Source organism: Archangium lipolyticum (assembly GCF_024623785.1).
GTDB classification, from domain to species: Bacteria; Myxococcota; Myxococcia; order Myxococcales; family Myxococcaceae; genus Archangium; species Archangium lipolyticum.
The window spans coordinates 1-57,671 of the sequence record NZ_JANKBZ010000013.1 but is presented as its reverse complement, the minus strand read 5'-3'; the positions used below and the strand labels follow the sequence as shown (position 1 = coordinate 57,671).

Genomic DNA, 57,671 nt, shown 5'->3' with positions numbered 1-57,671 from the left:
GCGTGTCCTCGCCCAGGAGGATGCCCTCCATGACGACGGTGACGGGCTCGCGCCCGAGGTCCTGGAAGATGTTTCCCGACTGCCCCGGCACGCGCTGCTGCACCAGGTTCCGGGTGTCCTCGGTGTAGATGTTGGTGAGCCCGATGAGCTCTATCTTTCCAATGCGTACGGCCATCTCAGAACTCCATCCGGGTGACGAAGCCCGACCGGGCGTTCAGCGTGTGCCGCACCGCGCGCACGCGGAGCACCTTGTCGGAGGCCAGCGCATGCACCGCATGCGTGGCGGGGATGTCAGCGAACTCCACGAGATCTCCCGGCTTCACGGCCGGGGCACCGAGCACCACGGCGAAGCCGCGCAGGGCGCGTGAGGCCAGCGCCTTCATCCGCGCCTCGGCCTGGGCGGTTGCGTCGTCGCCGGTCCGCACCGCGCCATCCCGGACCTCGCGCGACAGCTCGCCCTCGCTCCCGGATTGCACCTTGAAGTCCGCGTCGGCGGCGGCCTTGCCGCTGACCGAGGAGAGATCGGCGACGAGCCAGTGGGACTTCTCGGAGCCCTGGGTGCTCGCGGCGCCCTCGCCCCACACCTCCACGCCGTCGTAGGCCAGCGGGGTGCGCAGGAGCTCGATCTTCAGGACCTGCTCCCGATAGGTGAAGGTGTGATCCGCTCCGCCCTGCTTCGGCGCGGCGAAGTGCACCGCGCCCTCTCCATCCGTGTACACGTCGAAGCCACACTGCTCGGCCAGGCGGTGGATGTGGCGGAGCGCCCTCGGCCCGCGGTGGAGCACGTAGCTGGTGAACGTGGGGCCGTCCTCGACGGTGCCCGCGGTGGCTCCGGCTTTCTGGACCAGCTCACTGACGATGGAGCCGGCCGAGGTCTGTTCGTAGACCCCGCTCACGTCGAGCCGGGCGAGCTTCGCCAGCCCATCCGTGCCCACGATGAGGGTCGTGTCCGGCGAGGCCTTCGTCTCCAGCACCGTGCCGGTGAAGACCGTGACGGCGCCGTTCCCGTCGTCGAGTGAGATCGTCGTCTCGTCCCCGGGCGCGGGTGGCTCCGAGTCCGAGGCCACCAGCTCCAGGTAGCAGCGTCCCCCGGCACCATCCATGGTCAGCTCGCTCACGATGGAGCGGACGTACCCGTTGCCCTGGCCGGCCTGGCTCGAGGCCTGGAAGGAGCCGATCGTCACTTCGTAGGCGATTCCAGCCATGGCTCAGACCTCCAACCCATGACGGCGTGCCGTCTCGCGAAGGATGTCGACCAGCGCGTCCTCCAACGTGCGCCGGTCCAGACCCTCCTGGGGAGCGGAGGGATCCAGGTGGACGTTGACGTTGAACGTGTTGCGCACGGCATTGCTCGGAGGCGCCGTCACGGTGCTCGCCGGGGCCGAGGCACGCTCCACGGTGAGCGCGGCGTGCGTGAGCTGGTGGGCCTGCTCCCAGACGGGTGCCAGGCCTCGCGTGACCTGCTCGGTAAGAGCGGCGGGGACGGTGCCGGGTCGAGGGCCGCTGCTGCCTTCGGAAGCGGGGAGCGGTGAGCTCACGGGGGCTCGGGACGAGGTGGAATCGAGGGCCGGTGAAGGTGAAGAGGAGGACTCGGGAGCAGGGAGGAACGTGAGCCGCTTCTTGGGGCTCGCGCTTCCGGCCGACTCGGGTCCGGAGTCCGCGCGGATGGGGGCACGGGCAGCGGTGGGCTCGATGGAGGAAGTGGGGCGAAGTTCCAGCCGGGTTTCGATTTCCTGCCGCGATGGGGGAGGGAGGACACGCACGACGCGCGGGCCTGGAGTGCTCCGCGGAGGAGGGGACAGCGCCTCGGCGCGAGCAGTGGAATCAGATGCCGGGTGCACTTCCGCGCGGGCAACGGACGGCGAAGGAGATGACGGAGCCTCGGCGCGGGCGACGTTCAGGGGAGGGGACAACGCTTCGGCGCGAGCCACGGAAGCGGATGTCATGGGTGCTTCAGCGCGGGAGACGGAAGGAGAAGCCGGTGACGGTGCCTGGACGTGAGAGATGGAAGGCGGAACCGGGTGTGTCTCGGTGCGGGAGACCGAAGGAGAAGCCGGGTGCGTTCCGGCGCGAACAGCGGAAGGCGGAGTCGATGACGGAGCCTCAGCGCGGGCGACGCTTGGGAGAAGGGACGGCGCTTCGGTGTGAGCCACGGAAGCGGATGTCTTGGGCGCTTCGGCGCGGGAGACGGAAGGAGAAGCCGGGAGCACCTCGGTACGAGCGATGGAAGGCGAAGGCGATGACGGAGCTTCGGCCCAGGCAGGGGAGGGCGTCGCGGACGGAATCGGTGCCTTCGCTCGGATGCCTGGGGGCGGGAGCGAGGTGGCGGAATGGATCGTCTCCTCGAGAGGCTCGACGGAGTACGAGGTGCTCGAAGCCGGGGATTCCGCACCAGGTGCGGTACGAGGCAGGAGCCGAACGATGCGCCTGCCGCGCTCCTGTGCACCCGGAGTGGCGGAGGCCGTCCTCGCCATGGGGTCGCTGCTCCGGACCTCCGCACGAGGAGCGGACAGGGACCGTGCGGCAACGGGAGCGCGTGTTCCGGCTTCCGTGATTGCGTCCTGGAAGGCAGAGGGCTCCGAGTCAGCCGGGAGTGGATCGAGGCTGCGGACCTCGGCGCGCGAGGGGGTGGGCTCGGACGAGGACACATTCACGGTCTCCGTCCCGACGGGGAAAGGCGATGAGGACAGGGCCGGAGTGGCCTCCGTCATCCCGGCTCGCGGGGCCGCGGCAGTCGACGAGCCAGGCTCCGTCCGCGCGCTCACCTGCCGCTCGGAAGTGGGCGGTTCCTGTGTGTCTTCCGCACTGGTGACAGGGGGCTGCTCGGGAAGCCGTGTGCCCAACTGCCTCGCGATGTCTTCCATCACCCGGAACGCCGGGCGGGAGAGGAATGAGACGATTCCCCGTGTCGTGGTGTTCGCGCGCATCACCCTGCCTCCACCTGGATCACCACCGCATCGGGATGATCCGCGAGCCCCGGAGTCCGAGGCGCCACCGGTGCCGGAGCCGAAGCCTCCGTCACCGCCAGAATCGCGAGCAGCCGGTCGATCTCCGCCGCCGGTGCCTCCCACACCTGCGAAGGCGTCCAACCGAGTGTCCGGCACAGGAGCAGCGTCAATCGCGCCAGTGCCTGGCCCTCGGCATCGGAGGCCCTCATCTTCTTGTCCTCGTCGCGCTCCCCAGCGGTGTTGAGTGCGACGACCACATCGAGCAGCGCGGCCGTGGTGGCTCCGTCCAGCATCGACAGCTCCACCCCCGCCGGATCGAGCGCCACGACGGACGCGGCGAGCATCGCGCGCAGGTAGCGCTCGAGGCCGAGCTCCCGGGTGCCATCGGGGCGCGCGGTGAGGCTCGCGCCCATGGCCCTCGAACGCTCGGAAAAGGTCCACGGCCGGAGCCGGGCGCGGAGGGTTCCAATGCGCAGCCATCCGTCCGGTCCCACGCCGGAGGCCGGCTCCCTGTCTCCACCGGTGGCCCACCACAGGGCCAGCGATGCCAGCTCCTCGTGGAGCGGGTCCGGTACACCGGAGTCGCGCAGCACGTCGCGCGAGAAACCTTCGTGATCGAAGCGGAGCCCGCGCTCATCGGCCCAGGCATGCCGGTCGAGCGCTCGCAGGTGCTCGTCGAACCGCCAGCGGCGCAGGTGGACGCACTCCCCCGAGCGCGTATCCACTCGCACCACCCGTTCGTCCGGGCCCTCGAAGTGGACGGAGAACGTCTTTCCGTCCACCTCGATCATGTGCGCGGGCTCCGCTCCCATGGGCTATTCCTCGCGCACTCGCGTGGCGGTGAACGCGTAGCTGGTGGCCGCGCTGCCGTGCGCGTCCAGACGGAAGGACTTGCCCTCCACGAAGCAGTCGTCGAACGACACCGTGCGCGTCTCGTCGTTGCCCTCGGTGCGCTTGAGGCTCGCGACGAGCTGGAACTTCGCGCGGTTCTGCAACAGCGTGTCGAGCTTGACGCTCGCGGAGCGGATCACCAGCTCGCCCTGCACGGTGCGCAGGCCGAAGATGACCTCGACACGCTCGTTGGAGCCGATGGCCCGGATGTCCTCGCGCTCGGTGACGACGCGGAAGACGAGCGACTGGAGTCCCTCGACGGCCTCACCGTCGACGAGGATGCTGCTGCGATTGGCGGAGAATACCGTTGGCATCTGCGTGTTTCCTCATCAGACCTGGACCGTGATGGTCGCGTAGACGTAGTCAATGGCTCGCACGGGCCGCACGGCCAGGTTCACCCTGACGATGCCCAGCGCGAAGTCCTCCTGAGAGGAATAGACCTCCACCTTGAAGGCGGGATCCTTCCCATCCGTGGAGGGGACGATGGCGCCGTCCTTCTCCATCTGGAGCATCGCCTCGGTCAGCTTCTGCTTGAGCGCGCTGCGCCCATCCGCGGTGTTGAGCTGGCCGATGAAGAGGTTGCCGATCATCTTCAGCGTGCGCACGGCCCGGTCGGCCACGCGGCGCACGTTGATCTGATCTCCATCCGTGGTGAGCCCGCGCAGCACGATGGTGCCGCGGCCGCGCTCGAGCACCACGGGGACCACGTTGCCCTTGAGCAGGGTCTTCTGGTCATCCACCGGGATGGGCGGCAGCTCGCCCGCGCCGGAGATGCGCTTGAAGGTGGGCGAGTAGAAGTAGGGGAGGTTGCCCACGAGGCCGGCCACCGCGCCCGCCACGCCGTTGGGCGCCACCAGCACGAACCGGTCGCTCACCAGGTTGCTGGCGAGCTGCACGAACTCCTCCATGGTGCCCGCGTCCGGCACCTGGCCGAAGCCGAGGCGGCCCTTGCAGTCGTCGCTCAGGTTGTTGCAGTGGCTGATGACGTCGCCGTAGATGCGTGTCACCTTCGCCCGATCCGAGAAGTCCTGGATGGCGGCGAGGACCATGTCCACGTCGGGCTCGTCCTGGAGGCGGCGGAGCGCGGCGGCATAGTCGTCGGCGGTCGCGTCCTTGCCGCCCGCGAGCGTGTACACGTCCGCGGTGGGCCAGCCGAGCGCCTTCGACTCGTCCACCTTCACGTAGGCGGAGCCCGCCTTGAGCGCCGCGGTCAGCGACTCCAGGGTCAGGCTGCGGTGCACCTCGAGGACGACTTCCTTCCCATTGCTCTCCCCCAGGACCTGCAGGTCGAAGGAGATGCTCTGATCGAGGTTGTTGCGGTACTCGATCTTGACGCCGATGCCATTGGCCCAGGGCCCCGGGGCGCGCGCCACGAGGGTGATGCCGGCGCCGGCCTTGGCGTCCTTGCCCTTGGGAGCGTCCTTGGCGGCGTCCTTGGGCGGCTCCGCCGCACCCTTGGTCGCGTCCGCGGGGATGACCACCTTCGCGGTGGCCCCGGCGCTGGCGGGCAACGGCGAGATGACCAGCTCGGAGACGCCATTGTCGAGCGCCTGCTTCGCCTCGGGCAGGCTGTAGGCGCTGGCGCGTCCCAGCACTCCCACGAAGCGCGACCAGTTGCTCGCGCGCACGACCTTGCCGGGATTCTCCTCGGTGAAGCCGATGAGGCCCAGCACTCCGGACGGCGCGAGCTGCTGGGGAAGGACTTCCTTGACGACGGTTACCTGGACTCCAGGAATGATGAGGCCACTGGCCATGTGCTCTCCGGACCCTCGGGGACGAGGGGGTGGATGACCCTGCTCAGGGTGCAGGTTCCCCGGACCGCGCGCCTTGGCGGTTCACGCACGCCCTCGGGCGCACGCGGTCCTCTTCTTCAGATGGATGTGGAACGCGACCGGCCGGCTGGGATCAGCTCTTGGCCTTGGTCGTGGAGGTATCCGTGGCCGGAGTGGTACCCGTGGTGTTACCGGCGGGCAGGGCCTTGGCGTCGACGGTGATCGGCTCGGGCAGCAGCAGGGCCTCCGTCTTCTTCACCATCTCCAGGGTGATCGGCTTGAGGGTCGGGGGCTGGCCGGCGAGCGCCAGGCCGACATTCATGAGCAGGTCCACGATGGCCGCGATGTGGTCGATGCCGATGCTCACGAAGTCGACGATCACGTTGAGGAAGCGCCGGCTGGTCTCGACGACGTTCTGCACGGTGGCGGGCAGCAGGTCGAGCGTCGAGTTGACCAGATCCCTGCCCGCGCCGAGGACCTCCTTGAACATCGTCAGGACGTCCTTGTCGAGGAACGGCTCGATGACCTCCTTGACCTTGGTCAGGATCGTCTTCAGGACGTCCTGGATCTTGGTCAACATCGACTTGAGGGGGTCCTTGAAGCCCTCCATCAGCTTCGTGTAGCCGGCACCGGTGACCGCCTTGTAGAGCCTGTAGAGCGCCAGCTCGACCTTGTAGGCGACGTTGTTGACGGTGTTGAGGGTATCGGACGCGTTCATGACCAGGTCAGCCATTGCAACCTCTTCCTTGTGGGTGGAGCGGGTTCCGCCGTTCGCACCCCGGAAGACGACCCAGGTCATTCTTTGTGACATTCCCTGAGAAATGGCGCCGGGAGGTTCCTCCACCTCTACCGGCGGTTCGATCCCTCAGGCGGTCTTGACAATGCCTCGCTCGACCGTGACGGGCCACGGCGTCAGCCTCTGGCCGGCACACGGGCCTCCGACGCACACCCCGTCCTCGAGCTGGAACAGCGCTCCGTGCCACGAACAGGCGATCAGCCGGGCATCGGGCGTCAGGTAGTTGTCGAGCTTCTGCGCCAGCGGCAATCCCTGGTGCGGGCAGCGGTCCACGTAGCCCCGGACCATCTCTCCGGTACGCACCAGGAAGCCGTGGAAGAAGGCGTCATCGATCTGAAGGACGAAGTTGCGCGCCCCGGGATCCGCCAGTGCGTCGAGCGTGCAGAGCGCGACGCCAGCGGGAGTCTCGAAGACGCGCGCGCGTCCTCCGGTCATCGACGCGGCTCCGTGACGACCTGGTCGATCGCTCCGAAGATGGAGCGGCCCGCTTCGTCCTGCATCTCGATGCGCACGCGGTCGCCCCGGCGGAGGAAGGGCGTCTTCGGTGCCCCCGTCAGCAGGGTCTCGACGGTCCGCACCTCGGCGATACAGGAGTAGCCGAGCCCTCCGTCGCGGATGGGCTTCCCGGGACCGCCATCCGCATCGCGGTTCGACACGGTACCCGAGCCGATGATGGAGCCCGCGCACAGGTCACGCGTCCGGGCGGCGTGCGCGACCAGGGTGCCGAAGTCGAACGTCATGTCCACGCCCGCGTCCGCGCGTCCGAAGGGCTCCCCGTTCAAGGAGACCCGCAGTGCCCCGTGCAGCTTGCCCTCGCGCCATGCCGGACCGAGCGCATCGGGCGTGACCGCGACCGGCGAGAAGGAAGAGGCCGGCTTGGACTGGAAGAAGCCGAAACCCTTGGCCAGCTCCGCCGGGATGAGGTTCCGGAGCGACACGTCATTGACCAGCATGACGAGCCGGATCGCCTGGAGGGCCTCCTCACGCGTCGCGCCCTGCCTCACGTCACCGGTGATGACCGCGACCTCTCCCTCCAGGTCACAGCCCCAGCTCTCGTCCGCGAGCGGGATGGGCTCACGAGGGCCGATGAAGCCGTCCGAGCCACCCTGGTACATGAGCGGGTCGGTCCAGAAGCTCTCGGGCATCTCGGCCTTGCGCGCCTTGCGCACCAGCGCCACGTGGTTCACGTACGCCGAGCCGTCCGCCCACTGGTAGGCGCGTGGCAGCGGCGCGGCGCACTCCTCCTCGGAGAACGGTTTGCCCGGCGCCTCACGCTGGTTCAGGGCCGCGGCGAGCGCCCGGAGTGGCCCCTCACAGCGCTCCCATTCGTCCAATGCACGCTGGAGCGTCGGCGCGATCGCCGTGGCGTCGACATACGTGGACAGGTCATCCGAGACGACGACCAGCCGGCCGTCGCGCCCCGACTTCAGCGAGGCGAGCTTCACCGCTGCTTCTCCGCGTTCGTCCCGGGCAGCCGGGCCTTCTGGAAGCTCGACCAGCAGGCGTCGTAGTCACGCTGCAGGGCGGGGGTCTCCATCGCGAAGGACGTCGGGGCGATCACCCACCGGGACTCGAACATGAACGCGAGCGTGTCGGCGATCTTGTGGGGCGCGAGCTTCACTTCCACCGCGCGCTCGTAGGTCTCGCGGTCCGGGCCGTGGCCGCTCATGCAGTTGTGCAGCGACGCGCCGCCCGGCAGGAAGCCCTCGGCCTTCGCGTCGTACGCGCCGTGCACCAGCCCCATGAACTCGCTCATGATGTTGCGGTGGAACCAGGGCGGGCGGAAGGTGTTCTCGGCGACCATCCACCGCGGCGGGAAGATGACGAAGTCGCAGTTGGCCACCCCGGGGCTCTCGCTCGGCGAGGTGAGCACCGTGAAGATCGACGGATCCGGGTGGTCGTAGCTCACCGTGCCGATCGTGTTGAAGCGCGCCAGGTCGTACTTGTACGGCGCCAGGTTGCCGTGCCAGGCCACCACGTCCAGCGGCGAGTGGTCGAGCTCGGCTGACCAGAGACGGCCCTGGAACTTCTGCACGACGCGCGTCGGCCGGTCCACGTCCTCGAACGCGGCGACCGGCGTGAGGAAGTCACGCGGGTTGGCCAGCCCGTTCGCGCCGATCGGCCCCAGCTCGGGGAGCCGGAACAGCGCGCCGTAGTTCTCGCAGATGTACCCGGCCGCCTCACCATCGGGCAGCTCGGCGCGGAAGCGCACGCCGCGCGGCACGATGCCGACCTCACCCGGCGCGAGCCCCAGCACGCCCATCTCGGTCACGAGCCGGAGCCGCCCCGACTGCGGGACGATCAGCAGCTCTCCATCCGCGTCGAAGAACACCGTGTCCGTCATCGACCGGTTGGCCAGGTACTGGTGGATCGCCACGCCCGTGCCGAGCGACGGCGCGCCGTTCCCACCGAACGTCACCAGCCCCTCGAGGAAGTCGGTCGGCTGGGACGGACGCGGGAGTGGGCTCCAGCGCAGGCGGTTGGGCGTGACGGGCGCCTCGGTGAAGGGCCCGCTGCGCAGCAGGCCCTCCGGATGCGGACGGAAGGGCGCATGGCTCGAGCTGGGACGCAGCCGGTACAGCCAACTGCGGCGGTTCTCGCGCCGGGGCGCCGTGAACGCCGTGCCCGAGAGCTGCTCCGCGTACAGTCCGTACGGCACGCGCTGGGGTGAGTTCTGCCCCTCCGGCAGCGCGCCCTTGACGGCCTCCGTCGCGAGCTCGTTGCCGAATCCCGACATGTATCCGTCCATCGCCATGTTCCCCTCCGTGGGTTGCGCTCTCGCGGATGACTACCGCTTGGTCGTCACCTGGATGACGCCGCGACGGATCTGATCGAGCTCGATGGACTCGAACAGCGCTTGGAAGTTCCCGTTGCCGAACCCCTCGTTCCCCTTGCGCTGGATGATCTCGAAGAAGATCGGACCGAAGAGGTTCTCGGTGAAGATCTGCAGCAGGAAGCCCTCCGACTTGCTGCCGTCGATGAGGATGCGGTTCTTCTTCATCCGCTCCAGATCCTCGCCGTGGCCCGGCACCCGCTTGTCCACCAGCTCGTAGTAGGTCTCGATGGTGTCCTGGAAGATGACCCCGCGCTGGCGCAGCTTCTCCACCGTCCCGTAGATGTCGTCGGTGGTCAGCGCCAGGTGCTGGATGCCCTCACCCTTGTACTGGCGGATGAACTCCTCGATCTGCGACTTGTCGTCCTGGCTCTCGTTGAGCGGGATGCGGATGGCGCGGTCCGGGGCGATCATCGCCTGCGAGAACAGGCCGGTCGCCTGGCCCTTGATGTCGAAGTACTTCTGCTCGGTGAAGCCGAACACGCGGTTGTAGAAGCTCGACCAGGTGCGCATCTCGCCCCGGCGCACGTTGTGCGTGAGGTGGTCGAGGATGTCCAGGCCCGTGCTGTTCTTCGCCTCCGCCTCCACGGCCCCGGGAATCTGGCGCCAGTCGTCATAGAGCGAGCCCTTCGCCCCGTAGCGGTCGACGAGATAGAGGAGGCTGCCACCGATGCCCTGGAGCACATAGCTGTCCGGGCCGAGCGTGCCCGCGTTCGGATCCGCCGGCTTCGCGCCGCGCTCGATGGCCAGCTCGTAGGCCTTCTTCGCGTTGGCCACGCGGAAAGCCATGCCGTTGGCCGACGGGCCGTGCAGCGCCCGGAACTCGGCCGCCTGTCCGGTCGGCTCGCGGTTCACCAGCAGGTTGATGCCGCCCTGCTTGTAGCGGACGACGTCCTTCGTCGGGTGCGTCGCGTAGGCCGTGAAGCCCAGCCGCTCGATCAGATCGATCATCTTGCCGGGCTCCGGCGAGGTGAACTCGACGAACTCGAAACCATTCAACCCGAGGGGATTCTCCGCCACGTCGCTCATGATCTGGATGCCTCCGTAATCTCTCCAGATAGTAACATCTGAAACTAACCACGCAAGACATTGCTAGCAGCATGTCAAATGGGTGACGGGCAGGCCCCTGCTTCATTGCCAGCCCAACGAACGAGCAGGGGTGATGCGGCGCGTCAGCGGCGGGTGAGCACGCGATCGGCGGCGGCTTCCAGACGGCGGAGCACGTCCTTGAGCCCGGCGATCTCCTGTTCACCGAGCCCCTCGAGCACCTCGGCCTCGAGCTCGAGCACCGCGGGGACGACCCGGGCGTAGAGCTTCTGCCCCTCGGCGGTGAGCGAGAGCCGGAGGGAGCGGCCGTCCTCGGCGTTCGTCACGCGCCGCAGGAGCCTGCGCCGCTCGAGCACCTGCGCGGCGCGGCTCACCGTCACCTTGTCCATCTTGGTGTGGCCGACGATCTCCTGCTGGGTGAGCTCGTCGTTCTCAGCCAGAACGGTGATGACGCGCCACTCGTGCATCTTGAGGCCGAAGTGCTCCTCGTACGCCCGGGCGATCACCTGGCTCACCGCGTTGGAGGCGAGCGAGAGCCGGTACGGCAGGAACTCCTCGAGCTTGAGATGGGAGCGCGTCACGGGGACGTCCGCGGGTTCCTAGGCGGCCCTGGAGCCGGAGGGCTTCCAGTTGGCGAAGAAGCGCGACTTGAACCGGGCGCAGTACTCCACGAGGTTGCCCTGGGACAGGGTGTGCTGCTTGAAGTCCGAGTCCACCGGGAAGGCGATGATGCCCACCAGGAACGCGTAGACCGTCGCGTCGAAGGAGGTGGGCGTCTCGTCGAGCAGGAACGGCTTGTTGCCCATGATGGTCGCCACGGCGGTGATGTCGTCCTTGCCCAGCTTCTGGACCTCCTCGAAGTTGTGGCGGCCCATGCCCTGGGCATGGAGGGTCTTGAACATCTTCCGGCGCAGCACCGGCAGCATGACGTTGCCCACGACCACCGGCAGCATCGTCTCGAGCACCGGCACATAGGCGCGCCAGCCCGCCTCGTCCACCCAGCGCGTGTACACGATGTTCCAGTAGGTGGACTCCTCCAACATGCGCCGGACCGAGTGGCCGATCGCCACCTGCTCCGCGGTCAGCTTGCTGTCGAGCGGATCCCCATACTTCTGCTTGAGGTACTCGATGATGAACTGGGAGTCGCCCATGAGACGTCCGTCGACATCGACGTAGGGCACCTTGCCCTTGGGCGCCTTGCGGAGATCCGCCGGCTGCACCTGATAGGTCTGGCCCGTCATGCGCAGGTAGGACTCCAGCTTGATACAGAACGGGCTGAGGTTGGGGGTACCCCAGGCGGTGGGGGTCTGATAGAGGGTGATCATCGCTGTCGTCTCATCCTGTCGCAGACTGCTCGAGTTGTTCATCCGTGCGCGCCGCCCGTGCTGGCCGGACGCTCACCTGGACTCCACTGAATGCGGCGTTGCCACTGATGGCATCGAGGGCACGGTCGTCCGTGAGGTCGTTGATGCTCACGCCCGCGTGTGCTCCGGCGACCTGGAGCCGCACACCCTCGCGCCCGTGCCCGTAGCCGTGGGGCAGGCTCACCACTCCGGGCATGACCTCTTCCGTCACGTTCACGGGAGCTTGGACCTCCCCGACCCGTGAAGTGATCACAGCTTCCTCGCCCTCGCTCAGGCCCAGCCGCCGGGCATCCTCCGGGTGCACCATCAGTGTGCACCGGGGCTTGCCCTTGACGAGCCGGGGCACGTTGTGCAGCCACGAGTTGTTGTCCCTCAGGTGGCGCCGCCCGATGAGCAGCAGCGCTCCTTCCTCGGGAGCCCCCGTGCCTTCCAGGAAGGTGTGGCGCAGCCGGTGCACGTCGGCCACCAGCACGTCCGGGGCGAGGTGGATGCGGCGAGCCTTCGTGGCCAGCCGCCCGGGCAGGCTCGGCTTCAGGGGCCCGAGGTCCACACCGTGCGGTTTCGCTTTCAGGCTCGCGAGGCTCAGGCCCTTGCGGAAGGGGCGGAGCTTCATGCCGTACGGGCCCGCGCGCAGCCCCAGGTCCAGGATGCCGTCCGGGCCGAGCGCCTTCAGGGCACGGTACGTCAGCTCGCCGCGCACGCGGGGAGCGCCCCGGAGCGTCTCCAGGCGGTGCTTCAGCTCCAGGAAGATCTCCCAGTCGTGGCGCGAGTCCGGACCGGGCGTGAAGAGCGGGGGCGAGTACTTCGCCGTGTTGCGCACGGCCAGCGCGTGGAACGCGAGGTCGTAGTGGCTGCGCTCCAGGTGCGTGGTGGGCGGGAGGATGAGGTGCGCGTGCCGCGTCGTCTCGTTGATGTACGGGTCGATGCACACCATGAAGTCGAGCGACGCGAGCGCCTTGTCGAGCTGCCGCCCGTTGGGCGTGGACACCACCGGGTTGCCCGCGGAGGTGAGCATCGCGCGGATGCGCCCGGGGCCCTCGGTGAGGATCTCCTCGCCGAGCGCGGCCACCGGCAGCTCACCGGAGAACTCGGGCAGTGCGCGTACCCGGCTCCTGAAGCGGGCGAAGCCGCCGCGGTTCATGGACATCGCGCGGGGTCCGCCCACCACGTCGAAGGCCGGCCGGGTGAAGAGGGCGCCCCCCTGACGGTCGAAGTTCCCCGTCACGATGTTGATGAGGTTGATGAGCCACTGGCACATCGCGCCGAAGGACTGCGTGGAGACGCCGATGCGGCCGTAGCAGACGGCGGACTCCGCGGCGGACAGCTCGCGGGCGATCCGCCGGGTGGTATCCGCCGGCACGCCGGTGTGGGGCGCGGCGCGCTCGGGGGTGAAGTCGCGCGCCAACTCGCGGATGGCGGCCAGGCCGTCGGAGAGCTCCGCGAGCCGGCCGAGCTTCGGGCCCGCCTCCTCCAGCAGGACGTGCAGCAGGGAGAAGAGCCACAGGGCGTCCGTGCCGGGACGGATGAAGAGGTGCTCGTCCGCGACCTGGGCGGTCTCCGTCTTCCGGGGGTCCACGACCACCACCCGCCCGCCGCGCTTCTGGATGGCCTTGAGCCGGTCCTTCACGCCCGGCGCGCTCATCAGGCTGCCGTTGGAGGCGAGCGGGTTGGCCCCGAGGATGAGCATGTAGCGCGTGTGATCGATGTCCGGGATGGGGATGAGGAACTGGTGCCCGAACATCAGGTACGCGGCGAGCTGGTGGGGCAGCTGGTCCACCGACGACGCGGAGAACTTGTTCTTCGTGCGCAGAGCCCGCAGGAGGAACGGCAGGAACATCATCGCGCCGTGGTCGTGCACGGTGGGGTTGCCCACGTACACGCCCAGGGCGTCCCTGCCGTGCTCCTCCTGGATGGCGTGGAAACGCCGCGCGGTCTCGTCCAGCGCCTCCTCCCAGGAGATGGGCTCCCAGCCGGTGGCGGTGCGCCGCATCGGTTGACGCAGCCGGTCGGGGTCCTCGTGGAGATCCTGTAGCGCGACCGCCTTGGGGCAGATGTGGCCCTTGCTGAACGGATCCGCCTCGTCACCCCGGATGGAGGTGATCCGGCCCTGGGCGGTCTCGATGCGCAGGCCGCACATGGCCTCGCACAGATTGCAGGTGCGGAAGTGCAGCTCGGATGGAGGAGCGGTCTTGCTCATCAGGGGGGGCCTCTAGGGACCACGGGCGGCGGTATTGAAGGCGGTGGCATTCAACCACATCCGGACGCGAACAGGGGGCGATCCCCGGAAACGCAACCAGAGGGTGACAGTTTTACGCCGGGTTGGTGTTCCAGGGGGCAGGTAACGCGACGCGGCCTGGTGGGCTGGCGTCCTTTCATGGAGGCGGAGCATGTGGAAGAGCCTGGGTGTAGGAGTGGCCGTGCTGATGTTCCTGCCCGCCTGCGGGCTGTTCGTGGTGCAGGGCGACGGACACAAGGTCACCCAATCGCGTGAGGTCCCCGCCGTTTTCACCAGGGTGGAGAATCACACCCCCCTTGATGTGGTGGTGCGCGAGGCCGATTCCAGCTCCGTCTCCCTCACCCTGGACGAGAACCTGCAGCGCTACGTCACCGCCCGTGTCTCCGGGGATGCGCTCATCATCGAGGACTCGGAGAACCTGTACTACTCGGGCGAGGGCCGCGTGGTGGCGACGCTGCCGCGCTTCCTCGGCGCGAAGAACGACGGCTCCGGCGCGTTCCTCGTCGAGGGCGTCACCCAGGCCAACGCGCTCACCTTCGAGCTCGATGGCTCGGGCACCGTGCGCTACTGCGGGCCGGCGAGCAGCCTCACCGCGAGCCTCGGGGGCTCCGGCGACATGACGCTCTGCACCCCGGAGGCGCAGGTGCTGGAGAGCGTGAGCCTGGACCTCGATGGCTCCGGGACGCTCACCTATGACGGTTCCGCGAAGCAGCTGGAGGCATCCAGCGAGGGGTCCGGCGGCATGAACCTCACCGGCTCGGCGCAGCGGCTGGTGATCCGGGCGGACGGCAGTGGGGGCGTCGAGGCCCGCGGTCTCACCAGCTCGACCGCCTACCTGAGCGTGTCCGGCTCCGGCGGGGTGACCGCCACCGTGCAGGACAGCGTGTCCGTGCGCATCGACGGCTCCGGCGGCGTGGACCTCTGGGGTAACGCCTCGGTGCGCGACGTGACTCTCGACGGCAGCGGGAACTTCCGCCGCCACTGAGCCAGAAGCGCGCCTTCCACGGCCGCACAGGGGGCCTTTTCCCGTTCGCCCGGTTCACCGGGGAGCGGGGGAGGGCCCTCTCTCGTTTTCCGGGAGTCGCCGCCTCTCCTTCCATGAGAGGGCGGCCTGCCACGATCTCTTCGGATGCAGGACGGAGGCTCCGGTTATATGACGCACGCACCTTTCCGGACCCCCTCTCCCCGAGATTCCATGCTCACCCTGCGTGGCGCCCCCGCCCTCTCCGAGTTCCGTCTGGCCAAGTTGCTCGCTCGCTGCCGCGAGCTGGAGCCGGCCGTGGCCTCTGTCTACGCGGAGTTCGTGCACTTCGTCGATGTCGCGACGCCCCTCTCCGAGTCCGAGCGGTCCTTGATGGACCGGCTGCTGGAGTACGGCCCCCGGCTGGCCCGGGGCGAGCGGCGCGGCAGCCTTCAGCTCGTCATCCCGCGCCCCGGCACCATCTCTCCCTGGTCCTCGAAGGCCACGGACATCTTCCAGAACTGCGGCCTGCGTGGCGTGCGGCGCGTCGAGCGAGGCATCGCCTGGTGGATCGCCGACGGAGCCGGCAAGCCCCTGAGCCCCGGGCAGCTCGCCCGCGTGCAGCCGGTGCTGCACGACCGGATGACGCAGGCGGTGGTGGGGCGCGAGGAGGACGCCGCCATCCTCTTCGCCGCGCACACGCCCCGGCCGCTCACCACGGTGGACGTGCTGGGCGGAGGCCGGGCCGCGCTCGCCACCGCGAACCGTGAGCTGGGCCTGGCCCTGGCCGAGGATGAGATCGACTACCTGGTGACGCGCTTCACCGGGCTGAAGCGCAACCCCACGGACGTCGAGCTGATGATGTTCGCGCAGGCCAACAGCGAGCACTGCCGGCACAAGATCTTCAACGCCTCGTGGACCATCGATGGGGTGGAGCAGGAGCGCTCGCTCTTCCAGTCCATCAAGAACACGTACGCGGCCCATCAAGAGGGCGTGCTGTCGGCGTACAAGGACAACGCCGCGGTGATGGAGGGCTTCGAGGTGGAGCGCCTCTTCCCGGACGCGGCCAGCGGCGAGTACCGCTTCCACCGCGAGCACGCGCACATCTTGATGAAGGTGGAGACGCACAACCATCCCACCGCCATCTCGCCGCACCCGGGGGCCTCGACGGGCGCGGGCGGAGAGATTCGTGACGAGGGCGCCACGGGCCGGGGTGCGAAGCCCAAGGCGGGCCTGAGCGGGTTCTCCGTGTCGAACCTGCGCATCCCGGGCTACGAGCAGCCCTGGGAGCAGCCCTACGGCAAGCCGGAGCGCATCGTGTCGGCGCTCGACATCATGATCGACGGCCCGCTGGGCGGCGCCGCCTTCAACAACGAGTTCGGCCGGCCCAACCTGTGCGGCTACTTCCGCAGCTTCGAGCTGCAGGTGTCCACGCCCGAGGGCCCCGAGGTGCGCGGCTACCACAAGCCGATCATGATCGCCGGGGGCCTGGGCAACATCCGGGCCCAGCACGTGCAGAAGGGGAAGCTCCAGCCGGGGGACAAGATCGTCGTGCTGGGTGGCCCGGCGATGCTCATCGGTCTGGGCGGTGGCGCGGCGTCCTCGATGGCGCAGGGCGCGAGCGCGGCGGACCTCGATTTCGCCTCGGTGCAGCGAGACAACCCGGAGATGGAGCGGCGCTGCCAGGAGGTCATCGACCGGTGCTGGGCCCAGGGTGAGGCCAACCCCATCCGCTCCATCCACGACGTGGGCGCGGGCGGGCTGTCCAACGCGGTGCCGGAGCTGATCCACGACAACGACCTGGGTGGACGCTTCGAGCTGCGCGAGGTGCCGAACGCCGAGCCCGGCATGGCACCGGTGGAGATCTGGTGCAACGAGGCGCAGGAGCGCTACGTGCTGGCCATCGCGCCGGAGGACCTGCCGCGCTTCCAGGCGCTGTGCGAGCGCGAGCGGGCGCCCTTCGCGGTGCTGGGAGAGGCCACCGAGGAGCAGGTGCTGAAGCTGACGGACCGGCAGTTCGGCAACGCGCCCATCGACATCCCGATGGACGTGCTGTTCGGCAAGCCGCCGCGCATGCACCGGGACGTGAAGTCGCGCCCGCTGACGCACGCCGAGCTGAAGCTGGACGCGCCGGTGAAGGAGCTGCTGACACGGGTGCTCGGGCACCCCACGGTGGCGGACAAGGGCTTCCTCATCACCATCGGTGACCGGACGGTGTCGGGCCTGACGGCGAGGGACCAGATGGTGGGTCCGTGGCAGGTGCCGGTGGCCGACTGCGCGGTGACGCTGTCGGCGCATACGGGCTACACGGGCGAGGCCATGTCCATGGGCGAGCGCACGCCGGTGGCACTCCTCGACGCGGCCGCCTCGGCGCGCATGGCGGTGGCCGAGGCCGTGACGAACATCGCCTCGGCGCGCATCGGGAAGCTGGGGGACGTGAAGCTGTCCGCGAACTGGATGGCCGCCGCCGGCAGCCCGGGCGAGGACGCCAACCTGTACGCCGCGGTGAAGGCGGTGGGCATGGAGCTGTGCCCGGCGCTGGGCCTCACCATCCCGGTGGGCAAGGACTCCATGTCCATGCGCACGGTGTGGGAGGAGAAGGGCGCCCGGAAGGCGGTCGTCTCTCCGCTGTCGCTCATCGTGTCGGCCTTCGCGCCGGTGCTCGACGTGCGCAGCTCGCTCACGCCGCAGCTGCGCGAGCTGGACTCGGACACGCGGCTGGTGTTCGTGGACCTCGCGGGCGGCAAGCAGCGGCTGGGTGGCTCGGTGCTGGCACAGACCTGGTCCCAGGTGGGACAGCGCTGCCCGGACGTGGAGAGCCCCGAGCTGCTCAAGGGCTTCTTCTCCGCGATGCAGGTGCTCAACGAGGAGGGGCTGCTGCTGGCCTACCATGACCGCTCGGACGGTGGCCTCCTCACCACGTTGGTGGAGATGGCCTTCGCGGGCCACTGCGGCTTCGAGGTGGACGTGACCGCGCTGGGCTCGGATGCCGTCGCGGCGCTCTTCAACGAAGAGCTCGGCGCGGTGCTGCAGGTGAAGGCCACGAACCAGGCGCGCGTGCGCGAGGTGCTGACACTTCACGGGCTGGGCTCCGCGTACCAGGAGCTCGGCCGGCCCCGGGCGGAGCCGACGGTGCAGGTGCGCCACGGCGGGAAGGCCCTCCTGGAGGAGGACACGGTGGCGCTGCGCAAGGTGTGGTCGCGCGTCAGCTACGAGATGCAGAAGCTGCGCGACAACCCGCGCTGCGCCGAGGAGGAGTACGCCGCCAAGTGCGACCCGGCCGATCCCGGCCTGTCGCCCCGGCTCACGTTCGATCCGACGGAGGACGTAGCGGCGCCGTACATCGCCAGGGGCGTGAAGCCCCGGGTGGCCATCCTGCGGGAGCAGGGGGTGAACAGCCAGCTCGAGATGGCGCGAGCGTTCATCCGCGCGGGCTTCAACGCGGTGGACGTGCACATGAGTGACATCCTGGCGGGACGGGTGTCGCTGAAGGACTTCACGGGCGTCGCGGCCTGCGGAGGCTTCTCCTACGGCGATGTGCTGGGCGCGGGCGGCGGCTGGGCGCGGTCCATCCTGTTCAACGCGCGTGCCCGGGACGAGTTCGCCGCGTTCTTCGCGCGCTCGGGGACGTTCGCCCTGGGCATCTGCAACGGCTGCCAGATGATGTCGCAGCTGCGCGACCTCATCCCGGGGGCCGAACACTTCCCGCACTTCGTGCGCAACGCCTCGGAGCAGTTCGAGGCGCGGCTGGTGCAGGTGGAGGTGGCGGAGAGCCCGTCGCTGTTCTTCAAGGGCATGGCGGGCAGCCGCATCCTCATCGCGTCGTCGCACGGAGAGGGGAGGGCGGAGTTCTCCAGTGCCGGGGAGGCCGCGCGGGTGAACGGGCTGGGCGTGGTGCCGGTGCGCTTCGTGGACAACCACGGGCGGGTGACGGAGACGTACCCGGCGAACCCGAACGGCTCGCCACACGGAATCGCGGGCATGACGTCGAGGGATGGGCGCGTCACCATCATGATGCCGCACCCGGAGCGCGTGAGCCGCAGCGTGCAGTACTCCTGGTGCCCGCCGGAGTGGGGCGAGGACGGCCCCTGGATGCGGATGTTCCGCAACGTCCGCGCCGTCCTGGGCTGAAGCCTTTCAGGTCATTCCCTCGGAGGAGCGCGGTCTCCTCCGAGGGGAGTTCCACTATGCGTGACGACGTTCGCGATTCACAGCTCAGGCTCTGTGAAGAACATGGAACGCCATTCGTTGAGTCCCCCTCCGACATGAAGGTTGGTATTTCCCTCAATGTGAAGACGGGACTCATGCCCATCAACGGACTGAGGCATCCCATCCAGGGGGACACCACAGGCTGGTACATCTGGGCAGGTGGCGAGCCCTCCGCAGCCTCTGATTTCTTCCAGCCCGTGCATGTGGCCCACCTGGCCGAATGGTGTCCGCAAGCGTTGAAGTTCCTGGGGCTTCCTCCTGGTTGGAGGTTTCTGGTCGCGGATGGCCATGAGGATGTGTGGGAGGACCCCAGCCTGCTCGACACGTGAACAACCTGGGGATGGCGGCGGCTTCAGGTCATTGCCTCGGAGGAGCGCGGTCCCTCCCATGAGGTGACGGCTACTTGAAATCCAGGCTGCCTTCCAGCGAGGTCCACCACCTCGGCGCGAGCGGCTTGCTCGCGGGCTTCTGCGTGAAGAAGTCCGCGTAGTGGCCGATGGCGCCATCGAATTGGGAGCGGAGGCTGAGCCGGTATGCGCCGCGGAAGGAGGGGTTCATGTATGACGTCTCATCCAGGCGCAGGCGGAAGGGTTTGAAGGAGGTCACCGAGCCTGGCGCCGTCACCTTCCAGCTGAACTTCTGGAAGGAGTTGTCGAAGTCCGGGGTCATGGAGAGCTCCACCAGCTGCGCGGCGGCATCCACGCTCCACCGGAAGACGAGGCCGCCAGGCCCGGAGAAGACGGGGGCGGGCTCGCTCCACGACCCCAGGGCGGTGGGCGAGGTCAGGGTCATCGGCTTCGGGAACGAGAGCGTCACGGAGGAGCTGTTCTCCACGGGAACCCGGGCGGACGCCGACCCGGACGGGAGCTCGTAGGCCGCACCCACGTCGACCAGGAGCATCGCACGGGTCGTGTCGAAGGGAGCCGTCAGCGCGATGGTCGGGACGGAAGACGGGATGCCCCGCGTGGGGGAGTGGAAGGTGTCCCTGTACGTATCGAAGAGGTACTGGCCGTCCTGGTAGAACACGAGCCACGCGCTGGCGAAGTCCTGCTGGTAGACCTGCGCGCCATTGACGGTCAGCTGCATCCGCTGGTCGACCGGGTGGTCGAGCGCGACATCCTGCCCGGAGACCTGCTGCCAGGCGGGCGCCGGGATGCCCCGCTTCAAACCGACGACCCTCTTGGGTTCAAAGGGGTTGGACGTGTCCTCTTCGATCGCGAACAGGTCCACCACCGCGGGCAGCGTGCCCTCGACCTGGATGCGGAAGCTCCCGTCCGCGTTCACCAAGGAGCTGCCCCGGACGCCCTGGCCGACGGCATGCAAGTACACGCCGTGCGTGTCGCGCATCCCCGTCACCTTGCCGCTGATGAACGCGCGCGGCGGGTTCTGCGCGGGCGGGTCCTCCGACTTGAGTGGCAGCCAGACCTCCGGCCTCTCGAGTGCGAGATAGGTGAACGCCTGCGAGAAGCCGGAGGGGTCTTTCACCACCAGGGTGACGTTCTGGGGCCCCACGAGCGAGGGATCCTCGAACGTCACGTCGCCCGAGGCGTCGGGCCGCTTGAAGAACCGGGTCCCATCCCCGAGCTGGACATGGACGCTCGACCCCTCCGGACCGGTCTTCCAGCGCGTGTGGATCTTGAGGGAGCCCGAGATGACCTGGGGCGGGGGCGGTGGTGGGGGATCGGGCTGGGTCTGGGGATCGGGCTGAGGCGTGGAATCTCCCGGTTCTTCCGTGGGAGGAGGGGTGTTCCCGCTACAAGCCGCCACCCACCCCACCATCACCAGCGCCAGAAGTCCTCTCCGCATCCACGTCATGGCTCTCCCCCTATCGGAAGTCACGGTATGGGCCCGACGAGGGGCCACACAAGAGAGAGCCGGTGACCTGGAGAATGATGCAAGGAATCCAGCGGGACCCCGGCGGGCCTACTTCAGGTTGACGGCGCCCAGGCCGTTCATGCTCCTCACATAGAGCACGCCGTTGGCCGAGAGCGCCAGGCTCCCGGGCTCCCAGTAGGACCACACCGGCGCGTGCGTGGCGAGATCGATGGCGTACACACGCCTGTTCGTGCTGACGAAGACCAGGTTGTCGGTGACGAGGAGTCCGCTGGAGCGGCCCCCCGTGTCGTAACCCGCCACTTCATCGAAGCCGGCCGGTGCCCAGCTCCACAGCAACGCGCCTGTCACCTCGCTTCGCGCTTCCAGGCGATAGGGCGCGAGCTGGGTGACGTAGAGCACCCCGTTCGCGGTCACCGGGTTGCCGCTGTACGGGCCATCGAGGGTCCAGGTCTTCGCACGCGACGCCGGATTGAAGCTGACGATCTTGCCGCCGCTCGCGACGACCACCGAGCCGTTCGAGCCGATGACGGGCGCTACGGGCGTGTCCCCGCCCCCCCCGGGGTTGGCCTGGCCGAGGGTGAAGGCGACCGCGCCGGTGGACTTGTCCAGCGCGCTGAACAGGCCGCCGGTATAGGCATAGACGTACTTCGCATCCACCGCGGGCGTCCACTCGTTGTACATCGGCAGCTCCCGGAACCAGCGCTGAGCGCCATCGGCGAAGCCGAACGCATACATCCCGCCGTAGTATCCGCCGTTGGCATAGACGACGCCGCCCTCGATGGTGGGGACGAAGTAGCGTTGCCCTTGCGAGTTGAACGCGGCCTTCGAAAGCTGCGCACCGGTGGTGGCATCGAATGACCACATGAAGGCGTTGTTGTAACCGGTGCCGGTGGAGACATACACCTTGCCGCCCGAGACCGCCGGCGGGTTGACGTCAGAGACGCTCAAGTCGACCTGCCACTGCTTCCCGCTGTCGCTCTCTCTCAACGCGAACAGCCTGGGCGGGGTGCCCGAGGAGTACCGTCCGGCGCTCGCTAGATAGACCAGCCCGTTGGCGACGACCGGCTCGCTCACTCCGCCGGCGTCCTCCGGGACCGTCCAGCGCCACCTCGGCGAGAAGCGGCTCGCGTCCAGGGTGACGGGGACGTAGCCCGAGTGCGCGGCGTTGCCCTGGAACGTCTCCCAGTCCGGCGCCTGGGCCCAGCGGGTGAGCGGCGTCAGGTTCGTGTTCGGAAGGATCTGGAAGTCATACGGCAGGTACCAGGGCGAGCCCGCGTGCTCCGTGGTGCAGGCCTTGTCCTGGCACAGGTGCACCTCGAGCCTCCCCTGGTGGCGTCCCTGCGGGAGGGAGGGATTCGTCCGGAACCTCGCGAAGTAGGAACCCGCCCACGCCCTATCGGGCTGGATGGAGATCTCCGGAACGAGCACTCCAGAGGAATCGACGATGATGGCATGGATATCGCCGGGCAGCGGAACGTTGAGCGTCGCCTTGACGCTCAACGCCACCGAAGCGCCGGCAGCATAGGTCTCCGTCAGCTGGCCCGGTACGAAGGCCAACTCGGCAGGAGGAGGTGTGGAAGGCTCTCCGGGAGGCGTCGCCGGATCGCCTCCATCGCCCGGAGTCCCGCCTCCCCCACCACCACATGCGGTCAACCACCCCAGCAACACCAGCGCTGGAAATTTCCTCTGCTCCCAGGTCATGCGCACTCCCCCTTTGGAAGTCTCATCTGGAGGAGAGCCGGTGACGGGGAGAATCATGCAGGAAATCGTGCGGACCCCTGGGTGCTCAATGAGCGACTCCCTCGCCCGCCGCAGAGCCACGTCGGCGCGCCGGGTGGGTCCGGGACGAGGCGCTCGGCGAGGAGTGCCGGCTCACACTGGAGCAAGACGAGTCCCGCGGCTTCTACGCCCTCGCCTGTGGCATCTCCGGCTGGTTCGTCCACACGCGCTTCTTCGGTGACTCAGCCGAAGCGTCCCCCAAGCAGGGGAGGAGAGAGGGTGGCGCTTGATGCAGCGATCCCGTCGGCAAGCCACCTCTGAGCTCCTTCCGGTGGCTCGCTCCCGAGCTCACTCCATTATCCAGCACAGCGCTTCGCCGACCTACCGCTTCGCCGAATCGCGTTCTTCTAGCTGTAGGAGCAGATCCTGCAGCGAACCGTTCAATCGCTGCCGGCTCTTGGCTCCCACAAGCTCTACATCCTCTGTCTGACCATCCATACGGACCGACCCGTCAATCACAGCGAACAGGCTCGACACGGCGTCAACAGCAACCTGCCGCATCACATCATACAGGATTTTCCTCTCTCCTTCTGAGAGTCGCTCATTCAGCCCAATCAGCGAGCGCCAATAAGGATCGGATGCGCTCTTGATCGGTGTCGTTTCCAAAAGCGTGCGGTAGGTCGCAACGTTTTCATCGATGATTGATGCTCGAACCTGATTCACGAAGTCTTGTGGGGTCATTGCTTCGTCATGGCTCCTGGATACATGCTCTTGTTCATGTCAATTATCTCCCGCAGCGCGCTTTTTGGAATATCGGGGTAGACTCGACGCAGTTCCATGATGTCGCGCGCTACGACCTGCCTGGCGTTGCTAAAGCCCTCCGTACTCCTGGAAATGATCCCGTTTGGTCCTCTGATCGTATGGCCGATCTTGGGAACCAGGATCGCGGGAGCCTTTCCAGGATCGTACCCAGGTATGAGGTCACCCATCACCGCCTTCTGGCCCACATGGTGAGCATCCATGCCTGGGACTGTGCCTCTGATGTCATCATAAGCCCCAACAGTAAATTTCCCGGGTCCCGTCTTTGCGGCATCAATGACGTTATCGGCCGCTTTCGCAGTCGTTACGACTGTCGTGGCCGCATCTGCGGCCTTGACTCCCTGCCTTGCGAGACGGGCGACATTTGCGGCGTTACCCACACCGGGGAGTGCTGCCCCCAATGACATTCCTGCCCCTACCAGATCTCCCCGGCCAGCGGAGATTCCGGCGTTGATGACATCAGGAACCCAACTTACCGCAGCTCCAACTCCAGTGGCATCCAGGGCGATAGACGCGACATCCAGCGAGCCTTGAACCCAATCCAGCCAGGAGCGGCCATCCGGGTCCACGAATCTGAGTGGGTTATGTGCCGTGTATGTGTAAGTCGCCAGGTTGATCGGGCTATACACACCACCAACACCAGCCCCATCGAGATAACTCGTCGCTGCTGGGTCAGCACTCGCCCAGAGCCCGGTTCGTGGGTCGTAGTAGCGTGCTCCGAAATAAGAGAGCCCGGTCTCCTGATCGAGTTCCTTGCCGCTGAACAGAAACGGCAGTCGCTCGGTGTTTGACCTCTGATCCACCCATGGCTCACCGGACGGGAAGTACTGCATGTGCTCATACAGCTCTCCGTCCACATCGGTCACGTAGCTCGTACTGCCGATATGATCGGGATGATAGAAATACAGGAAGTTTGTATCTGGCATTCCATCATCCGGCATCTCGCTCGGCACTTCGTAATGTGGATTCTTCTCCACGTTGCGGCCATTCTGGTGGCCGTTTGCCGAGCGATGCTCCCACCACTTTCCGAGCATCATGGAGACCAGGTCATGCTCATCTGGCCGCACGTGCGCATCACCTGGTGAGAGCTTGGAGGCAATGCGCGTCGTGCCGACATAGACGTGCTTGGTCCCCACGGACCGGTTCCGCACGGTCCACTTGTCATTCACATAGACGGTCTCGCCTTGCGCGCCCGTCTTGATGATCCGGTCTCCACCATCGTCATACACGAAGCGCGTGGTCCGCCCATTATCGGAGATCGATCGGACGCGATTCTCCTCGTCCCAGACGATCGTTCGCCGCTGCCCATTGCGATCATCGTCCCAGCCCGTCTGGTTCCCGTTGTCATCATAGAAGAACGTTCGGTCGCCAATGTGCGTCGCCGCATGCGGCTTGGCGGATCCGTAATCGTAATTCCACGCATAGGTGGTCTTGTGCTGCGGAATGGGCTTGCTGTCACTGCGATTGCGGATCCAGTGCTGCTGGTTCTTGGACCTGATGTTGTGGATATCGTTGTACTGCAGCGCGTACGAGTACTCGTTGCGCTTCCCCGGGGGCTGGAACCATGTGCCGGTCGCGTTGGTCAGCCGGTACAGATCATCGTAGACGAAGCTCTGCTCGACCCGTCCGCCGTACTCGTTTGGTCGCGCATGTTGGACGTCGTTGACCAGGCTGGTGATGTTGCCAACCTTGTCAAATTTATACGTGAAACGTTGGAACTCTCCGGCTGCCAGAGTGGAGAGCCGCCGGCTGCGCGCATCGTAGTCGTAGTGCGTGCGGATGCCGTTTCCGGTCTGAAGGAACTCGCGCTGATCGAACCGATCGTACTCCAGCCGAGTCACGTACGGGAAATGCACTCCCAGCTTCACGCTTTCGGCCGCACGGATCTGCCCACCCGAGTCGTACGCATACGTGAGCACCTCGGTATCCGGGTAGACCATCTGCTGAAGCCGTCCCCAGGTGTCGTAGAGATACCGCGTCACGTAGATCTCTGGGCTATTGGAACTGTTGCCCATGGTGTGGCTGTCGATGCTGCGACGCTCGTAGACCGTCTCACCGAGTGCGCCGTAACGCCGCTCCTCGAAGCCACTGTTGTCGTCTACGCGCACGATACGGCCCACGCGATTCCCACCTTGACCACGCAGTGAGGCCCCGCCCCAGGCATAGGTCACGTCGTTGTCCTGGTAGTGCGGATAGCGGATCCCGATCAGGTGCGTGAAGTCGTACCGGTATTCAATCGCTCCACCTTCACGCCGCAGGTTGGCTGTGATTCGCCGGATGACATTGCCCGCTGCGTCGTAGGTCAACTGAGTGTGCCCACTGTCGGGATGGATCACGTTGGTTCGCCGACCGGCCAAGTCGTACTCCGACCGCGTGAGATTGCCGGCCGCGTCGAGCACGCGCCGGATCTGCTTGAGCGGATCGTACTCGTAGCGTGTGGTGATCCCCCGTCCGTCGAGGTACTCGACCACGGCGCGGATGTTCTCGCGCGCATCACGCAACGCATCGCGGCGGTTGTTCTCAGCGTCGAGCGTGGTGGTAAGCGCCCACAGGCCTCCACCCGAGAGCGCTGGTGCCAGCGCATAGGACTTCTGAGTCCGCGCGTCATCGGGCGCCACGATCTGGAGCTCGCGGTCGAGCAGGTCGTAGGTGACGCGCGTGGGCGGCGCGCTGGTGTCCACGGGCCGGGTGAACGTCAGATTGCGTGCCGCGCTCTTGGGCTCCTCGGTTGGATACCACCGCGCGACCACCCGGCCCCACGGATCGAGGTGCGTGCGGCCCGACACGATCATGGCGTCCTGGGCCGCGGCATCGACCCCGCGGTGCAGGGTGGCATCCTTTTTCGTCTGGATGTCCCGGCCGAGGCCATCCACGAAGGTCACCGTCTCGATCGGGTCGGCCACATTGCGGAATACATCCATGTTCGCGGTGGTGGCGTAGGGCACCACGGCATCGGGCCGGTACGTGAAACGGATGGTGTAGTCGAGCCCGCGCTCTATTTCATACGGACCAAGGACACGAGCGATGCGTCCGAAGTCGTCGTATGTGGTGAGTACTGGGTTCCCATTGATGTCGATCTCGCTCTCGGGCGCACCGAAGCGCAGGTCGTACCCGGCCGTGGAGTAGTAGCCAAAGCTGTCATCGATGCGAACCACGTGGGTCCGCACTTCGTCGTCATAGGTATAGCGGAGCTCATAGCGCTGGCCGTTGTGGTTGGGCGGCGCGATGACGCTCTTCAGGTTGCCATCGGTGTCGTAGGCGAGCTCCGTGGATGCGACCGTGTTGCTGTCGAGGGACACGCGGATCTGGCGCACGTTGCCCGTGCCACTGGCACAGTCCACGCTGGCCTCCCGCTTGCGCAGGAGCGTGCCAGCCGCGTCCCGCACGATGATGCGGTCCGCCACGCCCACGATGTGGTGTGCGCGGCAGGTAGAGAGCCTGCCTGTGTATTGGATCTCCGCCTGATAATCGTCACTCGAGCCTGGCCCGCCCGCGTCATGAAGTGCGATGACGTTGCCGTAGGTGTCGTAGTCCTGGGTGGTGAAGGTGTGGATGAACGCGTCGGGAGCTCCCTCGTGCTGGTAGTGGTGCTCCTCCACCTGCGCCGGGAAGACCGCCTCGGTGCGCGCCGCCTGCTCGGGCGTCAGCACCTGGCCGCTCTCGATGTCACGAAGCTCGTACTGGTAGGTGGTGCGCTCGAAGATGGAGCCATCACCGCCCTTCGTCCTCGACGCTGCCAGGAGACCGCGCTCGTGATAGCCGTGGTTGCGGAACTCGAGCTCCTGGCGGCGGTAGACCGGCAGCGTGCTCGCGGACGAGACGCCATTCCAGCCGCGGGTATCCAGCGTGTCGACCTCGACCCGGGCGAAGCCGTAGAACTCACGCTCGTACCGGTCGTAGCGCCCCCCCTCATAACGAATGCGCTGCAGCGAGTAGTCGGTGACCTGTCCGAGCTCAGCCGAGTCTGCCTGGCCGTCGTAGACCTTGACCTCGCTCAAGGCCCAGCGGCTCTGCGGCATGTCCTGGGTGTTGCCGGTGCGCGCGTAGTCGAGCCAGAACTCCGCTCCGAGCGGACGCTTCACGTGGCGCAGGAGGTCGGTGCGGCCCGTGCGGTTGCGCGCCACCTTGATCTCGTGAGGGTTGTCGGAAACGAGTTGATCAGGATGCCCGTCGCCGTCGATGTCCTGGATGGAAACCGTGGGCCGACCGACCGATTCGCCAAAGTCCGCGCCCGGGTTGATGATGAGGCTGACAGCGAGAATAGGAATGCTGATGGTGAAATAGGCACCGCCTCCCAGGGTGGTCGACTGGTTCTCGGTGATGTCCTTGCCGCCAATGCCACCTCGCCAGCTCACCGGGGCTGCGGTGATGCGATGGCCCTGGTTGAACCACACCCGCAGCCCATCGCCCGCCTGCTCGGCGCAATCGAGCAAACCATCGCCGTTGACATCGAGCAGGGAGCCACCACACCAGGAGCCCCCGCGGGAGCCGCTACCGGACTGGCTGTTGCTTCCGTTGATGCCTCCACCGAAGCCGTAGATGCCATCGTTGAAGCTGAAGGAGGCTCCGGCGTTCTTTTCCTGGGTGACACCCTCGTGGATGACCGCCTGGCCCCAGGGTTCGCGAGCCGCGAACCGGTAGCCTAGATTGAGCGCCACCTCCAGCGTCCCAGCCCCCTTCCACACCCGGTCGGGAAGGCCGTCGCCGTTGACGTCCATGAGGTCGGCCTCGGACGAGGCGTCACCCTTGCTGGCGCCCAGGCTCAGGGAGAAACCGACCGGCTGCATCTGCTGGGTGCTCGCGGAACCGCCACCGGTTTTCTCGGCACCGCCACCCATCAGGCCGCGCGCGGTGGCGATTGCACTGGAGATGTTGCCGCCAATGCCAAACGTTGAGCTCTCGGTGCTGGTGATTCGCAGCTCGCGGCTCGGCACATCACGCAGCTCGGCGAGGCTTCCCAGAGGGGACGTGTACTGGATGCGCCCCGGCGACACCACGTCGGGGAAGCCGTCGCCGTTCATGTCGACGAAGTCGAGCAGGCCGAGCGACTCCCCGTTGGATTGAGAGAAGGAGGCGGGACCGGCGCCGCCACCCAGGGCCGTGTTGTTCGAGCGGGAAATACGGGGCACGGCTGCGGCCCCGGCGACCTGGGCTGGCTTCGGGAGCCGCATCAATGGACCTCCGAGCCGGCTGGTCGACATCTCGGTCGCGGTCACATAGATGAGCTCATGAGGACCCTGCCAGTGCCCACCTCGCACCGGGCTGCACTCGAAGGGATCCTCCACGGTGTAGCGGCAGGGCATCGTGTCGGGCAAGGGCAGGAACGGGAACGATTGCATGCCTTCCTGGGAGAACCGGCGGCCCATGTCGGGGGCCGTTTGTTCATTGATCGTCTCGCTGCCGTCGAAGGCGGGCGGCTTGTCGAGCTCGCCGGGCGGAATGGGCTGATCTCCCCGCTCCTCGCCACCGTTGTAACCACCGTAGGACCAGCCACGATAGCCGTGCGAGAGCCGGCCCGGTTGCGCCACGCCGTAGCGGATGAACGGGAGGGGAGTGAGGCCGCTGAAGACCGACGTCCGGATGGCGTCGAACAGCTCCGGGGTACTCACGGAGAAGGAGAAGAAGACCGGCTCATCGGCCTCCACCGGCACATCCAGGGTCACCGTATAGCTATCGTCATCATCGATGGTGACCTGCTTTTTACCGAGCAGGCGTCCCTGGCTCTTCGCGGTGAAGGTGACCGTGCCCTTGAAGGTCGTACCGTCCGCCTCGATTTTCGCCGCGACGGGAATGGTCCGGCTGATCGATGGTACGAAGGAGGGAGCCAGGCTCTCCGGCGTGCGCCGCGAATACGCGGTCATGTCGTAGACCAGGGGAATGTCGAAGATCGGCTTCCCTTGGTGATCCACGACGGGCAGGGCCCGGCCGTCCTCGTCTCGTGCACTCGTGTAGCGGATCCACGGGCCGTGCTTGACGCTACCGTCCGTGCTGCTGATGGGCTCGAAGGCCAGCGCTGTCAGATCGATGGGTGAGTCCGAGTGGATACGAAGCGAGACGAAACTCCGAGCCTGGACCGTGATCGTCCGATCGAGGTCGAGGGTGCTTCGGGACGAGGCGGGGAGTACCTGCGTGAAAGCCGGTTTGCCGTCGACCATGAGCATGACGGCGACGTCATCGGACGTCTCGCGCAGCTTGGTGAGCCGGCCCGACACCTGCAGGGTACCGGCATAGGGGACATTCATCCCCGTGCCGGCGCGCCCGGCGAGCGCGAACTCCGCCGTGGCGTCGAAGCGGTGGATGTCGAGGAGGTTCTCGTCCTTACCCGGAGTGACCCCCAGGTATTCGATGATCGGGCTCCACTGCACCCGATCGTCCCACTCGTTCTCCAGTGCATGGAGCCGGAAGAGGATGCGCTCGCCAGCGGCGACATCGACCTCCACGCTGGGATTCTGAGCCTGGGTCTCGGTGGCCTTGAAGACATGCGTCCAGAGCTGCGAGCCCTCGTGCTCGATGGACGCCCGGAGACCATCCCCGCCAGAGCGCTGGGCCTGGCTCAGCCGCACCGTGCCAGAGACGCGCACTCGTCCAGGGTAGGGGGCCTGCCAGCTCCGGACCACATCCACGGGAGGAGCATGGCGGTCGAGCTCGGCTTCGAACTTGGGGTCCTCGAATGATGTGGGCAGCGCGCCGGGAGCGACGACACTCGCGCCGATACGCACCGGAGTGCCACTGCTGTCTCCAGGAACGAACCGGGGCAGGCCATCCGCTCGCCGCCAATTGAAGTAAACCGTGGATCCTTGCACCAGGTCCACCAGACCGTCGGCATTGACGTCGGACAGGTAGGTGTCCTGTTCGGCGGATGAGAAGGCCAGGTTCGCGTGGAATTGGCCCGGCGTGAAGTACACCTCGGGGCCAACGGACAAGCGCATGATCGAGCGCTCATGAGAGAGCGCGGGAAGCCCCTCGACGGGGAGGGCCGAGGCTGCGAAGCCCGGGAGGCCAATGGGCCCGGACTGGTTGCGGTTGAAGAAGAAACCACCGCTCGCGCTACGGAACACGCGGTCGGCCAGGCCGTCACCATCGATGTCTGCGAGGGCGACTCCGCCCTTGGTATCGTCGGACCGTCGGCCGACCTTGGCGCCAACCGAGATGTTCTTGGTCATGCCGAAGCCGACACCGACGTACAGGTGGCCTCCGAACGACCGCGTCCGCGAGCCGCCGAGGGCGCTGGGGTCGGCCTCTCCGATGGAGTTGTAGAACCCGTCCGGCAGCGCGAGCCCGACATCGGGTTTCTCCGCACCCGCGTTCCACAGTCTCTCCGGCTCGAAGCCGCGGTAGACGCTGCCTGTCTCGGTGACTTCATCGAAGTACTCGAAGGCGTGCACGTTGCCGGGGAATGGCCGGTTGTTCACGCCGAACTGGGTGAGCGTCTTCAGCCGGCTCTTCCCAAAGGGCCCCGGGTCGTACTCGAGCTGCCAGGCGCGCACGAGCGTCTGTCGGTAGTGGACCTCGATACGGCTCAGGCGCTCGCTGGTGACCTGCTTGAAGCCACCGCGACCGCTCACGATCAGATCCGGTCGGCCGAGCTCGCGCAGGAAGACCACGCGGTACGGTGCCGTGTCCTCGCCCACGCGCAGGGTGTAGTGCGCCGAGGACAGGTAGAGGTCTCGGCCGGGCACCTGCCCCGGCGCGCTCCATGTGACCGTGTCGTAGTCGAAGCGCACGCGGTTGCCGTGCGTGTCGCGGATCTCACGCAGAGCCCAGCGGAAGACATTGCCGGCATCGTCCATCAGGCAGGCGGCGGACTGCCTGCCGGTCTCGGGCGTACCGCCGTAGAAGTAGCGCGTGCCCTTGCGGTCGGTGACCTCCCACCAATAACGGCTGGGGCCGTTGCCATGACGAATGATGCGCTGGAACGAGCCCTCGATGCGGGGGTGGAACACCGTGGCGCCCGTGGCGCGCGGGCGTGGCTGGCTCCGGTGCGCGGTGGGGGAGAGCTGGGCGCCATCGAGGAGGTAGGTCTCGGTCTCGAGTGCGGCGTCGTAGCGGGGAACACCCCAACGGGTCTCGGCCTCGATGGCCGACAGGCCGATGTCCCAGCCGAGCCCCATCCAGCCGTTACCACGCGCGGAGTTGTAACCCAGTGCCAACGAGGGCTGGACGCCGAGGCGACCAGGGGGAAGCTCCAGCGGGTAGCTCAGCACCGCATCACCGCTGGAGCTCGCCTGCGGTGGTTGGATGAGCTGGATGCCTGCGGCAGGGGTGGCCGCCTTGATGCCCTTGAGACGGTTGGGATCGAACGAGGCGAGCTGCGGGTGCTCGGGTGTCACCACGAGCGCGTTGATCATGATGGTGAAATGGTCGGTGAGGCTCTCGACCACTTCCCGCTCTCGCACCACCCCGGCGCGGGCGAGTGGCTCCCAACGCTTCAAGGTCTCGTCATAGTAGAAGGTCTGGATGTCCTCGGGCACATAGCCCGGTGGCAGCAGCGTAGGCTGGTAGGGCAGCGAGACCTTCAGGGCGTCATCGAAGTTTTCGCCGTGCGGCTGGAATTCGTAGGCGCGCCGGAAGGGCGCGGTGACATTGATGAGGCCGGGATCCAGTGGCGGGAGCTGGGCGGCGTCGAGCTGCTTGAGCGACACACGCTTGCGGCCTTTCATGGCGGTCGCTGGAATCTCGACCGAGACACGGGTGCCGAGCTCGATGCGCTTCGCCTGGCCTGGTGAGACTTCGGCCTCGGCGCTCTGCCCCACCTCTCCATAGCGGGTGCGGCGCTCCTCCTGGGTGAGGCCGTCGTCGAGCACAGGGCCCCGGGAGGTGGCACCCGGCATGAGGCCTGCGTCGTGGTCGAGCACGAACTGACGCGTGAAGGTGCTGCCATCGGCCAGGCGGGCGGTAATGGTCACCGGCCACTGCTCATCGGGTTTGGTGGTGCGCCGGAGTATGGAGGCGAACACGCCCGTGGTGGTGTCGGTCTCCCGGCCGTCGATGCTCACGCGCACGCCGCCACTCGTCTGTCCAGGCGCTCGAGCCCAACCATCCACCCAGGCTTCGTGACCGAAGTGCTCGCGGGCCGACGCGAGCATGATGCTTGGGAAGTCGATGCGGCGAGCCGCGCCCGAGCCAAACACACGCAGGCGAGTGACGGAGGTATCCGCCGAGGGGCGCAACCGGAGTCCGGCACAGCGCGCACTGCCCGCATCGCTGATGGCATACGTGGTCATGCCCGTGGTGTCCGCGACGAGCGAGGCCGGCAGGTCATGCGCTACCGCGCCAGTGTCCACGCAGCGCAGAGACCAGGTCACCCCCGCCCCCGCCGCGATGTGCACCACATCCGGGGAGATCAACCGCTCGAAGGCGACGACGAGCTCCTGGCCTGCCGCGACTGGCACGGCTCCTCCGCCCTCGCGAAGCAGAGCCATCGCACCTTGCGTGGGAATGGCATCGAAGGGTGCGATGGAAATGGACTCGATGACGTTGCTGCCGTGCTCCAGCTCAGCCACGAGCTCGACCCCATCGAGCTTGACCGTGCCGTGGGCCTCGCTGGGCAGGCAGAACTCAACCTGGTTGCGCCCAAAGCGCAGGAGCTCGGCATCAATGGGATGGACGAATGTGCTCTGTACTCCCGAGGCGTCGGTGGCGGGCGGCACCCAGAAGCCGCGCGTTACCGGCCCCCCATTGATGACGCGTGTCAGGACCAGTGGGCGGAACACTCCCTCGGTGTGATAACGCAGCCAGGCACGCCGGTATGCACCGGGATGGCGCGCGAGCTCGAACGAGAACGTGGCGCAGCCGGAGACGCCGCTAGCCGGCTCGCGGCTGAGACTTTGGGCTTCAGGTGTCGTGGGCAACACGTCGGCGAGCCCCGCAGGGAGCACCTCGTCGTCGGGCGCCATGGTCGGCTCCCACGCGAGCGGCAGCACCGCCGAAGTGCCCCAGAATTCCACCTCGGGCACCACCGCTCCGCTCTCGTTCGTGGGCTCGAACCTCAGGGTGATGCGCGACATCCGCTGCGGCATCTGCAGTGGGAACGTCGTCCATCCGTTCGCCAGGGCCTTCAGTTCGTGAGGGCCCGAGACGCGCTGGCCCAGGGAGTCAAGCACCGAGAGACGGTAGGGGCTCGGGCCGAACACCTTGAGTGCGGCGACTTCCTCGTTTCCGTCCAACGAGGCCGTCACATTCGCGTGCCCCTCGTTGGCGGGGGGTCTCCAGCCGATGGCGGTGTCGCGATCGAAGAGCGCCCAGGCTCCAGGGTCCGTGCTGGCTTCCAGCTTCCGGGGGGGGAGCCGACGCGCAGTGCTCTCTCCCGACTGTCCAGTGGGAAGGGAGTCCTCACTGCCCTGGCAAGACACGGAAGCCACCAGCATCAGTGCCGCGGTGGTGAAGATTTTGAGTGATGCGAGAATTCCATTTGGGGGAATGGACATCTCGACTCCCAAGAAGTTAAGCATTAAGCGTTGATTTCAAATTTGGTTCCACGCTGTCAAGGGAGGAGATCGTGCGCCTGGGGACTACCGTGTCGCCCATCGTCATCCTTGGATTCATGCTGAGCGGCCTGATGATGGGTTGCTCGAGTGACACTCCGAGCGACACTCCGTTCCAACGCGGTACGGCAGGCGAGAGCTGCCGCGCTCGCAACGATTGTGAAACCGGGCTCGCTTGCATCAACGAGATCTGCGTTCCCGGCAGCCCACATCTGAGCGTGACTGGTAAGGCGTGTTACCGGGTCGAGTGTGGTGATGATGCGGGATGTTGCGCCGATTTCGTCCCCGCCTCGGGCTGCGACATTTATAAGGCGGCCTGTCAGGCCAATCCGAGCGACTGTGATGCCTATCGCAGGCTCTGTCAGTGTAATCGCGCATGCGTGGATGAGCTGTGCGTGGACAGAGGGCCCGGGTGCTCCGCGAATGCGGACTGTCCGTCATCCTCGTCGCCCTATTGTGTGACGAGCCAGTGCGTGGAGTGCCGGGATAGTGGGGACTGCCTCGGTGAGGGGACTCGTTGTGTCGAGGGGGCTTGCAAGGCGCCGTGCAAGACGAATGAAAACTGTCCGCGGCTTCATGTCTGCACAGCGGGGGCTTGTGTGCCTTCCGGGTGCAGCTCGGATCGCGAATGCAGCTTCGTGCTGGGAGATCCTCGCGGCCGCTGCGCGAATGGTACGTGCTTCGTGGGATGCTCGAACGACACCGAGTGTGATGCGACAGCCTTCGAGGTGTGTCACGAGGGGCGGTGCACCTTCGCAGGGTGCGAGAGCGATGCCGAGTGCCGGGCCTACTTGGATCTCTCCAATACCCCGGATGGTATTCGAGCCGTGTGCCGGTGATTACATTTTGATGTCAGCACGACTCCCCGTCCACGCTCGGAGACGTGCCGAGGGGGAGTTGGTGCAACGGGAGGTCAACGCCATCACTCTCCGAAGCGTATCCGTCCTGGTGCAGTGGGATGCCGCCCGGTTCCCCTGCGCTACTCGGGTGTTAAGACGGATAGGGGTTGTGTTGAGGGTGGAGAGCAGGTGGAGAGGGGCGGAGGAGGGCCGCTGACGGGTGCCGCTCGGGCTGTGCAGCGGGCCGGTGGAGAGGCGGTGCAGCCAGAAGGCGAGGTGGATGGGGAACTGAGGTCCCAGAGCCCCCACCATGTCAACAACCCCTTGCCCTGGAAACGGGGGACAGCATGGAGAGTATCGCGAGCCAGGTGGGCTACGCCGACGTCACCCATGCCGCACAGGAGGCTGAAGGGCCCCTGGGTCCAGCCCCAATCCAAGCCGATTTCCCGCACAATCCACGCTCTGGTGACGGGGGTCGCCGCTCTTTACCGTCCAGGCATCATGACGAACTCCACGACACCTCGTCGCCGCGTTCTGGTGGTTGGACTCGGCATCAGTGGCATCGCCACGGCCATCCGGCTTCACAAGCTCGGCTGGGAGCCCGTGCTCATCGAGCGGGCACCCGAGCGCCGCAAGGGGGGCTACTTCATCGGCCTGTTCGGTACCGGCCAGGCGTCCGCTCGGCGTCTCGGGGTGCTGGACACCCTGGTCGATCGCAATTCCCCTCTGATGACGACCTACGAGATCGACCGGGACAATCATCGGTTCAAGGGCATGTCCTTCGTGGACGCTCCCGGCGCGCCGCTCCCGCTGCTGCGCGGCGACGTGGAGGACTCCTTGTTCTCCGCGTTGCCGAAGGACATGGAGGTCCGCTTCGCGACGGTTCCCACCCGGATCGAGCAGGGCGCGCATGGGGCCGACGTCACGCTGACCCACACGAAGAGCGGCACGAGCACGACCGAGCGCTTCGACCTCGTGGTGGGCGCTGATGGCATGCGCTCGACCGTCCGTCAGCTCGTCTTTGGTCCGCACGAGAACTTCCTGCACCCGCTGAGCTACATGATCGCCGCCTGCGTCCTGCGCAACCCCGTGCAGGGCTACGCCACGCACGAAGGACTGGTCCTGGCCGAGGCGGGAAGGTCGGCGTGGGTATTTCCCTTCGCGAATCACAACCCCACCTTGCTCTTCTCCTACCGCGTCGATGACGTGGCCGCGCAGTTCCGCGGCCGTCCCATCGAGTCGCTGCGCAAGGCGTACGGACCGGAAAAGGCGGGGTCGGTGCTGAGCCATCTGCTCCATGAGTTCGAGACCGCGGATGAATATCTGTTCGACTCGACCAACCATGTCCGCATGCCGAGCTGGCACAAGGGGCGGGTCGTGCTGGTGGGCGATTCCGCGTGGTGCTTGACCCTGTATTCAGGGATGGGCGTGTCGACCGGTCTGGCCGGGGGTGAGCTCCTGGGTGACATGCTGGAGAAGCATCCAGACGACATGGAACGCGCGCTGACCCGGTGGGAGGAGAAGCTGCGCCCGTTCGTCGAGGACATGCAGCGCGACTCGCTGAAAGCGAGAGCGTTCTTCACCCCGGCCAACGAGCCGCAGCGAGTCTTTCGCGCGATGAGCATCCGCCTCATGAGCAATCGCCTGACGGGCCCGATCGTCAAGAAAGTGATGCGCGACAAGGACTTCAAGGCGAAGATGATCGACATCGTCGCGCAGTAGTGCGGCCGGAGCCCCCGCCCGTGCATTGTCCCAAGCACTTGAAGGCTTCGGGGCGAATGAATTCCAGATGCAACTCCGTATACAGTTACGCGCATGGGAACGACTGATGCGCGCACGGAGGGGACCCGGCAGATGTGGGGTCTCGGGGACTACACGGGATTGGCCGGACGACTCATGCCCGCCTCACAAGCCCTGCTCGAGCGGGTGGAGCCGGTCGCGGGGCGGCGGGTGCTCGACGTGGCCGCCGGCACGGGCAACGCGGCCTGGCTCGCCGCCGAGCGGGGCGCGCGGGTGACGGCGTGCGACCTGTCTCCCCGGATGGTGCAGCTCGGACGGGAGCGGACGGGGCCGCGAGTGGAATGGCTCGAGGCCAACGCCGAGGAGTTGCCCCTGCCCGATAGCGGTTTCGACGTGGCCCTCTCCGCCTTCGGAGTCATCTTCGTGCCAAGGCCGGAAGTGGCCCTGGCCCAGTTGCGCCGGGTGCTCGTGCCCGGAGGCGTGCTCGCGCTGACGGCCTGGACGAGTGATGGCGTCATGGCGCGGATGAATGACGCCCTGCGCCCCTTCCTGCCGCCCTCGCCCACGGAAGGACCAGACCCACTCGCCTGGGGCAGGGAAGCCCAGGTGCGCTCCTGGCTGGCCGAGGGCTTCACCCGCGTCGAGGTCCAGCAGCGCGCGTTGCCCTGGCACTTCGATTCACCCGCTCGGATGACGGCGTTCCTCGAGAAGCACTCCCCCGTCCACGTGGCACTGGGACACATGGTGGGGGAGCGCGCCAGGGAGATGTTCGCGGCCCTCGAGCGCATGGCATCGCCCGATGGCGGGCCCGTCCGGCTGGAGGCGGAGTATCTGCTCGTGAGCGCGGTAGCGGCCTGAGCACACGGGGGGCGAGTCCTTCATGCCGCTCCTCTACTCGGACCAGACGAGCGCCAGCTCGAGCTCGATTGCATCGAACGGCTCGGCGCGGACGCGCTCGTCTCCGGCGAAGGAATCGACGAGCAGCCAGTGGCTGCCCTCGAGCCGGAAGATGTCGAGCGTGCGGGCGACCGGGTCCACGTGCCACACGCTCCGCACGCCTTCCCGGGCGTAGATGCGCATCTTCTGGACCTTGTCGATGCGCCGGGTGCGTTCGGAGAGGACCTCGCAGACCCAGTCCGGGGCGAGGTCGTAGTGCGCCGGGGCGTTGTCCCCTCCGATGGCCTGAGGCAGGCGCTCGCGCCGCCAGCCGGCGATATCCGGTACGAGCTTGTCCGGTCGGGAGCCGAGGTGGAGCTCTGGCTCGAAGAGGATGACCCACCCACCCGGACCTCCTCTGCCGAACTTGAAGGGCATGGTGAGGATGGCGCCCAGGCCCGTCGCCGCGTTGGTGTGCGGCCGGGCCGGGCGAGGGCTGAGGTGCAGCTCGCCGCTGAGAATCTCCGCCACCATCTCTGGTGGAGCCGCCTGGAAGGCCGCCTCCACGGACGGGGCGTTTCGCTCGGCGGACTCGGGATCTTCGGGGCGGCGAGGGGCCATGAGTGCAGATTTCAGCATGCCCCCAGCGTCGTGCAATCCCGAGTCCATCGGGTCAGTCAGCCACTGACTGCCCGAATGGTCGTGGAGATCATCAGCGGGTCTCGGTGCCCGTGACAGCGCCGCCCTTCCGCCCGCGCTTCCCGGTGGTCCAGTCCTCCCACACGTTGAAGTTCTTCATCTGCTGGCCCAGGTCCGTGGTGCGCATCAGATCCTCCAGCTGGGCGCGCGACTGACGCGGCAGCTTCGCGTCCATCTGCGCGAAGCCGTACGCCAGCGCCCCCGTGATGGCCGCGTTGAGCCGCAACTGCTGCGGATCGCACTTGTCCATCTCATCCGAACGCGCGTGGTAGTTCGGCCCGTACAGCGCCGGCTCCTGGTTGGCCACCAGATTGGCAACCCCGTGCAGCATGAAGTCGAAGTTGTCCGTGCCCACGATCGGCGCGTCCACCTGCGTGAAGGGGCCCAGTCCCTTCACCGGCTCGAGCGCCCGGTCCACCAGCGGCGGCAGCTCGGGGCGGCCACCCGTGAAGAAGCCGTTGATGCGCCCGCAGCCGATGTCGAAGGAGGCCGCCATCACGTGCTTGTCCAGCTCCGCCTCGTGCGACTTCACGTAGCCCGCCGAGCCGTGCATGCCCTGCTCCTCGCCGTTCCACAGCGCGAAGCGGATGGTGCGCGCCGGCTTGATGCCCAGCCGCTTCATCTGCCGCGCCACGTCGATGAGCATCGACACGTTGGCTCCATTGTCCAGCGCGCCCGTGCCCAGATCCCACGAGTCCAGGTGCGCGCCGAGCACCACCACCTCGTCCGGGCGCGTGCTCCCGCGGATCTCCCCGATGACGTTGTAGCTCTCGTAGGCCGGCCCCGACTGGATGTCGATGTCCGCCGTGAGCGTCAGCGTCTTGCCCGCCCGCAGCAGGCGCTGGGCTCGCAGCGCCCCGTCTCGCTCCATCACCATCATGGGCCGCGTGTTGCGCATCCCCACCGACACGTTGTGCCGGTAGAGCGTGTTGTTGGGCCTCGAGCCCACGTACACCACGCCCGCCGCGCCCGAGGCGAAGGCCCGCTGTTCGATCCCGGTGGACTCGGCGTACTCGCGGAACAGGTCGTCCACGTTCTTCAGCTCCGGCTGGTCGACGAGCAGGAACGCGCCCTTCGCCTTCTCCCCGAGCGACTGGAAGTCCTTCTCCGAACCCGTGCCGGCATCGAGCAGCGGCGCCGTCATGCCCCCCTTGGGCGTCGCGGTGGAGAAGGGCATGGCCGCGATGCGCGGCGAGAAGCCCACGCCCGTCCCTCGCACGGAGGCGGACGCCGAGCGCTCCAGCCACAGGCCCGGCATCTGGAAGGGCTCCTTGCGCGCCTCCACTCCGGCCTCGCGGAAGCGCGCGAGCGCCCAGTCCACGGAGCGCAGGTTCGAGGGCGAGCCCGTGGCCCGGCCGCCCACCTCGTCCACGAGGGACTGGAGGTCGCTCAGCAGCGGCGTGTCCCCGAGGAAGGCGGAGGCCAGGCGCGAGGCCTCGGCACGCGAGGTATCCGGGCCCTTCGCCGCGGACTTCGGCGCTTGTGCCAGGGCCGGCGTGCCAAGCAGGGTGAGGGAGAGGAGGGCGGAGGCCAGTCGACGCGAGGAGGGGGTGCTCAGGCAGGGACTCCAGGAAGGAGGGGCGGGGGAGCATCCTCCCAGCCTTCCGGGAGCGGCAAGGCGCATCGCGTCCCGGCTCGGGGCCCGGAAACACGAAGGCCCGATGTGAACCGGAGTCCACATCGGGCCCATCTTGAGGCGCCACCCGGATTCGAACCGGGGAATGAAGGTTTTGCAGACCTTTGCCTTACCACTTGGCTATGGCGCCGCGACAACCGTGTACGGCCTTATATGAACCCGGAACAGCCCGGTCAAGACAGTAGAAGGGGGGTTGAGCACATCCCTGTCCGGTAGCCCGGTAGCATCGCGGGCGAGCGGTCCTGCCACTGGAGGGACGTCACGATGCTGCATGGATACGGGCTGTACCAGGAGGAGCACGAGGCCTTCCGCCGCACCGTCCGGGCGGTCGTCGAGAAGGAGCTGAAGCCCTTCGCCCGGGAGTGGGAGGAGAAGGAGGAGTTCCCCCGGGAGCTCTACACCCGCTTCGCCGAGCTGGGCTTCTTCGGCCTCAAGTACCCCGAGGAGTACGGGGGGTCCAACGCCGGCGAGCTCTACGAGGCGGTGCTGCTCGAGGAGATGGGGCGCTGTGGCTCGGGTGGCGTCGCGGCGAGCCTCTCGGCCCAGCACACCATCGCCACCGGGCCCCTCCACAAATACGGCACCGAGGACCAGAAGCGGCGCTTCCTCGTCCCGGCCATCCGAGGGGAGAAGATCGGTGCCTTCGGCATCACCGAGCCCAACGCCGGCTCCGACGTGGCCGGTCTTCGCACCACCGCCCGCCTCGACGGGGACCACTACGTCGTCAACGGCTCGAAGACCTACATCACCAATGGCGTCCGGGCGGACTTCCTCGTCCTGGCGGTGAAGACGACCCCGGAGGCCGGGCACAAGGGCCTGTCCCTGCTGGTGGTGGAGAAGGGCACTCCCGGCTTCTCGGTGGGACGGAAGCTGAAGAAGCTCGGCTGGCGCGCCTCGGATACCGCCGAGCTCTTCCTCGAGGACTGTCGGGTGCCCGTGGCCAACCTGCTCGGTGGGACCGCGGGGCAGGGCTTCTATCAGATCATGGGCAACTTCCAGTGGGAGCGTCTGTCACTCGCCCTGGGGGCCGTGGGCGCCATGGAGGAGATGCTCGAGGTGGTGATGGCCCACGTGCGCGAGCGGCGGGCCTTCGGCCACTCGCTCAACGAGTTCCAGGTGGTGCGCCACCGCATCGCCGAGCTGGCCACCGAGTTCGAGTCGGCGCGCCAGCTCACCTACCACGCGCTGCGTCTGCACGTGGGGGGCGAGTTCGCCATCGCCCAGACGTCCATGGCCAAGAAGGTGGCCACCGAGACGGCCTGCCGGGTCGCCGACGCGTGCCTCCAGCTCCACGGCGGCGCGGGCTACATGATGGAGTACGACATCCAGCGACATTGGCGGGACGCGCGCCTGGGGCCCATTGGCGGAGGCACCAGTGAGATCATGAACGAGATCATCGCCAAGCAACTCGGGCTCTAGCGGCCCATGTCCAGGGCGGGCAGGCGGGCTCATGGGAAGGGCCTCCGGAAGCTCCCGGTTGTCCCTGAAGACACCGCAGCAGGAGGTCCCGGGTGTTGGATCCCCGTATGCCCTGTACCGAGCTCTACGTGCGGCTCGGGGACGAAGAGGTCCTCGTCCTCGACTGTCGTGATCCCGATGACTGGGTCCGCTACGGACTCCACATCCCTGGCGCCCTGTGGATGCCCTTCGAGGAGATCCTCCGGGAGGCGGAGGTGCTCCCCGATGACGAGCTCATCGTCGTGTATGGGTGCGCCGAGGATGGTTCCGACGCGCGCCGGGCCTGCCGCCTGCTGCAGCTCCGGGGCCGCAACGCCGTCTGCCTGGAGGGAGGCCTCCAGGGATGGATCACCACTGGACTGCCGACTGAGAGCCATTCGGTGGAGGCCTCGGTGAGCCTGTGTTGAACCGGACGGGCTCCCGCGCCTGCGGGCGTGAAGTCCGGCGCCAAAGGGTGTAAAGACGCGGCGCTTCACACCCCGCGACCCCCAGGAGAGGGAGTCTGAAATCATGGCCAAGCTTCGTGCCGTCCTCATCGGCGCTACCGGACTCGCCGGTCAGCAGTTCATCGCCGCGCTGAAGGATCACCCCTACATCGAGCTCACCGGACTGGCGGCCTCGCCGCGCTCGGCGGGCAAGGCCTACGTCGAGGCGCTCCGCACCGCCAACGGGATGACCGCCTGGTTCGTCCCCGAGGCCCTGCCGGAGTCGATCGCGAAGATGAAAGTGGTGAGCGGTGAGGAAGTGCAGGCCAAGGACTACGACATCGCCTTCTCGGCGGTGGAGTCGGACGTGGCCAAGGACATGGAGCCGAGGCTCGCCCGGGACATCCCCGTGTTCTCCGCGGCCAGCGCCTTCCGCTACGAGGCGGACGTGCCGCTGCTCATTCCCCCGGTGAACGCCGCCCACTCCCCGCTGGTGCGCGAGCAGCAGAAGCGCCGCGGCTGGAAGGGCTTCATCGTCCCCATCCCCAACTGCACCACCACGGGCCTGGCCATCACCCTGGCCCCGCTGCACGAGCGCTTCGGCATCAAGTCGGTGCTGATGACCTCGATGCAGGCCATGTCCGGCGCGGGCCGCTCGCCGGGCGTCATCGGCCTGGACATCCTGGACAACGTCATCCCCTACATCCCCAAGGAGGAGGAGAAGGTCCAGGTGGAGACGAAGAAGATCCTCGGCGTGCTGGACGCCGGGGGCGCCGCCATCTCGCCGCACGACGTCCGGGTGTCCTGCACCTGCACCCGCGTGGCGGTGATGGAGGGCCACACCGAGTCCGTCTTCGTGTCGCTCGCCCGCAAGGCCTCCGTGCAGGAGGTGGTGGCGGCGATGCGCGAGTGGCGGGGCGCCGAGCAGTCGCGCGACCTCCCGTCGGCCCCTCCGCGGTGGATCGAGGTCCTCGACGAGCCGTTCCGCCCGCAGCCGCGCCTGGACCGGGACACCCACGGGGGTATGGCCACCACGGTGGGCCGCGTGCGCGAGGACGCCGTGCTGGAGAACGGCTTCAAGTACATGCTCGTCTCGCACAACACGAAGATGGGAGCGGCCAAGGGAGCCATCCTGGTAGCCGAACTGATGCGTGCCCAGGGGCTCCTGGGGTGAGTAGGCGGGGGTAGGTGCTCAATTTGGGAGTGCCACCCCCGTTACAACCCATTAGTGTGCGCGCGCACGGACTCACTCCAAGAGGAGAATTTCACGATGGCGTACGTGGTCACCGAGCCTTGCATCAAGTGCAAGTACACCGACTGTGTCGAGGTCTGCCCGGTCAATTGCTTCTACGAGGGGGCCAACTTCCTGGTCATCCACCCCGACGAGTGCATCGACTGCGGCGCGTGTGAGCCGGTCTGCCCGACGAAGGCGATCTTCCCCGAGTCGGACCTGCCCTCCGAGTACGCCGAGTACAAGGCGTTGAACGCGCAGTTCGCCACCCAGTGGCCGAACATCGCGGAGAAGAAGGCCTCCTTGCCCGACGCCGAGGAGTTCAAGGACAAGAAGGGCAAGCGCAGCATGCTGGACGCCAAGCCCGGCAAGTAGGCCGGGTGCCTCTCCGCTGGATTCCCTCTCCCTCTGGGAGAGGGGCAGGGTGAGGGTCGTGCCAGGGGCTCTCCGCCGGAAGGCGTGAGAGCCTTTGTCATGCCCTGGGTTCTTCTCAGGCGGTGAGGAAGGCACTGAGCTTCAGCCCCCGTGCGCCCAGGGCCTCGCGGATGCGGGCCAGCTCCTCCTGGGGCAGGGGTCCGTGCCGTCCCTGGATGCGCAGGGCCACCTCGCGAGCGCCCGTACGCTCCACCTCCACCGTGGCGTTCAGCGCTCCGCCCAGGTGCATCGCCAGCGCGGGCCGTTGCGACTTCACGAAGACCTCGATCTTCTCGATGAGCTCCAGGGCCGCCTGGGCGCGGGCCTCGGGAGCCGGTGCGTCCACGCTCGCCGCGCGGGTGCCTCCCGAGCCGCCTGGACGTGCCTCTCCCGCGGAGACCCCCTCCACCTGGGCCGTGGGGGAGAGGCTCTCGGGACCCGGCGAGGCCGGAGCGGAGCGGGGTGCCACCGGCTCGGCGCGTGTCTCCCGGGCCAGCTCCCGGACGAGGAGGTCCGTCACGCGCTGCTGGACCCGCTCCTGGTGCGTCTGGTGGGCCTCGCCGCGCACGTCCCGGAGCCGGTGGGCCTCGGCGCTCAGGCCCTGGCGCACCTGGCCGAGGTGCTCGGTGCTGGCATAGGCACCCCGGGGCGGCGTCCGGGCCAGCCCGGTGGTGGCCAGGGTCGCGGTGGTGGCCAGGGTCGCGGTGGTTCCACGCGGGGGAGCCACGGGGGCTCGGGCGACCTGTCCTCCCCGGAGTGGCGTCTTCGCCGCATCCGGGTGGGCCTTCTTCAACTCTTCCTGGAAACGCCCTCTGGCCGGCGCGGACCGGGCCGGCGCCGCCTTGTCGCGACCGTCGATTTTCATGGTGCCTCGGGGAGCAGGGTGGGACCCGAGGGGGAGCACGGCCCGTGCCAGGAGGCATGCGCCGGAGAGCCAGGGACGAGGACTCTCCGGCGGTGGACGGGAGGCTCAGGAGGGAGACGAGGGGTGCCCTACCGGCTGGGCTGGCCGAAGGCGCCCGGCTGCACGGGGGCGGCACCCATGAGATCGTTGGTGGCGAAGGGGCACCGGGCCACGGCGTTGGGGTCCGCCAGGATCGCGCCCTGGGACCAGTCGCGATCCTGGAAGATGAGGGCGTCGCGAAGCTCCACGTCGTCCACCGCCTTCTTGAAGGCCCAGAAGCGCCCGCGCACCATCAGCCGGGTGCCCTTGGGAATGCGGCTCAGGTCCAGGTACTGCTGCTGGGCGAGCCTCGCGGTGATGTTGACCATGGGAGGCTTGGTCGGCGTGCCGTAGATGTTGAGCTGCCCGGCGTTGGGATCCGGCGGGTACCACACCATCCGGGCCACGGCGGTGGGCGGCTCCTCCTCGACGGGCTCGCCCTTGCGCTTCTTGGGCTTCTTCTTCGGCTTCTCGATGCGCACGTCGATCAGCTCGAGGTTGCCGAAGGCCACCTGCCGGTCGAGGTAGTTCTCCCGGAACAGCTTCTCGGCCGAGCCGGCGGCGGTGGCGTTGGCGCGGCGGACCTCGATCTCATAGCGCTCGCGCAGGGCCGGGAGGGTGAGGAAGAAGCTGTCGATGGGTTGCAGTCCCTCGGAGAGGAAGCGCAGCTTGCCCACGTCGATGATGCCCACCACGGGCCCGAGGGTGGACGCGGTCTTCATCCAATCGGGCGGCAGCTTGTGGTCGATCAGCACGCGCCGCACCATGGCCACCATATAGGCACTGCCCTGGAAGCGCTGGGTGCTCAGCTGCGTGTTGAGCGCCTGGACGAGCATGGGGTCCAGGTAGAAGTTCTCGTCGCGCTTGTGGAGCATGGGGGCCGTCTCCCCGAGCAGGGTGAGCAGCCCTCCGAGGAGCTGGGTACAGCCCGGGTCGTTCGTTCCCTGCGCGAGGGCCTTGTACAGGCCCGTCTTGAGGAAGCGGCGGTCGAAGTCCTCCTCCTTGATGTTGGGCACGTCGTTGCCAGCGCCGAAGAACACCTCGGGCTGGGCGGCGGCGGGGAGGGAGAAGAGACCGAGGACGAGTGCGAGGAGAGAGGATCGCATCGCGCCGCACTTTATCACGCCGGGCTGTCGGTCTCCTGGGGAGTGATGCGGAGGACGATCGCGGCGGCGGCCAGCTCGAGGACGCTGGCGACGGCGAAGAGGCGGTGACCCCCGAGCCAGTCATAGCCGGCCCCCGCGGAGGCATAGCCCACCAGGCCTCCGACGCCGAAGGTGACGGCGGCGAAGAGGCCCTGGCCGGAGGCGCGCAGGTGGGGAGGGACGCGGCGGGCCACGAAGGCGATGGCGGCCACGTAGAAGGCGCCGAAGGTCATGCCATGGAGGAGCGAGAGGGTGGCGATGACGGGAGCCGAGGTGGTCATGGCGAGGCCCGCCCAGCGCAGGGCGCTCACGGCGAAGGCGAGGGCCAGCAGGTGACGGGGCGAGATGCGCTCGGCCGCGCGGGGGTAGAGGAGCATCACGCCCAGCTCGGCGGCGACCCCGAGCGCGGCGGAGAGGCCCACCACCGAGGGAGGCAGGCCGAGCGAGCCGACGAAGATGGAGAAGGTGCCGTGGTAGGGGGCGCAGGCGATCCAGTGGAGGGCGGAGGCGGCGAGAAGCCAGCGCAGGTCGCGGTCGGCCAGGAGCTTGAGCCCGGAGAGGGGGTGGAGGGTGCTCTTCGTGGGGCCTTCCGGATCCCGGAGGGTGAGGCTCCAGAGGGTGAGCATGGCCAGGAGGGCCACGGGAGCGAGGACGGTGGCGCGCCCCACGGAGTCCACGAGGAGGCCGAAGAGGGTGGAGGAGAGCACGAACCCGAGGGAGCCGAAGAGGCGCAGGTGGGCATAGGAGCCACCGGCCCGGGCGACATGTTGAAGGGCGAGGCTGTCCACCAGGGGCGTGATGGAGGAGGCGAAGAAGGCGTAGCCCGTGAAGGTGAGGACGAGGGCGGGGAAGCGGTCGACGAAGAGCAGGGGGCTGAAGCCCGCGCACATGCCAGCGGCGAGCACGGTGAGGACGCGGCTGGGGCGGCCGGTGCGATCGGCGAGGTGGGCCCAGAAGTGGGGCGCTCCCAGGGCCAGCAGGGGACTGAGGCACAAGAGGAGTCCTACCTGGGTGACGGAGAGTGCGAGGGACTTCAGGTAGGCGGGGAGGAAGGGCAGGACGATGCCGGTGACGCTGAAGTAGAGGACGTAGAAGCCGATGATCGGGAGCCGTCCGGCGGCCTGGTGAGGAGGCATCGTGTCGGGGGAGCGCTTGAAACGAGGGTGTGCCTTTTGGTCTGTTTGACCCGCCAGCTTTTGTGTACCTTGCCCGAGCCATGTCGACCCCGGAGAATCCCCAGCCTGTGACCATCGCTCAGATCAAGAGCGAGGCGGAGTTGTTTCAGGCGCTCGCCATCCGCGAGGTGGTGTTCATCGAGGAGCAGCACGTTCCCGAAGGCATCGAGCGAGATGCCGAGGACGCGAAGGCGTACCATGTGATGGCGTTCCAAGGAGGGCACGCCATCGGGACGGGACGTCTGGTGATGCTGCCCGAGCCGCCCCCTGGAGAGCGCGGGACGTGGGCGCAGATTGGCCGCATGGCGGTGTTGCAGGCGCACCGCAAGGCGCGAGTGGGCTCGCTGCTGTTGACGTCGCTGGAGGACGAGGCGCGGCGGCGGGGCGTGAACGGCATCATGCTGCACTCGCAGCTGTACGCGCTCGAGTTCTACAAGAAGCAGGGCTACGAGCCGTTGGGCGAGGTCTTCAAGGAAGCGGGCATCGACCACCTGGAGATGCGCAAGAAGCTGTAGTCCCGAGGCCCCCATCCACCCCTCTCCCTTCGGGAGAGGGACGGGGTGTGGGTAGCGAGCACCTCGGGTTGGCTAGCTGTCGCCGCCGGTGCACACGATGGGGCCACACGTCCAGTGGGCGCGCACGCACAGCAACTCACTGGTGCAACCGGGCCCGGGATTGGCGCAGACGGGGATGGGACCCTCGGGGTCACACTCCTCCGTATCGGTCGAGGGGATGAGGGCCGCCGAGTCCGCCGCCGTCTCCCGGGCCGTGTCCACCTCTGGGGCGGGACCGCACGCCACCAGCCACGTCGCCAGGAGCCAGGGGCTCCACTTCAAGCTTCTCCGAGAAGAAGCGGACCGCACCCGCTCCGGACCATGAAACCTCGACATGCGTTGCCTCCCAATCGCCATTGCCACGGGCGGTTGCCGCGAGGTTTCGCGGGCCATGTCCGTGGACGGTGAGGCCCGAGGTTGAACATGGGAGCGTCCCGCCAGGCAAGCGGGTGCGGGTTCAAATCCTGCGTCCCCGCTCGGCGGGGGTCTGCGCGTGGCGCGGATCCTCGGGCCAGCTGTGCTTGGGATACTTCCGGCACAGCTCCTTGCGGATGGAGGGGTAGTGGCGCTCCCAGAAGCCGGCGAGGTCGGTGGTGACCTGGACGGCGCGCATGTTGGGGGCGAGCAGGTGGAGGACGAGGGGCACCCTGCCGGCGCACACACTGGGGCCCTGGGCCATACCAAAGAAGTCCTGGAGACGGGACTCGACCCAAGGGGGTTTCCCGGGCTCGTAGTGGACCTTCGCGGTACGTCCGCCGGGGAGGGAGACCTTCTCGGGGGTGTGGTTGGCGAGGAGCCGGGCCTGCTCGGAGGAGAGCCGGGCCTGGAGGGCATCCAGGAGGGACACGCCGTCGAGGTCCGCGAAGCTCCGGGCGCCGGCGCACAGGGAGGCGAGGGCGTCGCGCATGAAGGCGTCGTCCACGGTGGGGAAGCCGGCCTCGGGGAAGGCCTGGGCGAGCAGCGCGACGCGGGTGCGCCACTGCACGAGGGCCTCGGGGTCGGCGAAGCGGCCGGGGCCGGCGGCGAGGGCCTGCTCGACGAGGACGCGCGCGGCCGCCTCGGAGGGCGGGGCGGGGGTCCGGGTCTCCTCGAGGACGAGGTTGCCGTAGGCCAGGCGGGTGATGCGCTCGACGCGCCTGGCGTCGGGGTTCCACTGGAGGGTATCCACCTCCTCCAGGGCCTCGGGGTACAGGTCGAGGAGCCACTCGGGCTCCACGGCGCTGGCGAGGCGGACGATGACGCCGCGGCCTGGGCGCTCCTCGACGTCCACGGCGACCATGAGCTCGGGCTCCTGGACGACGCTGACCTCGGAGAGCTGCGCGGTGCCTCCGCCGAAGAGGAGCAGCTCGGGAGAGCGGGCCTTGCGGCGCCGGGCCACGCGGTCCGGGTAGCCGGCGAGCACGCTGAGCATCAGTGCCTGTTCCACCTGTTCGGGACGTGAGGGCCGCTTGCCCTGCTCGCGCACGGCGCGCCGGAGCTGTTTCTGGACCCGGTCCACGGCCTGCACCGCGCCCTGTTCCAGGGAGAGCGACTGCACGCGGCCAGAGGAGAAGTTGGAGCGCTCGGCCTCGCGGAAGCGCTCGAGCAGCTCCAGCAGGTCCGAGGGCCCGGCGACGACGTTGGCGGCCCGGCCGGGGCCGGAGAGGTTGGTGCGCGCCTCGCGGCGGATGTCTCGCTCACCGACGAGGGCGGCGAGGAGGGCCGAGTCCGCGCCGACACCGCGCCGCTCGCCCTCGACGATGATGCGGGCCTGACGGGGGTGGAGGGGGAAGCGCAGCAGGCGCTGGCCGATGTCCGTGACGGAGCCCTGGGAGTCCACGGCGCCCAGGCGGCGCAGCAGGGTTTCCGCGGCCTCGAGCGAGGCGGACGGAGGCGGCTCGAAGAAGGGGAAGGAGACCAGGTCCTTGATGCCCGAGGCGCGCAGGGAGAGCACGGTCTCGGCCAGGTCCATGCGGCGGATTTCGGGGGCGTCCTGTTCGGGGCGGCCGTCGAAGTCGTGCTGGGTGTAGAGGCGGAGACAGTGACCGGAGCGGGTACGGCCGGCGCGGCCGGCGCGCTGGGTGGCGGAGGCCCGGCTCACCTTGGCGAGCTTGAGGATGGGCAGCCCGGACCAGGGCGAGTGCGAGGCCACGCGGGCCAGGCCGCTGTCGATGACGGCGGCGACCCCGTCGATGGTGACGGAGGTCTCCGCGACGTTGGTGGAGAGGATGATCTTCCGGCGCGAGCTGCGGCGCACGGCGCGATCCTGCTCGGCGGGGGGCAGGTCGCCGTGGAGTGGGAGCAGGTCGATGCCGTGGCGCTCGGCGAACTCGGCGCAGGTGTCCTTCGCGCGGCGGATCTCCCCGGCGCCGGGGAGGAAGACGAGCACGTCGCCGTCGAGGCCGTTGGCATGGAGCCGCTTGATGGCGGAGAGCACCTGGGCATCGAGGTACCGGTCATCGGCGGTGGGGAGGTACTCGAGGCTGACATCGAAGCGGCGGCCCTCGGAGCGGAGGGTGGGGCAGCCGTCGAGGTAGGCGCTGATGGGTGCGGCCTCGAGCGTGGCGGACATGACCACGAGCTTCAGGTCGGGCCGGGGGCCCTGCTGGAGGCGGCGCAGGAGGGCGAGGGAGATGTCGGCGGAGAGGTGGCGCTCGTGGAACTCGTCGAGCACGACCACGCCCACGTCGCGCAGGGTGGGGTCCGTGAGGAGGCGGCGGCCGAGCACGCCCTCGGTGACGAAGGAGAGGCGGGTCTTGGGGCCGCGGACGTCCTCGAAGCGGACCTGGTAGCCGACGGTCTCGCCCACGCGCTCGCCGATCTCCTCCGAGACGCGCTGGGCGGCGAGCCGGGTGGGGAGGCGGCGGGGCTGGAGGACGACGATCTCCTTGCCCTGGCCGAGGCCGGCTTCGAGCAAGGCGCGGGGAACGCGGGTCGTCTTGCCGGCGCCGGGAGGGGCTTCCAGCACGAGCGACTTCGCGCCACGGAGGGTGGCGACGATCTCGGGCAGGAGCGGGTCGATGGGGAGGGCGACGTCGGCCATGGCCGAATCCTCTTAACGGAGGCCGGAGGGCCTCGCTTTCAGGCCGGCTCCGAGGACGTGGACTTGGAATCGCCCTTCTTGCGTCCTCGCTTGCCGGCCGTCTTGGGAGCGGACTTCGTCTCGGGGGTGGGAGCGGGCTCCGGAGCCGCGGCCTCGGCGGGAGGAGGCTCGGCGGCCGGGGGGGCGGGAGGAGGCTCGGGAGCGGGCTGGGCCTCGGGGGCCGTCGGCGAGGCCTCGCTCACGGGCTCGGTGGGAGCCGGCGCGTCGGCGGGAGCGGCCCCGGAGAGCGCGGCGAGCTCGGCCAGCTCGGCGGCACTGGGCTCGACGGAGTCGGTCTCGATGGGCCCCGCCTCGGGGGCCAGGGCCTCGGCGGCGGCGAGCTCGGCGTCACTGACCTCGGGGGAGTCCAGGAAGGGCAGACCGCGTCCGGCGCGCTTGCGAGGCTTGGCGGCGAGGCCCGAGTTCTCGAAGGCATCCGGGATGGGGGCGAGGGCGGCTTCGGCGAGGCAGCGGGCCTGACGGAGGGCGAGATCCAACCGCTTGCCCAGGGCGATGAGCTCGGCGCGGAGGGGAGCGGCCTGTTCGTGGGGGAGCTGGACGGGGACGAAGCTGGACTGCCACTGGGAGAAGGCGGAGGCGACCTGGTCGAGGACGGGGCGGACGAAGGAGAAGTCGTCGCGGGCGAGGATGCGGGAGACGTAGGAGGACTTGAGGCGGCGCTCGTAGCCGGCGACGAACTCCTGGATGGCCTCGCGGGAGGCGCGGCGGAGCTGGGGGAACTTGAGGTGGGGGAAGAGGGCCTCGATGACGGGGGCGCGGCTGCTGGCGCAGAAGGTGATGCCGGCGTGGAGCTTCTCGAGGGAGTCGACCCAGAGGTTCTGGAGGGTGTAGGCGAACTCCTCGCGGACCTCCTCGAGCTCGGGCAGGTCGCGGACCTTCTCGAGGATGGAGGAGGCGGGGGCGCGCTCGGTGCGAAGGATCTGGATGGCGGTGGACAGCCACTCCTTCTCGCGCTCCAGGCCCGGGCGGCCCGCGAGCAACTCATCAGCGGCGGCGAGGCGCGAGTCGAAGGCCTCGGCGAAACGGACGAGATCGTAGGCTTCCAGGGTGGACAGCGACATGGGGAGGGCCTCCTCGGGTCCCGGGCGGGACGGGGGGAGATACCACACCCGGGGCGGAGGGAAGCCCGAAGAGAGAGGCCGGTTCAGCGCCCGTCGAGCAGGGCGGCGAGCGCTTCGCGGGCGGTGAAGTCGGGGAACGCGTACTCGGCCCCGGAGGCGATCAAGGCCTCGGGGGTGAAGCTGCCGGTACCCACGCCGATGCAGGTGGCGCCGATGCCCTTGGCGGCGGCGACATCCTTGGGGGTGTCACCGATGACGACGACACGGCACTCCTCGAGGGGGACACCGAGCAGGGCGGCACCGCCGCGGGCGCCATGGCGGATGAGCTCGACGCGGTCCTCGTGGTCGCAGCCGAAACCACCGAAGGAGAAGCGGTCATGGATGCGGACGCGCTCGAGCTTGATGCGAGCGCCCTCGCGCACGTTGCCGGTGCCGAGCCCGACGGCGAAGCCCTTGCGGGAGAGGGCGGTCTCGACGGCCTCGCGCATGCCGGGGTGGAGGCGGTAGTCGCGGTCATCGACGCGGGGGACCTCCTCGGCGAGGAACTGGAGGTAGGAGTCGATGACGGCGGAGATGGCCTCGGGGGAGGGGTGGACGCCGATGGTGTCGAGCGCCTTGCGGACGATGGCGCGGTCGGTCATGCCGGACATGCTGAAGGAGTCACAGGCATCGGGGCGGCCATGAAGCTTCTGGAAGGCGAGATTCATGGCACGACGGCCTGCGCCGCCGGTGGTGACGAGGGTGCCATCGATATCGAAGAGGAGGACGGTGGGGCGCATGGCCCCCATCTAATGGAAGCCCCCTCCCGATGCGAGCCTCCCTTACGGTTCGATGTAGCTCAACCCGCGCTGGATGGCCTCGCGAACCTCCAGGTTCTCCTCGAGGGGCAACCGCTCCTCCAGGACCTTGCGAGCCTCGGGGCCCCCCATGCGTCCGACGGCTTGGGCGGCGGTGGCGCGCACCTGCTCATTGCGGTCCTCCAGGAGGGGCATCAGGAGGGGAACGGCCTCGAGTCCCGCGCGGCGGCCCAGGGCGAGGGTGGCGGCGGCGCGCAGGGAGGGGGGAGCCTCGGAGCTGCGAAGGAGCTGCTGGAGCCGCTGGGAGGCCTCGGGGTGGGAGACCACGGCCATGGCGGCGACGGCGCGGGTGCGTCGAGGCTCTGGGGCGTCGGGGTTGCTGGCGAGCCCGGAGAGCTCGGTGAGGGCCTCGGGGCCCAGGGGAGCCCAATCGGCCTCGCGCGGGAGGGACTCGGGGCTCTCCAGCAGGCGGAGGATCTCCTGGTGCAACGTCCCGGGGGCCCTGGGCGCGCTGGGGGAGGCGGGCGGCATCCTGGCGGCGGAGGCCTGCCCGAAGTGCGCGGGGCTCGTCAGGAGCAGGGAGGCGAGCGCGCTGACTCGGGCGAGGTGGGCGCACCACTCGCGGGAGGGCAGGGAGGCGGGGGGAGGGGAGGATGACATGGGGAGGCTCCCTCGGACGGACGTTCGACGGACCCTGGTTATAGGCCGGAGGCCAGTGCGGATGGGATGCACCCGGGGTGCTTTCGTTGAGAACCGCGAGTGCCTTTCGTTGAGAATGGATTGTTGAAGCGTGGTGGTGTTGAGGTGGAGGACAATCGCCGCCTCCCCCACACCGAGAAGAAAATGTCGAGGGTGTACGCACCCTTGCCCTCTAGGTAGGCCTGCGGGGAAGGCTGGCCGAGAGCGCGTGCGAGAGGGTATCCTCGGCGCGCTTTCAGGGCCGGTTCCCTGTGAACGCGGGCACGACCCGCGCTGATTATCGAGGAGCGACTTCAATCTATGCGCGCCAAGCTGAACCTTCTGAGCGCCCTGGTGGTGGGCACCCTGGGTGGAGTTCTTGCCACGGGATGCCAGACCTATGACTTCGAGCCGGTGGAGCCGCTCGCCATCACCCAGACGACGGAGACGCGGCGGATCGAAGCGCGAGAGCGCAAGCCGAACCTGATGCTGTTGGTGGACACGTCCGGCTCGATGACGGCGCCGGCGGACCCGAGCCTCGCCGCCTGCAAGCGGAACAACGTGACCTGCGGTGACGAGACGTTCCAGTGCCCCATCGCGAGCGGCTGTGACACGCGCTGGAGCGCGCTGCAGAAGGCGATGGGGGACTTCCTGGGGAGCAGCGGGACGATTGCCCGCTTTGGCCTCACCACCTATCCGTCGGACGATTACTGCGGTTCCACGGGCTCGGTCGCGATTCCGCTGCCCACCGCGGACAAGGAGGACGATGCCACGCTCGACGCCAACGCCAAGAGTGTGTTGGCTGAGATCCAGAGCATCACCACCTACGCGACCCCGACGAACGCCCGGGTTCCCATCGGGGGAACGCCCACGGGTCTGAGCCTCGAGTACGTGGGCAAGCTTCCGGAGTTGCAGACGGACGAGCGCTCCGACTTCGTGGTGGTGCTGACGGACGGTCTGCCCAACTGCAACGCGCAGTTCCCGACGCCGTACCCGAACGCCGGGTGCTTCTGCACGCTGGAAGGTGGCTGCGAGTTCGCCCCGGAGGACGGCTGCCTCGACAAGGACGCCTCGGTGGCGGCGGTGGAGAAGCTGCGCGCCAAGAACATCCAGACCATCGTCATCGGCTTCGGAGCGGACTTCAACGCGGGCAGCGAGCCGGGACGTCGGGGCGCGGCGACGCTCGACGCCATGGCCCGGGCGGGTGGCTTCGCGCGTACGTGCAAGGTGGACCTGGACTGTGGCACGGGTGATACGTGCGACAAGGCCGCGGGGCTGTGCAATCGCGGCTTCTATCAGGCGGCCAACAGGTCCGAGCTGGTGAACGCGCTGAAGGAGATCGGCAAGAAGATCGGATCGGATCCCTGCCTGCTGACCTTCGATCCCGAGGAGCTTCCGACCACCGATGATCTGGTGGTGGTGTACCTGAACGGCGAGCGCCTGGATCAGGGTCCGGACACGTGGACCATGTCGGGCGACACCATCAGGTTCACGGGCTCCGTGTGCTCGCGCCTCGGGGAGTCCACGCCGGCCAACCCGGCGAACATCGAAGTGCGAGCCGTCCGGAAGCGGTAGCCCGCAGGGGCGGCTTTACGCGGTGAGGGGTCGGGGCTATGTCTCCGGCTCCCGCCGCCCATGAAGATCACCATCCTTTCGCGCTCCGCTTCCATTTCGTCCACCAGACGTCTTGTCGAGGCGGGGCGAGCGAGAGGGCACCAGGTGCGAGTGCTCAACCCGGTCCGGGTGGAGATGCACCTGGACGGACAGAGCGCCAACCTCTACTACCGGCGCCGCAAGCTGTCCCCGTGCGACGTGGTCATTCCGCGCATCGCGCAGTCCATCAGCAACTATGGGTTGGCGGTGGTGAACCAGTTCGCCATGTGCGGGGTACCGCTGGTGAACACGGCGCGGGCGATCGCCGAGTCGCGCAACAAGATGCGCTCGTTGCAGCTGCTGTCGGCGCACGGCATCCACATCCCGGCGACGGTGATGGCGCGTGACGCGGGGGACCTGAAGGAGATGGTGGGCCTGGTGGGGGGCGTGCCGGTGTTGGTGAAGCTGCTGCAGGGCCAGGAGAAGCACGGGGTGATGGTGTGCGAGAGCCTCCAGTCGCTGGAGGCGGCACTCGAGGCCATCCTCGGGCTGGGCCACAACCTGGTCGTCCAGCAGTACGTGGAGAACACCGGGAAGGACGTGCGGGTGCTGGTGGTGGGAGGGCGTGCGGTGGCGGCGGTGCGGCGTCGGCCGAGGATCGGCCGGTTGTCCTACACGCTGAACCGGGGAGCGAGGCTGGAGGGCATCCAGCTCACGGAGTCCCACCGGCAGGCGGCGGAGAAGACGGCCATGCTGGTGGGCCTGGAAGTCGCGGCGGTGGACCTGCTCGACGTGGAGGAGGGGCACCCCAAGGTATTCGAGGTCAACAGCTCCCCGGCCCTTCCGGAGATGGAGAAGGCCACGGGGTTGGACCTGGCCAGCGTCATCATCCAGCGCGCCGAGGAACTGGGAGCCGGGGGCCCGAAGGTGGGACTGCCGGAGCCGACGGTACCGCCCCGGCGGAAGCGTGTCTCCAAGGCCTCGTCGGGTGGTGCGTGAGCAGAAAGAGCCCCCGGGCATCGGGGTGTCGGTTATAGGGTGGACCCGACCGACGAAGGAGAACGAAACATGCTGCACGTCCGACGCATCACTTCGCTGGCCGCCGCGGTGGTGGCCCTCGTCTGCACCCGGGTTCATGCCGAGGGGCAGGTGGATCCCACGACCCTCTATGAGGTGAGCACGGAGGGCACGTCCACCCAGGTGAAGGCCGGCGAGCAGGGCGTGTTCGTGTTGTCCATCAAGAGCAAGCAGGGTGCCCACGTGTCCGACGAGGCGCCGCTGAAGCTGGAGCTCAAGGGGACGCAGCTCACGCCCGCCAAGGAGAAGCTGGCGCTGACGGACTCGGTGGCGAAGAAGGCCGCGGGGCAGCAGTTCGTGGATCCGCGCTTCGAGGTGCCGTTCAAGGCCTCGGCGGCCGGCAAGGGCACGGTGGACGCGAAGCTCACCTTCTTCATCTGCACGGAGTCGCTCTGCGCCCGGCAGCAGAAGACGTTCTCCATCCCCGTCGAGGTCCTCTAGCTCGTGGCACGCCAGCGTTCGTCCAGGGGCAGTGAGCGTGGGGGAGACCGCGAGCGCGGAGGAGACCGCGAGCGTGGCGAGCAGCAGCGCTACGTGTACGGAGTGAACCCGGTGCTCGAGTCGTTGCGGGCGCACGCGGAGCGGGTGGAGCGCCTGCTCATCACCGAGGGGCAGCTGGCGGCGAAGGCGGCGGCGGAGATCTTCAGCCGCGCGAGGGACGCGGGCATCCGGGTGGAGCGGGTGCCTCGGGAGCGCCTGGCGGCGCTGACCGACGGAGGGGTGCACCAGGGGGTGGTGGCCGAGCTGCGGGGCTTCGAGTACGCGGATGTTCAGGATCTGCTGGATGCGGCCGAGGCGAGCGGGCGGCCTCCACTGCTGGTGGTCCTGGACGGAATCCAGGATCCGCACAACTTCGGGGCCATCGTGCGTTCGGCGCACGCGCTGGGGGCACACGGGGTGATCATCGCCAAGGACCGGGCGGTGCCGGTGACGGGAGTGGTGGCCAAGGCCTCGGCGGGGGCGGTGGAGCACTGTCCCATCGCGCGGGTGGTCAACCTGTCGCGGACACTGGAGGAGCTGAAGGAGGCGGGGGTGTGGATCGCCGCGGCGGATCCGCACTCGAACGAGCCCATGTGGAGCGCCCGGCTGGACGGCCCGTTGGCGCTGGTCGTGGGGGCCGAGGGGGCGGGCGTGCGTCAGGGGGTCCTCGAGCACTGTGACTTCCGGCTCAGGATTCCGATGCTCGGTCAGGTGGGTTCCCTGAATGCGTCCGTTTCGGCGGCGATTCTGCTATACGAGGCCGCCCGGCAGCGGGGGATGTCACGCCCCGGTGCAGGAAGATGAACCGTCCGGATCAAACTCCTTGACTTGGACGGCGGGGACTTCTAAAAGGGCGCGCCTCGACGGGACGGGCGGTAGGCGGTCCCGGCGAAGGGAAGGGCGGGTCGGGGGAAGAAGCAGCCGGAGTGATGGACGCCGGTGTAGCTCAGTCGGTAGAGCAACTGATTTGTAATCAGTAGGTCGCGGGTTCAAGTCCCGCCGCCGGCCAAGCACGGGGCCGCGGATGAGGGCCCGGGGCAAAAAAGCAGTAGGAAGAAAGCGCGGTCTTGAGGTAGTTGAGGAGAGCGTCAAGGAGGGGTACCCAAGTGGCCAAAGGGAGCAGACTGTAAATCTGCCGGCTCTACGCCTTCGTTGGTTCGAATCCAACCCCCTCCATCGGCATCGCGGGAATAGCTCAGTTGGTAGAGCGTCAGCCTTCCAAGCTGAATGTCGTGGGTTCGAGTCCCATTTCCCGCTCCAGTTGTTGTAGTCGCAGATACAAGCCCCGATAGCTCAGTTGGCAGAGCGCATCCTTGGTAAGGATGAGGTCACCAGTTCAATCCTGGTTCGGGGCTCCATTTTTTCGAGGAGCGTTATGTCCAAGGAAAAGTTCGAAAGAACTAAGCCCCACGTCAACATCGGCACCATTGGCCACGTTGACCACGGCAAGACCTCTCTGACGGCGGCCATCACCAAGGTGCTGGCGAAGACGGGCGGCGCGACGTTCCTCGCGTACGACCAGATCGACAAGGCCCCCGAGGAGCGCGAGCGCGGCATCACCATCTCCACGGCGCACGTGGAGTACCAGACGAAGAACCGTCACTACGCGCACGTCGACTGCCCGGGCCACGCCGACTACGTCAAGAACATGATCACGGGCGCGGCGCAGATGGACGGCGCCATCCTCGTGGTCTCGGCCGCCGACGGTCCGATGCCCCAGACGCGTGAGCACATCCTGCTCGCCCGCCAGGTGGGCGTGCCCTACATCGTGGTCTTCCTGAACAAGGTCGACATGCTGGACGACCCCGAGCTGCGCGAGCTCGTGGAGATGGAGGTCCGCGACCTGCTCAAGA

Annotated in this window: 43 protein-coding genes and 5 tRNA genes (1 of these 48 running past the window's edge); 19 read left to right on the top strand and 29 right to left on the bottom strand. The window is 67.9% G+C overall.

Features of this window, described 5'->3' with window-relative positions; genetic code table 11:
* The 14 genes from NR810_RS26405 to NR810_RS26340 form a co-directional block, all read right to left on the bottom strand.
* A protein-coding gene (locus tag NR810_RS26405) for a hypothetical protein (protein ID WP_257456345.1) crosses the window boundary here: on the bottom strand, nucleotides 1–175 show its start. 716 nt of this gene lie to the left of the window's left edge; 175 of the gene's 891 nt are visible here — the first part of the coding sequence; it begins with the start codon at nucleotides 173–175; the stop codon falls past the left edge of the window.
* A 1-nt stretch (nucleotide 176) separates the two neighbouring features.
* Nucleotides 177–1,205: a hypothetical protein gene (locus NR810_RS26400; protein WP_257456344.1), complete on the bottom strand. Its 1,029-nt coding sequence runs from the start codon at nucleotides 1,203–1,205 to the stop codon at nucleotides 177–179.
* A 3-nt stretch (nucleotides 1,206–1,208) separates the two neighbouring features.
* Nucleotides 1,209–1,538, bottom strand: coding sequence for a hypothetical protein (locus NR810_RS26395; RefSeq protein ID WP_257456339.1), 330 nt, complete (start codon nucleotides 1,536–1,538; stop codon nucleotides 1,209–1,211).
* A gap of 1,388 nt (nucleotides 1,539–2,926) precedes the next feature.
* A complete protein-coding gene (locus tag NR810_RS26390) occupies nucleotides 2,927–3,760 on the bottom strand; it encodes a hypothetical protein (protein ID WP_257456338.1) in 834 nt (277 codons plus the stop codon).
* A gap of 3 nt (nucleotides 3,761–3,763) precedes the next feature.
* Complete coding sequence (locus NR810_RS26385) at nucleotides 3,764–4,153, bottom strand: hypothetical protein (RefSeq protein ID WP_204219771.1); 390 nt, start codon at nucleotides 4,151–4,153, stop codon at nucleotides 3,764–3,766.
* Between the two features lie 15 nt (nucleotides 4,154–4,168).
* The gene (locus NR810_RS26380) at nucleotides 4,169–5,593 is read right to left on the bottom strand and encodes a phage tail sheath C-terminal domain-containing protein (protein WP_257456336.1); all 1,425 of its coding nucleotides are present in this window, start codon (nucleotides 5,591–5,593) and stop codon (nucleotides 4,169–4,171) included.
* A 151-nt stretch (nucleotides 5,594–5,744) separates the two neighbouring features.
* On the bottom strand, nucleotides 5,745–6,344 hold the full coding sequence (locus tag NR810_RS26375) for a hypothetical protein (RefSeq protein WP_257456335.1): 600 nt from the start codon (nucleotides 6,342–6,344) through the stop codon (nucleotides 5,745–5,747).
* Between the two features lie 132 nt (nucleotides 6,345–6,476).
* Complete coding sequence (locus NR810_RS26370) at nucleotides 6,477–6,842, bottom strand: Rieske (2Fe-2S) protein (protein ID WP_257456334.1); 366 nt, start codon at nucleotides 6,840–6,842, stop codon at nucleotides 6,477–6,479.
* Complete coding sequence (locus NR810_RS26365; RefSeq protein ID WP_257456333.1) at nucleotides 6,839–7,852, bottom strand: fumarylacetoacetate hydrolase family protein; 1,014 nt, start codon at nucleotides 7,850–7,852, stop codon at nucleotides 6,839–6,841. The genes NR810_RS26370 and NR810_RS26365 overlap by 4 nt, the downstream gene beginning before the upstream one ends.
* Complete coding sequence (gene hmgA, locus NR810_RS26360; RefSeq protein WP_257456329.1) at nucleotides 7,849–9,162, bottom strand: homogentisate 1,2-dioxygenase; 1,314 nt, start codon at nucleotides 9,160–9,162, stop codon at nucleotides 7,849–7,851. The genes NR810_RS26365 and hmgA overlap by 4 nt, the downstream gene beginning before the upstream one ends.
* A gap of 33 nt (nucleotides 9,163–9,195) precedes the next feature.
* Nucleotides 9,196–10,269 carry a 4-hydroxyphenylpyruvate dioxygenase gene (gene hppD / locus NR810_RS26355; RefSeq protein WP_257456328.1) on the bottom strand — a complete coding sequence of 358 codons (1,074 nt, stop codon included), beginning with the start codon at nucleotides 10,267–10,269 and terminating at the stop codon, nucleotides 9,196–9,198.
* Nucleotides 10,270–10,412: 143 nt separating this feature from the next.
* On the bottom strand, nucleotides 10,413–10,868 hold the full coding sequence (locus NR810_RS26350; protein WP_257456327.1) for a MarR family winged helix-turn-helix transcriptional regulator: 456 nt from the start codon (nucleotides 10,866–10,868) through the stop codon (nucleotides 10,413–10,415).
* 18 nt (nucleotides 10,869–10,886) lie between these two features.
* Nucleotides 10,887–11,612, bottom strand: coding sequence for a glutathione S-transferase family protein (locus NR810_RS26345; protein ID WP_257456326.1), 726 nt, complete (start codon nucleotides 11,610–11,612; stop codon nucleotides 10,887–10,889).
* A gap of 10 nt (nucleotides 11,613–11,622) precedes the next feature.
* On the bottom strand, nucleotides 11,623–13,848 hold the full coding sequence (locus NR810_RS26340) for a molybdopterin oxidoreductase family protein (RefSeq protein ID WP_257456325.1): 2,226 nt from the start codon (nucleotides 13,846–13,848) through the stop codon (nucleotides 11,623–11,625).
* A gap of 190 nt (nucleotides 13,849–14,038) precedes the next feature.
* On the opposite strand from NR810_RS26340, the gene NR810_RS26335 reads away from it, so the two are divergent.
* The 3 genes from NR810_RS26335 to NR810_RS26325 all read left to right on the top strand — a co-directional run bounded on the left by NR810_RS26335 (nucleotide 14,039) and on the right by NR810_RS26325 (nucleotide 19,386).
* The gene (locus tag NR810_RS26335; protein ID WP_257456324.1) at nucleotides 14,039–14,872 is read left to right on the top strand and encodes a DUF2807 domain-containing protein; all 834 of its coding nucleotides are present in this window, start codon (nucleotides 14,039–14,041) and stop codon (nucleotides 14,870–14,872) included.
* Between the two features lie 210 nt (nucleotides 14,873–15,082).
* Entirely contained in the window at nucleotides 15,083–18,979 is a 3,897-nt protein-coding gene (gene purL, locus NR810_RS26330; protein ID WP_257456323.1) for a phosphoribosylformylglycinamidine synthase, read from the top strand.
* Nucleotides 18,980–19,035: 56 nt separating this feature from the next.
* Entirely contained in the window at nucleotides 19,036–19,386 is a 351-nt protein-coding gene (locus tag NR810_RS26325) for an immunity protein Imm33 domain-containing protein (RefSeq protein WP_257456321.1), read from the top strand.
* A gap of 70 nt (nucleotides 19,387–19,456) precedes the next feature.
* Here the strand turns inward: NR810_RS26325 and NR810_RS26320 are convergent, their stop codons facing one another.
* From NR810_RS26320 to NR810_RS26305, 4 genes are all read right to left on the bottom strand, one after another.
* Nucleotides 19,457–20,863: a hypothetical protein gene (locus tag NR810_RS26320; protein WP_257456319.1), complete on the bottom strand. Its 1,407-nt coding sequence runs from the start codon at nucleotides 20,861–20,863 to the stop codon at nucleotides 19,457–19,459.
* Between the two features lie 117 nt (nucleotides 20,864–20,980).
* Nucleotides 20,981–22,594 (bottom strand): outer membrane protein assembly factor BamB family protein, encoded by a 1,614-nt coding sequence (locus tag NR810_RS26315; RefSeq protein ID WP_257456318.1) that lies wholly within the window; start codon nucleotides 22,592–22,594, stop codon nucleotides 20,981–20,983.
* A 399-nt stretch (nucleotides 22,595–22,993) separates the two neighbouring features.
* Nucleotides 22,994–23,353, bottom strand: a complete 360-nt coding sequence (locus NR810_RS26310) for a hypothetical protein (protein WP_257456316.1) — start codon at nucleotides 23,351–23,353, stop codon at nucleotides 22,994–22,996.
* Nucleotides 23,350–33,858: a SpvB/TcaC N-terminal domain-containing protein gene (locus NR810_RS26305; RefSeq protein ID WP_257456314.1), complete on the bottom strand. Its 10,509-nt coding sequence runs from the start codon at nucleotides 33,856–33,858 to the stop codon at nucleotides 23,350–23,352. The genes NR810_RS26310 and NR810_RS26305 overlap by 4 nt, the downstream gene beginning before the upstream one ends.
* Nucleotides 33,859–35,219: 1,361 nt before the next feature.
* Here NR810_RS26305 and NR810_RS26300 point away from each other — a divergent pair.
* Nucleotides 35,220–36,476, top strand: a complete 1,257-nt coding sequence (locus NR810_RS26300; protein ID WP_257456313.1) for an FAD-dependent monooxygenase — start codon at nucleotides 35,220–35,222, stop codon at nucleotides 36,474–36,476.
* A gap of 93 nt (nucleotides 36,477–36,569) precedes the next feature.
* On the top strand, nucleotides 36,570–37,352 hold the full coding sequence (locus NR810_RS26295; RefSeq protein ID WP_257456312.1) for a class I SAM-dependent methyltransferase: 783 nt from the start codon (nucleotides 36,570–36,572) through the stop codon (nucleotides 37,350–37,352).
* A 33-nt stretch (nucleotides 37,353–37,385) separates the two neighbouring features.
* Here the strand turns inward: NR810_RS26295 and NR810_RS26290 are convergent, their stop codons facing one another.
* The 3 genes from NR810_RS26290 to NR810_RS26280 form a co-directional block, all read right to left on the bottom strand.
* The gene (locus NR810_RS26290) at nucleotides 37,386–37,991 is read right to left on the bottom strand and encodes a Uma2 family endonuclease (RefSeq protein WP_407653837.1); all 606 of its coding nucleotides are present in this window, start codon (nucleotides 37,989–37,991) and stop codon (nucleotides 37,386–37,388) included.
* A 91-nt stretch (nucleotides 37,992–38,082) separates the two neighbouring features.
* Nucleotides 38,083–39,693: a M20/M25/M40 family metallo-hydrolase gene (locus NR810_RS26285; protein ID WP_257456310.1), complete on the bottom strand. Its 1,611-nt coding sequence runs from the start codon at nucleotides 39,691–39,693 to the stop codon at nucleotides 38,083–38,085.
* Nucleotides 39,694–39,763: 70 nt separating this feature from the next.
* Nucleotides 39,764–39,835: transfer RNA gene (locus NR810_RS26280), tRNA-Cys, on the bottom strand.
* Between the two features lie 134 nt (nucleotides 39,836–39,969).
* Between NR810_RS26280 and NR810_RS26275 the strand changes: the two genes are divergently transcribed.
* The 4 genes from NR810_RS26275 (at nucleotide 39,970) to fdxA (ending at nucleotide 43,194) form a co-directional block, all read left to right on the top strand.
* The gene (locus NR810_RS26275; protein WP_257456308.1) at nucleotides 39,970–41,124 is read left to right on the top strand and encodes an acyl-CoA dehydrogenase family protein; all 1,155 of its coding nucleotides are present in this window, start codon (nucleotides 39,970–39,972) and stop codon (nucleotides 41,122–41,124) included.
* Nucleotides 41,125–41,216: 92 nt separating this feature from the next.
* Entirely contained in the window at nucleotides 41,217–41,570 is a 354-nt protein-coding gene (locus NR810_RS26270) for a rhodanese-like domain-containing protein (protein WP_326522519.1), read from the top strand.
* 103 nt (nucleotides 41,571–41,673) lie between these two features.
* Nucleotides 41,674–42,762 (top strand): aspartate-semialdehyde dehydrogenase, encoded by a 1,089-nt coding sequence (asd, locus tag NR810_RS26265; RefSeq protein ID WP_257456304.1) that lies wholly within the window; start codon nucleotides 41,674–41,676, stop codon nucleotides 42,760–42,762.
* Between the two features lie 96 nt (nucleotides 42,763–42,858).
* Nucleotides 42,859–43,194 carry a ferredoxin FdxA gene (gene fdxA, locus NR810_RS26260; RefSeq protein ID WP_257456303.1) on the top strand — a complete coding sequence of 112 codons (336 nt, stop codon included), beginning with the start codon at nucleotides 42,859–42,861 and terminating at the stop codon, nucleotides 43,192–43,194.
* 115 nt (nucleotides 43,195–43,309) lie between these two features.
* On the opposite strand, the gene NR810_RS26255 is transcribed toward fdxA, so the two are convergent.
* The 3 genes from NR810_RS26255 to NR810_RS26245 form a co-directional block, all read right to left on the bottom strand.
* The gene (locus tag NR810_RS26255; RefSeq protein WP_257456302.1) at nucleotides 43,310–44,098 is read right to left on the bottom strand and encodes a hypothetical protein; all 789 of its coding nucleotides are present in this window, start codon (nucleotides 44,096–44,098) and stop codon (nucleotides 43,310–43,312) included.
* Between the two features lie 128 nt (nucleotides 44,099–44,226).
* Nucleotides 44,227–45,282: a hypothetical protein gene (locus NR810_RS26250; protein ID WP_257456301.1), complete on the bottom strand. Its 1,056-nt coding sequence runs from the start codon at nucleotides 45,280–45,282 to the stop codon at nucleotides 44,227–44,229.
* 14 nt (nucleotides 45,283–45,296) lie between these two features.
* Nucleotides 45,297–46,457, bottom strand: a complete 1,161-nt coding sequence (locus NR810_RS26245) for an MFS transporter (RefSeq protein WP_257456300.1) — start codon at nucleotides 46,455–46,457, stop codon at nucleotides 45,297–45,299.
* An 80-nt stretch (nucleotides 46,458–46,537) separates the two neighbouring features.
* Between NR810_RS26245 and NR810_RS26240 the strand changes: the two genes are divergently transcribed.
* Complete coding sequence (locus NR810_RS26240) at nucleotides 46,538–47,011, top strand: GNAT family N-acetyltransferase (protein ID WP_257456299.1); 474 nt, start codon at nucleotides 46,538–46,540, stop codon at nucleotides 47,009–47,011.
* 72 nt (nucleotides 47,012–47,083) lie between these two features.
* Here the strand turns inward: NR810_RS26240 and NR810_RS26235 are convergent, their stop codons facing one another.
* The 5 genes from NR810_RS26235 to NR810_RS26215 all read right to left on the bottom strand — a co-directional run bounded on the left by NR810_RS26235 (nucleotide 47,084) and on the right by NR810_RS26215 (nucleotide 52,650).
* The gene (locus NR810_RS26235) at nucleotides 47,084–47,332 is read right to left on the bottom strand and encodes a hypothetical protein (RefSeq protein WP_257456298.1); all 249 of its coding nucleotides are present in this window, start codon (nucleotides 47,330–47,332) and stop codon (nucleotides 47,084–47,086) included.
* A 175-nt stretch (nucleotides 47,333–47,507) separates the two neighbouring features.
* Nucleotides 47,508–50,072 (bottom strand): ATP-dependent helicase HrpB, encoded by a 2,565-nt coding sequence (gene hrpB, locus NR810_RS26230; RefSeq protein WP_257456297.1) that lies wholly within the window; start codon nucleotides 50,070–50,072, stop codon nucleotides 47,508–47,510.
* A 38-nt stretch (nucleotides 50,073–50,110) separates the two neighbouring features.
* Entirely contained in the window at nucleotides 50,111–51,193 is a 1,083-nt protein-coding gene (locus tag NR810_RS26225; protein WP_257456296.1) for a hypothetical protein, read from the bottom strand.
* An 83-nt stretch (nucleotides 51,194–51,276) separates the two neighbouring features.
* Nucleotides 51,277–51,981, bottom strand: coding sequence for an HAD family hydrolase (locus tag NR810_RS26220; RefSeq protein ID WP_257456295.1), 705 nt, complete (start codon nucleotides 51,979–51,981; stop codon nucleotides 51,277–51,279).
* A gap of 33 nt (nucleotides 51,982–52,014) precedes the next feature.
* A complete protein-coding gene (locus NR810_RS26215; RefSeq protein ID WP_257456294.1) occupies nucleotides 52,015–52,650 on the bottom strand; it encodes a HEAT repeat domain-containing protein in 636 nt (211 codons plus the stop codon).
* A 339-nt stretch (nucleotides 52,651–52,989) separates the two neighbouring features.
* Between NR810_RS26215 and cglB the strand changes: the two genes are divergently transcribed.
* From cglB to NR810_RS26170, 9 genes are all read left to right on the top strand, one after another.
* Complete coding sequence (gene cglB, locus NR810_RS26210) at nucleotides 52,990–54,243, top strand: adventurous gliding motility lipoprotein CglB (protein WP_257456293.1); 1,254 nt, start codon at nucleotides 52,990–52,992, stop codon at nucleotides 54,241–54,243.
* 60 nt (nucleotides 54,244–54,303) lie between these two features.
* Nucleotides 54,304–55,260: an ATP-grasp domain-containing protein gene (locus NR810_RS26205; protein ID WP_257456292.1), complete on the top strand. Its 957-nt coding sequence runs from the start codon at nucleotides 54,304–54,306 to the stop codon at nucleotides 55,258–55,260.
* A gap of 69 nt (nucleotides 55,261–55,329) precedes the next feature.
* A complete protein-coding gene (locus NR810_RS26200) occupies nucleotides 55,330–55,779 on the top strand; it encodes a hypothetical protein (protein ID WP_257456291.1) in 450 nt (149 codons plus the stop codon).
* A 3-nt stretch (nucleotides 55,780–55,782) separates the two neighbouring features.
* Entirely contained in the window at nucleotides 55,783–56,622 is an 840-nt protein-coding gene (rlmB, locus tag NR810_RS26195; protein WP_257456290.1) for a 23S rRNA (guanosine(2251)-2'-O)-methyltransferase RlmB, read from the top strand.
* A 131-nt stretch (nucleotides 56,623–56,753) separates the two neighbouring features.
* A tRNA-Thr gene (locus tag NR810_RS26190) sits at nucleotides 56,754–56,826 on the top strand.
* A gap of 84 nt (nucleotides 56,827–56,910) precedes the next feature.
* Nucleotides 56,911–56,994 (top strand) — tRNA-Tyr (locus NR810_RS26185).
* A gap of 8 nt (nucleotides 56,995–57,002) precedes the next feature.
* A tRNA-Gly gene (locus tag NR810_RS26180) sits at nucleotides 57,003–57,078 on the top strand.
* Nucleotides 57,079–57,100: 22 nt separating this feature from the next.
* Nucleotides 57,101–57,176 (top strand) — tRNA-Thr (locus NR810_RS26175).
* 17 nt (nucleotides 57,177–57,193) lie between these two features.
* Nucleotides 57,194–57,671, top strand: a 478-nt coding sequence (locus NR810_RS26170) for a GTP-binding protein (protein ID WP_257456289.1), incomplete at its 3' end; no start/stop codon positions are given.

Coding starts and splice junctions, on each gene's coding strand:
- NR810_RS26320 (WP_257456319.1), bottom strand. CDS start 20,863: ATGCGGAGAGGACTTCTGGCGCTGGTGATGGTGGGGTGGGTGGCGGCT.
- NR810_RS26245 (WP_257456300.1), bottom strand. CDS start 46,457: ATGCCTCCTCACCAGGCCGCCGGACGGCTCCCGATCATCGGCTTCTAC.
- NR810_RS26390 (WP_257456338.1), bottom strand. CDS start 3,760: ATGGGAGCGGAGCCCGCGCACATGATCGAGGTGGACGGAAAGACGTTC.
- NR810_RS26200 (WP_257456291.1), top strand. CDS start 55,330: ATGCTGCACGTCCGACGCATCACTTCGCTGGCCGCCGCGGTGGTGGCC.
- NR810_RS26220 (WP_257456295.1), bottom strand. CDS start 51,981: ATGGGGGCCATGCGCCCCACCGTCCTCCTCTTCGATATCGATGGCACC.
- NR810_RS26205 (WP_257456292.1), top strand. CDS start 54,304: ATGAAGATCACCATCCTTTCGCGCTCCGCTTCCATTTCGTCCACCAGA.
- NR810_RS26275 (WP_257456308.1), top strand. CDS start 39,970: ATGCTGCATGGATACGGGCTGTACCAGGAGGAGCACGAGGCCTTCCGC.
- NR810_RS26305 (WP_257456314.1), bottom strand. CDS start 33,858: ATGTCCATTCCCCCAAATGGAATTCTCGCATCACTCAAAATCTTCACC.
- NR810_RS26310 (WP_257456316.1), bottom strand. CDS start 23,353: ATGACCCCACAAGACTTCGTGAATCAGGTTCGAGCATCAATCATCGAT.
- NR810_RS26325 (WP_257456321.1), top strand. CDS start 19,036: ATGCGTGACGACGTTCGCGATTCACAGCTCAGGCTCTGTGAAGAACAT.
- hrpB (WP_257456297.1), bottom strand. CDS start 50,072: ATGGCCGACGTCGCCCTCCCCATCGACCCGCTCCTGCCCGAGATCGTC.
- hmgA (WP_257456329.1), bottom strand. CDS start 9,162: ATGGCGATGGACGGATACATGTCGGGATTCGGCAACGAGCTCGCGACG.
- NR810_RS26400 (WP_257456344.1), bottom strand. CDS start 1,205: ATGGCTGGAATCGCCTACGAAGTGACGATCGGCTCCTTCCAGGCCTCG.
- NR810_RS26375 (WP_257456335.1), bottom strand. CDS start 6,344: ATGGCTGACCTGGTCATGAACGCGTCCGATACCCTCAACACCGTCAAC.
- NR810_RS26255 (WP_257456302.1), bottom strand. CDS start 44,098: ATGAAAATCGACGGTCGCGACAAGGCGGCGCCGGCCCGGTCCGCGCCG.
- NR810_RS26380 (WP_257456336.1), bottom strand. CDS start 5,593: ATGGCCAGTGGCCTCATCATTCCTGGAGTCCAGGTAACCGTCGTCAAG.
- NR810_RS26240 (WP_257456299.1), top strand. CDS start 46,538: ATGTCGACCCCGGAGAATCCCCAGCCTGTGACCATCGCTCAGATCAAG.
- NR810_RS26370 (WP_257456334.1), bottom strand. CDS start 6,842: ATGACCGGAGGACGCGCGCGCGTCTTCGAGACTCCCGCTGGCGTCGCG.
- NR810_RS26335 (WP_257456324.1), top strand. CDS start 14,039: ATGTGGAAGAGCCTGGGTGTAGGAGTGGCCGTGCTGATGTTCCTGCCC.
- hppD (WP_257456328.1), bottom strand. CDS start 10,269: ATGAGCGACGTGGCGGAGAATCCCCTCGGGTTGAATGGTTTCGAGTTC.
- NR810_RS26385 (WP_204219771.1), bottom strand. CDS start 4,153: ATGCCAACGGTATTCTCCGCCAATCGCAGCAGCATCCTCGTCGACGGT.
- NR810_RS26215 (WP_257456294.1), bottom strand. CDS start 52,650: ATGTCATCCTCCCCTCCCCCCGCCTCCCTGCCCTCCCGCGAGTGGTGC.
- NR810_RS26315 (WP_257456318.1), bottom strand. CDS start 22,594: ATGACCTGGGAGCAGAGGAAATTTCCAGCGCTGGTGTTGCTGGGGTGG.
- cglB (WP_257456293.1), top strand. CDS start 52,990: ATGCGCGCCAAGCTGAACCTTCTGAGCGCCCTGGTGGTGGGCACCCTG.
- NR810_RS26290 (WP_407653837.1), bottom strand. CDS start 37,991: ATGGCCCCTCGCCGCCCCGAAGATCCCGAGTCCGCCGAGCGAAACGCC.
- NR810_RS26225 (WP_257456296.1), bottom strand. CDS start 51,193: ATGTCGCTGTCCACCCTGGAAGCCTACGATCTCGTCCGTTTCGCCGAG.
- fdxA (WP_257456303.1), top strand. CDS start 42,859: ATGGCGTACGTGGTCACCGAGCCTTGCATCAAGTGCAAGTACACCGAC.
- NR810_RS26285 (WP_257456310.1), bottom strand. CDS start 39,693: ATGCGCCTTGCCGCTCCCGGAAGGCTGGGAGGATGCTCCCCCGCCCCT.
- NR810_RS26345 (WP_257456326.1), bottom strand. CDS start 11,612: ATGATCACCCTCTATCAGACCCCCACCGCCTGGGGTACCCCCAACCTC.
- NR810_RS26250 (WP_257456301.1), bottom strand. CDS start 45,282: ATGCGATCCTCTCTCCTCGCACTCGTCCTCGGTCTCTTCTCCCTCCCC.
- asd (WP_257456304.1), top strand. CDS start 41,674: ATGGCCAAGCTTCGTGCCGTCCTCATCGGCGCTACCGGACTCGCCGGT.
- NR810_RS26340 (WP_257456325.1), bottom strand. CDS start 13,848: ATGAGCAAGACCGCTCCTCCATCCGAGCTGCACTTCCGCACCTGCAAT.
- NR810_RS26295 (WP_257456312.1), top strand. CDS start 36,570: ATGGGAACGACTGATGCGCGCACGGAGGGGACCCGGCAGATGTGGGGT.
- purL (WP_257456323.1), top strand. CDS start 15,083: ATGCTCACCCTGCGTGGCGCCCCCGCCCTCTCCGAGTTCCGTCTGGCC.